This is a genomic window from Arthrobacter sp. S41 (genome assembly GCF_004320535.1).
Classification (GTDB): Bacteria; Actinomycetota; Actinomycetes; order Actinomycetales; family Micrococcaceae; genus Glutamicibacter.
The window spans coordinates 170,684-228,354 of sequence record NZ_SIHY01000001.1 but is presented as its reverse complement, the minus strand read 5'-3'; the positions used below and the strand labels follow the sequence as shown (position 1 = coordinate 228,354).

Below are 57,671 nucleotides of genomic sequence, written 5' to 3'. Positions count from 1 at the left end.
GGCTCGAAAGGATGAAGCCTAGATGAGTACCCCAACGTTGCGCATCGACGCCGCGGCCCTGCTTGATATTGTGCTGGACGCTGATTCTTTTGAATCTTGGGATAAAAAGCCACAACAGCCACCGCTGAGCGCAGAATACGCGGCAGATCTTCAGGCGGCCGAAGCTAAAAGTGGCGCCGACGAAGCGGTTATTACCGGTAAGGGTCGGATCCACGGGCGCGAAGTGGCGGTCATCGTTTCTGAGTTCAAATTCCTTGCCGGTTCTATCGGGCAGGCAGCGGTACAGCGCATTGTGGCTGCGATTCAGCGGGCCACCGCGCAAAAGCTTCCGCTGCTCGCCGGACCAGCCTCCGGCGGTACCCGAATGCAGGAAGGCACACTGGCATTTTTGGGCATGGTCTCCATTACCGATGCGGTGCGTCGACATAAGGAAGCTGGCCTGCCTTACCTGGTGTACCTACGTCACCCCACCACCGGTGGTGTCATGGCTTCGTGGGGATCATTGGGGCATATCACCGTCGCTGAACCCGGAGCCCTGCTAGGCTTCCTGGGCCCGCGCGTCTACGAAGCACTTTATGATCAGACGTTCCCAGATGGCGTGCAGGTTTCAGAAAATCTGTTCCGTAAGGGACTGATTGATGCTGTCGTTCCGCCGCAGGAACTCTCCAGCTTGGTAGATCGTGCGTTGTCTATTTTGCAGGCAGCTCCGTCGGGCAATGAATTTCCGGCCCCGGCAGGTCAGCCGTATCTGCGCGAAAGCAAAGACGTCTGGGAATCGGTGATTGCTAGTCGCAACCCCCGTCGGCCCGATACTCGGATGCTGTTGGCATCTGCTGACGAGGCCTTGCCGCTGAACGGCACCGGCCAGGGTGAAAAGGATCCCGGCTTGATGCTTGCCCTGGCTCGCTTTGGCGACCAGGGGTGTGTGGTAATTGGGCAACAGCGTCCTCGGCACCCGGAGACAGCAAGTTTGGGTCCAGCGTCGTTACGTGAGGCACGACGAGGTATGCAGCTGGCTCAAGAATTGAACTTACCGTTGGTGACCATCATTGATACCACCGGAGCCGAGCTATCGGTGCAGTCAGAAGAAGGTGGGTTGGCCGGGGAAATCGCGCGATCGCTGAATGAACTCATTGGCCTGCGCGCCCCTTCGGTGTCAGTGCTCTTGGGCCAAGGAACTGGTGGCGCAGCGTTGGCACTGCTCCCGGCGGACCGCACCCTGGCTGCCGAAAATTCTTGGCTTTCGCCGTTGCCACCGGAAGGTGCCAGCGCGATCATTCACCGCACCACCGACAAGGCGGCCGATATGGCTCGCGGACAAAAGATCAGTGTTGCTTCATTGTGCGAGGCCGGACTAGTTGACCATGTAGTGGAGGAACAGATCGATGCGGCGAAGCGTCCTCGCGAATTCTGTCAGGAACTTGGCGCTGCAATTGCTGCCGAGATTTCGTTGGCGCGGGCTATTCCTGATGCCCATCGTTTGGCGCGTCGTCAGCTGAAGTTCCAGCGCATTGGTGAAGCTTCCGCCTAGGAAGTCATCACACAAAAGTGGTTCGAGCTCTTCTAATATGAGGGCTCGAACCACTCGTCTGTGTTCAAGCTGATTTCAAACTAGACTTAACGCCATGACTGCAACACTCGTGGCCAAAGACCTTTCTGGTGGCCACGCCCACCGAACCCTGTTTTCTCTTCTGAGCTTCACTGCCAGTACCTCGGATGTTTACGGAGTGGTGGGAGCCAACGGCGCAGGCAAATCAACTTTGCTCTCGCTGTTAGCCAAGGCAGCAACCCCACAGGCAGGAACGGTCAGCACCGCACCGGATTCTGCTTTTATCGGATGGCTTCCTCAGGAGCACGAAAGAATTCCTGGCGAAACGATCACCGGATATCTGGCTCGTCGCACTGGTTGCGCCGAGGCCACCGCACGCATGGAAGCCACGGCAGAAGACCTAGGTAGCGACAAGCCGGGCGCCGATGATGCCTACGCCAACGCTTTTGATCACTGGATGGCCTCCGGCGCCATGGACCTCGAGGACCGCATTCCTGAGGTGCTGGCCAAATTAGGTTTCACCCTGTCTTTAGAAACGGAAATGACAGCCCTTTCCGGCGGACAAGTAGCCCGAGTCGCTCTGGCAGCGCTACTGCTTTCTCGTTTTGACATCATCTTGCTTGATGAGCCCACCAACGACCTAGATCTCGCCGGACTTGAACTGCTTGAAGAGTTCATTAATTCCCTGCGCTCCCCGGTCATTCTGGTATCCCACGACCGCGAATTTTTAGCGCGTTGCACCACCGGCATCGTCGAATTGGACCTGGCCCAAAATAAGGTGGCCGTCTATGAGGGTGGCTATGACTCCTACCTCGCCGAACGTGCCATCAGCCGCACCCATGCCCGGGAAGCCTACGAGCAATTCGAAAATCAGAAAGCCGACCTCGTCTCCCGTGCCCGCACCCAGCGCGAGTGGTCTTCCCAAGGCGTACGTAACGCCATGCGTAAGGCGCCTGATAATGACAAGATCCGTCGTCGTGCCAATAGCGAGTCCTCAGAAAAGCAGGCCGCCAAGGTTCGCCAAATGGAATCTCGTATCGCCCGGCTGGATGAAGTTGATGAACCTCGCAAAGAGTGGGTACTGCAATTCTCGATTGCACCCGCACCGCGTGGCTCATCGGTGATGTGCACTTTGAACGAAGCGGCGCTACAGCAGGGCGACTATAACTTTGGTCCGGTCTCCGTGCAGGTTAATTCCGAGGACCGCATTGGCATCACCGGCCCCAATGGTGCCGGCAAGTCCACACTGCTGAACATGTTGCTCGGCAAGCTCTCCCCGGATCACGGCAGTGCTTCGTTGGGTAGCTCGGTGAGCATTGGCGAAATTGATCAGGCCCGTAGCCAGCTGCCAGGGGATCTGGCCTTGGGCATGGCTTTTGAACAAGCGGTCCCCGAGTATTCGTCAGCTGAAGTGCGCACCCTGCTGGCAAAGTTTGGGCTGAAGGCAGACCAATCCACTGCGCTGGTCAAGTCCTTGTCACCCGGCGAACGCACCCGCGCGTCGATGGCTCTACTGCAAGCGCGTGGCGTGAATCTGCTGGTGCTTGACGAGCCGACGAACCACTTGGATGTCCCGGCCATCGAGCAATTAGAAGAAGCCCTCGAAGCTTACGAAGGCGCGTTGCTGTTGGTCACCCACGACCGTAGGTTGCTGGAGAATGTCCGGCTTACAACCCGTTGGGAAATCTCCGATGGCCAACTCACCGTTGTCTATTAATACGGGAGAAGATCAAGGACATTTAGGGTTCGTTCACAGACGCATACCGTAGTCTTGAAGACATAGGAGCCGAGACTTTCCGTTCTTTCGACTGAGATGTCGCCAGCTACTTCAACTTAGGAAATTACTTGAGTAGCAGTTCCGTTCTTCAGAACTCCGCACCTACCACCAGGCCCGGAGACCCCAAGAGCTTTTTCCACGTTAAGAAACTCGTTCAGGATGCAGGTTTGTCCGGACGTCGTCGCGCCCATTACCTTGGCCTCGGATCAGTGCTGGTTATCCTTTTGGGTTCAGCCATTGCCGGGTCAATCCTCTTGGGCCACAGCTGGTTCCAGCTACTGATTGCTGCAGCGCTGGGAATCCTACTTACGCAATTTGCATTCCTCGCGCACGAAGCGGCCCACCGTCAGATCCTGTCCTCGGGCAAGACCAATGACAAGCTGGGCCAGTTCCTGGCCAATATCGTTGTGGGCATCAGCTACCAGTGGTGGATGAACAAGCACAACAAGCACCACGCGACTCCCAACACCATTGGCAAGGATCCCGACATCGAGTGGGACACCATCTCATTCCAGCCGGTTGATGCTCAGCGCCAGCGTGGAATCCTCAAGTGGATCACCGAGCGTCAGGGATACCTGTTCTTCCCATTGTTAACGATGGAAGGATTGAATCTTCATATTCAGTCAATCCGTTACTTGTTCACCGCTGATCGCGCCAAGCGCCGTAAGCGTGAGATCTGGGCTATCGCACTGCGTGTGGGACTGTATGTTGCACTGATTTTTGTCTTCCTTCCCGTTGGCATGGCGTTCGCTTTTATCGGCGTGCAGCTAGCTGTCTTCGGTATCTACATGGGCGCTTCATTCGCACCGAACCACAAGGGCATGCCTATGGTTCCGGGCGATGCTCGCATTGACTTCTTCTCACGTCAGGTACTGACCAGCCGTAACATCATGGCTCGCTCGTCGTGGGGCAACCGGATTCTCTCCCACCTGTTTGGTGGCTTGAATTACCAGGTGGAGCACCACCTGTTCCCTTCCATGCCACGTGCCAATCTTGCAGCAGTGTCCGACATCGTGCGTCAGTACTGCGCAGATCACCAGATCCCCTACACCGTGGCCAGCATGCGCGAATCCTACGCACAGGTGATCACTTACCTCAACAAGGTGGGCTTGTCCGCACGAGATCCTTTTGATTGCCCTTTGGTTTCTGGCTACCGCGTGAGCTAAGAACTATCTGCAGGCATTACCAATAAAGCGAGAGGACACTGACCAATTGGTCTGTCCTCTCGCTTTTCGCTTTGCTGCCCTTATGGCTGAGCGTCGGCAGGTTGGCTCGGCTTCTTAGGGCCAACAACCTCGATCGCACCAGTCACCGTGCATTGCGCACCTTCTTCAACCGGGATGTATTCTTCTCGCGTTGAGACGCGCTTGATGGTACGGCTTTGCCGTAAGTCAACGATGGCCACCAGCAGGGTTGCAATCACCAATACTGAGATCGCGACGAAGGATAATTCCATGGCCACTGAGTAGCCGGCAACGTGGTTCAAACCGTAGAAGATTGCGGTGATCACCGCGATGCCCACAGCAGTTCCCACACGTTGCGAAGTCTGCATCAGACCGCCGGCGCTGCCCGAATTGGCCACGGGCACTTCCATCAGGGTCAACGCCTGGTTGGGGGAAATGATGAAGCCTTGAGCAATACCGATAAAGGTCAGTGACAACAACATCCACCAGACGTTGAGGTTGCCTCGATCTTCGAAGAACACCACAGCAATCGTTGCAATCAAGCCCAACAACGCACTGAGCGTTCCCCCGATCAGCAGCTTGCGCCCCAGCGTGGTGGCATAACGGCCTGCAATATGAGAACTAAACGCCGAAAGCAAGGCAGCGGGTAAACAGATCAGGCCAGCTTCCAGTGCAGTGAAACCTTGGGAAGCTTGAACGTAGATGGCCACCAGCACCCACACGCTGGAGACACCCATGAAGTACAGTCCAGCAATGAGCGTACCGTTGGTGAAACTGCGAATTTTGAACAATCCCAGTTCCACCATTGGCTCACGGCCACGTTCTTTGTAATTTTTTTCCCACCAGATCCACACCAACAGCAACACGGCGGCTGCGAGAAGCAACCACCACAACATTGGATTTTCGCGGCCTTGAACAAAAGGTAGCAACAACGCAAAGATGCTCATCGCCAGCACCAGTCCACCCACTGGATCCAGATCGAGTTTTCCTGCTGGCTTGGTGAATAGTGGTTTGGGAAGCCACAAGAGAGCTAGGGTGATGGCGACTACGCCTACGGGAACGTTGATGAGGAAAGTCGAACGCCAGCCTGCATCCGCACCCAGCCAGTTGATCAATAGCCCACCGAGTACCGGACCAACGGCTACGGAGAATCCGACCACGGTGCCCAACAGTCCGTAGGCGCGTCCTCGGGCGGCACCGCGGAAGTGTTGCTGGATCATGCCCATAACTTGCGGGTTGAGCAGCCCTGATCCAATGCCCATGATAAATCGGACAACATTGAGCATCAGCGGATCAGCGGCGAACCCCGCCAAGATGCTGGCCACGGTAAAAATCGCGACACCGGCGACAAAGATGACACCTCGACCCAGCAGGTCACCGGCCCGTCCGGCGGCGACAAGAACCACGCCGAAGGTCAATGCATACCCGGCTAGAACCCACTGCATATCGGCTTCGCTGGCGTGCAACGTGGAACCGATGGACGGTAGCACGACGTTGACGATACTGACCGAGACCAGCGACATGAACATGGCAGCGAGCAGCACACCGAGCAAGCGCCAGCGGGCTGCCGGTGATAGTTCTCCGGACTCAGGTGGCGCTTCGGGTGGGCTCTGCGACATAGTGGGCAACTTTCAGCACATTTTTCGAGCCACAGGATCCTTTGGCTTTAGTCCCTACAGCGCAACTACGTCGCGGATTATTCCTTGACCAGAAGTTTTATGCTTGGTCAGTCTCGGATTGACGATTTTTCGACAAGCACTGTTCAATGGCAAGAATCCGAGTTTCGATAACTTCTTCAAAGAGCTCGTCACTATCCGGCGCAGGCAGTTCTAGTGCCTGACGCGCTAACGGTGCTGAAATCTCTGGGTAGGCATCAAGACGTTGAGCTGAGACAAGGTGGCTCAAGGAGTCCGAGTTCCCAGCTTCACGTCGGTCAAAGAAGTAATCAACGTGCAGGACAAATCCCAAAACGTCTCGTTCTAGCGCGCGAACCATGGTTACCGCTTGTTGCAGCGTCAGCCCGATTTCAACGTAGAAACGTAGTACACGCTCAATGAGTTCGGTGCGTCGTGGTCCGGGCGCGACATCTACCTTGTCGTCCCAGCTCATTTGGGATGCACGTGGGTAGGCGCGATAGGCAGTCCGCGTGGCGACGTAGGCCTGGCGGACTCCTTGCTTCCAGTTGGAAGAATCAAATTCAACCAGCGGGCTAATAGCTAGGAAGCGTTGCACTGCGAGGTTAACGACCTCTTGACGGTCCGCCACGTAGTTGTATAGGGCGCGGGGCGTAACACCAAAGTCGGAAGCCAGGCGGTGCATGGTCAGTGCTCCGTACCCTTCAGCACCAGCAATTTCCAGTGCCTTTTCGGCCAACAAATCTTTGCTTAAAGATGTGAACTCAGAATCTTTGCGGGGGCGTCCGCGTCCTCGCTTCGCCGTCGGCACGGGCGAAGTTTCCTTAATTTCGGCCATCTCATGAGGATATACGCAATATCGGAGTAAATACGTTTAGCACGCCCAATAGCACTAGAACAAAGCCAATAGCTTTCGTGCCCGCTCGTGCCACAGATCCGCAGCCACGGCCAAGTGGCCTGCCGCAAATGCCAAACCGCCAGCTAGCCAAGGCCACAGTAGAACTGCACCATAGGTACTCGGTAGCGAGGCGCTAAAGCCTGCGACAATCACCAGTATCCCGGTGACGACCAAGGCAATATGTGCACTCTTCCAGCGCAGTGGAAGCAAGATGGCCAGTACCACCAGCAACGCAGCCGGGGCCAAAATCATCCACACCGGACCTTCAAAACCCTGCAAGCCCTGGAAGGTAGTAAAGGCAACTGCAGCAGTGAGGAGCACCGCAGCGGTGATCATCCATCCTGGGTCTGGACGGGCCATGGAACCACGCATCATCAATAGTGGTGTGAATATCTGGGCCCACAACAATACAGTGACCGGGATGAAATACGCGGCCATAACTGAGCCGCCGCTGATACAAACAGCGCTCATCAGCAACGCCCCGATAACCTGAAGAATCAGCGACGTCACACCGCTAATTCGCAATGGGATCAAGCTCAACACAGCCGGGATAAACGCCAACCAGATCAGCTGCGCACCCATCACTTTTTCAAGCTCGGCCAGCCAGCCGCCGGGTGAATTCAGCCAACCAGTCAAACCAACCGGGCCAATCATCGCGTCGTGTGGCGGGGAGAAAAGAACCACCACTACGGTGATCAGCGACAAAGCAAAAATTGGCCAAGCCAGAATTCGAGTCAAGAAGTGCTTACCACTGCTCACTTCCAAATCTTCGGGTTCGGTGCGCTCGAACTTCATCGCTCTGACGGCAGGCTCCCCCAGCAGACTAATTAGTTCGCGCTTACGCCGTCCACCATCGGGCAGTCGTTTAATCTCGTCACGAGTTTGTTCAAGAACTTGCTTGCGTTCATCCTCGGAGAGGAAATCCAAGGCACGGCGAAGTTGCTCCAAGTAATTGCGGGCAGCACGTGGCAGGTTCTGGCTCATGGTTTTAACTTTACGTGGAGCGGGCAGCGCTAGAGCGCAATAATGCGGGGCAACGCCAGTGGCGTGCCCCGCATCGTCAATAGTTATTAGCGTCTAATCCTGCTTTATTTGCCAGCGCCGGCAGTCAATCCCCCGACAATGTACTTCTGCAAGAACAGGAACAATGCCATGACCGGCAACGCTGCAAGCACTGCACCGGCGGCAAAGACCGACCAGTTGGAAGTGAATTCTTCAGACACATAGGAGTAGAGCCCCACGGCCAGAGTCTGCTTTTCTGGAGAAACCAGAACGACAGAGGCCAGAACAAAGTCGCTGGTGCTAGAGATGAAGGACAACAGCCCCACCACGGCGAGAATCGGGGCAACCAGGCGAAGAATCATCGTGAAGAAAATGCGCGCATGGCTCGCACCGTCAATCTTGGCTGCTTCATCAATTTCCACCGGAACGGTGTTGAAGAAGCCGTACATCAGGTAAGTATTCACACCCAAGGCACCGCCAAGATAAACCATGATCAACGCGATCTGGTTATCAATTCCCAAGGCCGGGAACACATCGCCCAGGGAGGTCAGCAGAATAAAGATTGCCACTACAGCCAGCAGCTGCGGGAAGATCTGCACAACGAGCAAACTAACCAGACCTACTCGCCGGCCGGTGAAGCGCATACGCGAGAAGCTGTAGGCAGCTAGTGCTCCGAGGAAGACCGAAGCTACCGCCGTGGTTAGCCCGATGAACAGCGTGTTGGCGAACCAGGCTGCATAGGGTCGCTGCTCGTTGTGGAAGAGATCAATGTAGCTCTGTAGCCCGATGGTGCTGAAGAATCCGTTGGAGGAGAGCAAGGTTCCCTCGGGATTCAGCGATGCGGATAGTACGTACAGCAGTGGGAATGCCGCATAGATGCACAGGGCCACACCAATCAGGTGCCGCCATCCGGTGGTGGCGAACCACTTGCCAAAGGTTCGCCGAGCGGGCTTCGGGATGGAACGGAAAGTTGGTGTTGATGTCATGTCGGCGCTCATTAGTTCAGCTCCTCCAGTGCCTTGGTCTGCTTGAAACTGATAATTGAGATGATGGCAACGATCACGAAGATGATGATGGAGAACGCACTGGCCAAACCATAATCACGTTGGGATCCGACGAAGGCAACCTTATAAACCAATGAAATCAAGATGTCTGTTGCGCCGACGTTCAGCCCTGCGTCTTCCAAACGCGGACCACCTTCGGTGAGCATGTAGATGATGTTGAAGTTATTGAAGTTGAAGGCAAATGAGCTGATCAACAACGGAGCAACTGAGACCAGCAACAATGGCAACTTGATCAGACGGAAGATCTGCAAAGGCTTGGCACCGTCAATGGTGGCAGCTTCTGATAACTCCTGCGGGATGGACTGCAATGCGCCGGTACAGACCAAGAACATGTATGGGAAGCCGAGCCACAGGTTAACCCAGAGCACTGCGAACTTTGCGAGCCAGGGGTCGGTGAGCCATGGAATTTCCGCTCCGCCAAAGAGAACTTGGTTTACAAAGCCAAAGTCCTTGTTCAACATGCCTGCCCAGACCAGACCGCCCAAGAAGGCAGGGAATGCGTAGGGAAGAATTGAGATGACGCGGTAAATCTTGCGCCCCCTCATTCGCATGTCGTTGAAGACGATAGCCAGGAAAAGTCCCAAGAAGAAGGTGGAGGCTACCGAAAGGAACGCAAAGGCGAAGGTCCATACGGTCACCGAGAAGAGCGCGCCACGAATGGATGAGTCGGTGAAGGCACGGGTGAAGTTATCAAAGCCCACATTGATGGACCAGCCCGGCATCAGCTGCGAACCGTCCTCTGCGGTGAACGCGCCCACGCCAGTGTCTTTGTAGACGGTGCCCGTTTTCTGATCCGTCATCGTGTCAGCATTGCTGTCGTAGCTCAGTGATGAGGTGTACTGGTAGGCGGTTCGTCCGTCGCTGGTGCGCAGGGTGCCTTCAGCTGGATCATCGCTCAGTGCGACCTTCAGTGAGGTCACTTCCTCTTGGCGGCCCAAAAGATCAGCGAATTTTAGCTGTGTGTAGTTTTCTAGGCTGGCCGGATCAACCGGTGCAAAGGCGTCGTCCACGTCGCCTAGTAGCTGTTGGCCGTCACGTTCGATAACCATGGCCAGACCGTCAGCACCGTTGTACATCGTGACAGGGTAGCCAGGTGATCCAGCAACGCGTTCCTGGTTGGACTGCAAGAGTGAAGACACCGCGTCGGCTTTATCCGAGTTGTGCCCGGAGCCGTAGTTGGTGAACGCAATATAGCCGGTATAACCAATGACAAAAACTTGGAAGATAAGCAAGAAGATGGTGCCCGGAAGCAAGTACTTTGCAGGAAGCCAACCCTTTTTGAAGTAGACAACATTGATCACCACAGTGATCACTGCGATGACTGAGGCAATCAACCATGCTTCACGGCCGATAGCAGTGAAAATTGCAAAGAGCGCCGTCGCATCAACAAGTGCGACCAAAATGATCTTGATTAGCGTTGAGCCTAGGCTCGTGCTTGATGCATGAGCGAAGCGTTGTGCAGCTGGGGACAGCTTACGCTTGGGATCCTCAGTACTGTTCGGTGGTGCCTCAGGGGCTGTCATAGTCATCTTCCAGATGTGCCTGTCATTAAAATTCGTTCAGTGCTGGCCGGAGATAGACGCCGGAGCCGGCGGCGATGGCCGTTCCGGCTCCAGCGTTATCGGTACTACTTTGAGCAGGCGAGCCTACTTGTTGATGGCCTTTTCGATATCTTCGGTCATCTTCTTCCAACGCTTGGTTGGGTCGGCCTTGCCAGTGATGATTTCAGCTTCAGCAACACCCCAGTATTCCCATACCGCTGCCATCTCTGGAACGTTTGGCATTGGAACACCGTTGGCGCCTACTTCGCCGAAGGCGGCGATCGTCTTGTCAGACTTGGCGGCTTCGAATGCTGCCTTATTTGCAGGTGGACGGTTGCCAACTTCGTACAGCTCGGTCTGAACTTCTTCGGTACCGATGTAGTTGGTCAGGAACTCAGTAGCTGCCAGCAAGTTTTCGGTCTTCGATGAGACGAAGAAGCCCTGAACGGCAACAAATGGCTGCGCTTCTTCTCCACCGGCACTTGGGATTGGATCAATAGCTAGGTTGATCTTTCCCTTTTCGGCCGCTTCCACGTTCCATGGACCAGTCAAGAGGAATGGTGAGTCGCCCGAGGCGAACTTTTCCTTGGCAATGTCAGCGTCGATGCTGGTCTTTAGAGTTCCAGCCTCACCCTGCTCTGCCAGCCACTTGGCGAATTCAACGCCACCCTCGTTACCAATCTGCAGGTCCTTCGGGTCGTACGCACCGGTGTCATCGGTTCCGAAGACTGGAGCGCCAAACGAAGTCTGGAATGGGTAGGCGTGGAATGGGTCGCCCACTTCGGTGACCTGCACCAGGAATGGGAACTTGGTGTCTGCCTTTTTGCCAGCAGCGATCATGTCGTCAAAGGTTTTTGGGGCTTCCTTGACCAGGTCTGCGTTGCGCAGTAGGGCCAAGTTTTCGGTGGCATATGGCACGCCGTAGCTCTTGCCTTCGTAGCTCATGGCGTCGACGGAAACTTCTTGGAAGTCACCAGCCTTGTCCCCCAGCTCAACTGGCTGAACTACACCGTTGTTGACCAGGTTGCCCAACCAGTCGTGGGCGCCGATGGTGATGTCGGGGCCCTTGCCGGTAGGAACCTGACGCAGGAAGTCTTCCTGGATCTTGGAGAAGTCCTTGACGACCAATTTCACTTTGACGCCGGACTGCTTCTCGAAGTCGGCGGCTGCTTCTTTGAGCACTGGCTGACGGTTTGCGTCAACCCAAACGGTTAGCGATCCACCGGAGGCGGCAGCTGGTGAGGATTCTGCGGCAGCAGGGCTAGAGGATGGTTGGGTTGTTGAACCGGACCCGCCGCAAGCAGTCAGTGATAGAGCTGCAATTGCAGTCAATGCTCCGCCAAGTAGCCAAGGGTGTTTGTTCACCTTCATGGAATGTCCTTTCGTGACAACTTTGTCCGATGGGCCGGTGACGTTACGGTTTTCCGCAGAGCCGCCGGTGAAGTCTAAAAATGCGAGTGCGCATAATTTGTAAGCGTTTCCAGAGTGGCACAGATCACGAGACTTGGCAAGACAAAAGATAAAAAATCCGATTCTTAGGCAAAGTAGACAGATACTGGCGCTCAGCGGACGTTATTCATGAAAAGCAAGAATGCAAGCGTTTACAATCAAGTCGTCATCTATTATCGTTACCGTCATGACTCAAACACGTACCGACGTTGAAAACCTCGCTGAATCCAAAGATGCGCAGTGGTGGCGCTCCTCGGTGATCTATCAGATTTACCCTCGCTCCTTTGCTGATTCCAATTCGGATGGCATGGGCGACCTAAAGGGCATTACGCAACGGCTAGAAAGCATCGCAGAACTTTCTGTTGACGCCATCTGGCTCTCACCTTTCTTCTCGTCTCCGCAGAAGGACGCCGGCTACGACGTCTCCAACTACTGCGATGTAGACCCGTTATTCGGTACCCTTCAGGACTATGACGCAATGGTGGCGAAGGCGCATTCGTTAGGCTTGAAGGTCATTGTTGACCTTGTTCCTAACCACTGCTCTGATCAGCACCCATGGTTCCAAGAAGCCCTTGCGGCAGCTCCCGGCTCCCCCGAGCGAGATCGCTTTATGTTCCAGGACGCCCCGGAAACGGGCCTTCCAAATAACTGGGAATCGGTCTTTGGTGGACCTATGTGGAACGCCACCACTAACCCAGACGGAAGTGTAGGCCAGTCCTACCTCCACGTTTTTGATTCTTCGCAGCCCGACTTTAATTGGAAGAATGAGGAAGTTCGGGCTATGTTCCGCGATGTCCTTCGCTTCTGGTTAGATCGTGGCACCGATGGCTTCCGCGTTGATGTGGCTCACGGGTTAATCAAGGCTGAGGGCCTACCGGACTTCACCCCGAATCCGATGGCAGCTTCCATGGGCGGCACCGAAGAACTTGCACCATGGTGGGGTCAGGATGGTGTTCACGAGATCTACCGCGACTGGCGCAAGGTCATCGATGAATATGACGGTGAGCGTGTCTTGTGTGCAGAAGCTTGGGTTAATCCACTCTCGCTGATGGCCAAGTGGGTTCGCCCAGATGAGATGCATCAGGCATTCAACTTCCCGTACCTGTCTTGCGACTACGACGCGCAGCAGATCCGCGAAACCGTCGATGAGTCGCTGAAAGAATTTGGCGCGGTCGGAGCACCAAGCACCTGGGTATTGTCCAACCATGACGTGGTCCGTCATGCCACCCGCTTGGCACTAACGGACGAAAATCCTCAGGGTGAAGGCATCGGTCCAAAAACCCCTAACCTTCCGGATCCTGCGGTCGGCCTGCGCCGTGCACGTTCTTCAACCGCGCTCATGCTTGCCCTACCCGGTGGCGCCTACCTTTATCAGGGTGAGGAGTTAGGTCTTCCGGAAGCAATCGATCTGCCCGACGAAGCACGCCAGGACCCGACTTGGTTCCGCACCAACAAGGAACGCTACGGCCGTGATGGTTGTCGAGTTCCTTTGCCATGGGAAGCCGAGGGAGCCTCGTTCGGGTTTAGCGACAACGGCGAAAGCTGGTTGCCTCAGCCTGCCCAGTGGGCGTCTTTCGCTCGCTCGGTCCAACGTGATGATCCCGATTCCACGCTGAGCCTGTACCGAAAGCTACTGGAGCTACGCAAGACGCACAACCTAGGTGCGGGTCAGCTGACCTGGGTCACCGATGAACAGCCAGATCTGTTGGCATTTACCAACGGCAAGATCCTGGCGATAGCCAACTTCGGTCAGTCACCGTTGGATCTTGGGCAGCTGGCAAATGGCGCGCAAGAACTAGTGCGCAGTCAGCCTGCAACGGATGCGGAGAACGGGAGCATCCCTGCGGAAACCACCATCTGGTTCTTGCTGCCTTAGTAAGGTCACATGGTGCTTGTTCTATTGAGAGCACCGGTACTGTTGAAAAGTGGCCGCGGTCTGGAGATATTTCATCTTCATCACCACCGCGGCCACAAACACTTAGGAAGGACTTATCGTGGCAGGGATTAAAGATGTCGCTGAAGCGGCCGGAGTCTCTATCGCGACCGTCTCTCGCGCCTTATCGGGACGCGGCTCCGTCTCGTCCTCCGCGCAAGAGGCAGTGCAACATGCTGCCGCGGAACTGGGATATGTAGTTTCGTCCTCGGCGTCTGGCCTCGCCTCAGGACGCACCCGAAATATCGGAGTCTTAGTTCCGGTCATCAATCACTGGTTCTACGCCAGCGTGCTGGAAGGCATTACCAGCTCACTGATGAACGAAGGTTATGACACCACGCTGTATCAGCTGACCAAAGACCGGGCACAACGCGAAAAGATCTTCTCGGACTTCCTACTCCGTCAGCGTGTGGATGCGGTGATCGCGGTCAACGTTGAATTGGATACTGAAGAAGTCCAGGCGCTACACGCCTTGGATAAGCCTTTGGTTGGAGTCGGTGGACCGCTTCCCGGTGTTCCGACTTTGCATGTTGATGATGAAGGTATCTCCGCATTGGCCACTCAGCATCTAATTGCTTTAGGCCATGAACGTATTGGATTTATTGGTGGCAATGAAGAAACCGACGTTGACTTCAGGGTCCCCAGCCATAGACGCACCGGTTATGAAAGCGCACTGAAAGATGCTGGAATTCCCGTAGACGATTCTTTGTGTGTTGGTGCAGACTTCACCATGCCGCACGCCTACACGATTGCCAAACAATTGCTCGGCAGCCCGGCTGCTCGCCCGACGGCAGTGTTAGCCGCCAGTGATGAAATGGCCATCGGTGCCATACTCGCGGCCCGTGATCTGGGGTTGCAGGTCCCCCATGATCTATCAGTGATTGGCGTGGATAACCATGACCTCGCTGAGATGTTTGGTCTAACTACCGTCGAGCAGCGTCCACATGAACAGGGAAATCTTGCTGTCGCGATGTTGCTTCGGGCCATTCGCGGTCAGGAGCCGGCGGCAGCTCATGAACTGGAGCACCGTCTGGTTGTACGCTCCTCAACCATGAAGCCGCAGCCTACTTCTTAGCTTGTTCGTACCTGGAGCTACGGTAAGTAATTCTTCTGAAGTCGATAGTACAAAAAACTGCCCGAGTAACAACTGGAATGAGATCCAGCCGCTACCCGGGCAGTTTGTCGTTCAGTGTCTTCTAGAGCGCGCCTTCCAGATCAGCGGAAGTTCCCTCAACCTCTTCCACATTCAGGTTTCGGCCACGCGTCTCGCCGGCCCACAATACGGCACCGACCGAGATGACCGTCAGAACCATAATGTAGATAGCGATGGAGATGGATGACTTGGTCGTTTCGAGCAAAATCTGCGCCACGGTGGCAGCAAAAGCGCCGCCAAGAATAGCGCCGAGTGCGTAGCCAATCGAGATGCCTGAGTAACGCACATGTGCAGGGAACATTTCGGCGTACATGGCCGACTGAGGTCCGTAGGACAGTCCCAATCCGACGGTTAGAACGAAGATTGCTACCGTGTACAGCACGATATTTCCCGTATCAACGAGCATGAACATTGGAATCATCCAAACAAACACCAGACCGTAGCCAATCACGAAGGTTGCTCGGCGTCCGATCACGTCGGAGAGCCAACCGCCAACCAAGGTGAAGATCAGCCAGCCAACCGAACCGATAGTGGTTGCCAAGAGCACCGGCGCCACTGGCATTTTGAGCACTGCAGTGGTGTAGGAAATGAAGAACGCGATCACCAAATATCCAGCGGCATTGTTGGAAATAAAGATCAGCGCGGCCTGGATTACCTGCTTGGTGTTTTTTGCCATCAGCTCGCGAAGCGGCGTGTGCTCGGCAGCTTTGCGTAGGGCCAGCTGCTTAAACACTGGGGATTCTTCCACAGCTCGGCGGATCACGTAGCCCACAAGAACAAGTACGACCGAGAGTAGGAATGGGATGCGCCAGCCCCAAGCCCCGAAGGCTTCGGGAGACATGGAAATTCGAAGAATGTAGAGCAAACCGGTAGCCAAGATCATGCCAATTGGCACACCGATCTGCGGGAAGGAACCGAAGTATCCGCGACGATTCTTGGGAGCGTGCTCCACGGCCATCAAAGCCGCACCGCCCCATTCACCGCCGGCCGAGAATCCCTGAATAACGCGAAGAAGCACCAAGAGGATTGGTGCTGCAATGCCAATGGATGCATAGGTTGGCAGCAAGCCAATCAATGCGGTGGCCACACCCATAAGAATCAGGGTGAGGACAAGAATTCTCTTGCGTCCGTAGCGGTCCCCCAAATGACCTGCTACCACCGCACCCAGTGGGCGGAAGAAGAACGAGATTCCGATCATTGCGAAGGAAAGAATCTGAGCTAGTCCAGGATTTGATGCACCGAGCGGTGCGAGGAATAGCGGGGTCAGAAGTGTTGCGGTGAGTTGTGCAAAGATGAAAAAGTCATACCACTCAATGGTGGTTCCCACGAGAGTGCCGGCGAGAACGCGACGCTCTTCCTGGGTGCGAGTGACTGTGGATGACATGGGCGCCCCTTGAAGCTTACTTTACCGACCGTTCGGACGGTTTATGATGCTCTCAATCATAAACACAGAGTGAAGCAGATCACAACAATCGCAGGTTTCTTGCCCAAACTCTGAATGCAGAGCTATAGACCGCGCTCGAAAAGAATTCGGTGTTCTAATAGAGAACGACTAAAATTTCGAATAAGAGCAACTATTCAGCAGTCGCAAGGCTCACAGCGAAGGCGCGTGGAGGCATTGGAAAATGCCGTGTGCCAGATTGAAGTTTCATGCCTACCTCTCAGACGCTTTCCCGCGGAATCCGCGTCCTAGAAATCGTCGCCAATTCGCCGGTGCATCTGTCTATCGCGGAGATTGCCGAAAAGCTTGAAGTGCACCGTTCCATTGCATACCGAATCATCCGGACTCTAGAACAGCATCACCTGCTCAACCGTGATGACGCAGGGCATATCCGTTCTGCTTCGGGTCTTGCCGTACTTGCCCGTTCGGTACAACATGACCTTCAAGCGATCTCCACAGTAGAACTCACCACGTTGGCCAATGAACTGTCTATGACAGCATTTGTTGCCGTCTGGGAGTACGACTTGTGCACCACCTTGCAATCCGTTGCACCCCTAAATTCGCAGCGCGCTATTGTCCACCGTCCCGGATCGGTGCACGGCATGGATGTAGGCGCTGCAGGCATCGCAATTCAATCGCATTACAGCAAAGAGCAATGGGACTCGCTGGAAAGCACCGTGGACTACCGCGACGCGGCGGTTCAGGCACGCCTCGACGGCTACGCCACCAGTGAGGATGAAGTTATCCAAGGCGTAACTTCCATCGCTGTCCCGATTGCCCAGCCTGGTCAGACCCCTGCCGCCTTGGCTGTAGTTTTTGCTAGCAGCACTGTTGATAGCTTCGAACCAATCATCGAGGAACTCAAACTGGCAGCACAACGCATTGCCGACAAGCTTTCTGCCTAATCATCGGCACAACGGCAAAAGGCGACCCCGCGATGAATCGTGTTTCACGATTCACTGCGAGGTCGCCTGTTCAGTTTCTAATGGAACTAGCGCACCCGCGAGAGCGACGGAGCTTTGGCAACGATAATCTTCATTGCCAGGGCCGCGAGGAAAATAACGGCAGCACCGCCGCTGGATACCCAGAACGCTCCGAGGTAGCCCAGCGAATCAGCAAAGACACCGGCCAAGCCGTTGCCGATGGCCGTGCCAACAACAATGCCGGCGGAGAGCATAGTCATCACCGTAGATAGTCGGGCAGCCGGAGCAACTTCCCCACCCAGAGTCATGACCGTGACAATTACCGGTCCTACGGCAAAGCCAGCAACAAACAACGCCACGACCATCCATGGTGTGCTTGAGGCCAGGTGAAGACCGAAGCTCAAAATAGTCAGCAAAGCACCGCAGAGAACCCAACGGTTGATCTGCCTAAAGTACTGTGGCCAGGCGGCAACAGAAATGGCTGCGATGGCACTGGACAATCCCATGGCACCATAGAGCAGGCCACCCTGGTTCGAGTTTCCCTGTTCCCCGGCAAAGGCCAAGGTGCCGGCGGCAGAGGAACCAAAAACAGTTCCCAGTGCGATCATGCCCAGGACCAGCGCACTGATGGCAGCAACTTGAGCTCGAGTAATTGACACCTTTGGTGCACTCTTCGCGCCAGCTACCGGCTTCACTACATTTCCGGTGCGGTGCGTGGCGAAAATTGGAACCAGCACTAGCGTCAGAATGGCGGCTAAGTACAACGGCAGCACAGGATCAACCAGCGAAGCCAGCAAGCCGACTGCCACCGGACCGAACACAAAGCCCAATTCATCAAACATGGATTCAAGGCTTAGTGCAGCCGAAAGCACTTTGGGATTTTTCTGCTGCTGGCGGGTCATGGCAATCCACCGAACACGAGACATCGGGCCAACCTGAGGTCCCGTTGCTCCGGTAATGAGACACATAAGAACCAGCAACGGCACAGACAGTTCTGGTCCGCTGGCGCCAAGGAGGGTAAGCAAGACCAGCAAAACACTATGGATCAGAGAGACGGCCACCAAGATGGGACGCTGACCAAAACGGTCAGCAAGGTAACCAACGCTAGGCCCGCCAACGGCAGAGCCTAAACCAACCATGGCAGCAGCAAGACCGCCCAAGGCATACGTGCCGGTGGTGGCTGTCACCAGGGTCATGGACCCGATGGTAAGCATCGCCAGAGGAAGGCGAGCAAAAAATGTTAGCGGTAGGAACGGTGCTCCTACCAGGGGAACGAGTGCAGAGTAACCGGATTTCATCGCTGAATCCTCACGGTTTCCTTTGGACAACGCATATTGAGTCAACAAAACTCCATAACGAAGCGTACGTCGTCCCGCGCCCCCCGACGTACAAAATTTCCCAAGCATGCCTAATGGCACTACCTTCAAGATAGCTAGCCGGGCGGAACAAGTCCAGTTCTAGAGACTAAGGGTAAGCAACCCCTCACGTTGGATCGTTGAACCGTGCTGAGTCTTGAGCACCGAGACGCGATTAGTAATGCGCTGCTTCATCTCTGCCACATGCGAAACCAGACCGATGGTCCGCCCACCAGCTCGCAGATTTTCCAAGGCCTGCATGACTTCTTCCAACGTTTCGGCATCGAGGGAACCGAAACCTTCATCAACAAAGAGCGTTTGCATATCCACCGCTCCAGAATGGTGGGAAATCACGTCGGCCAGCCCGAGGGCCAGCGCCAGTGAAGCCATAAAGGTTTCACCGCCGGATAGGGTCTGGGTTTCGCGATATTTGCCGGTCCATGAATCTAGGACACGCAATCCAAGACCAGATTTTGAATTGCCTTGCTTGGAGTCGTCGTGGTGCAGTGAATACCGCCCACCACTCATGGCATCAAGACGTTCAGTTGCCGCGATGGCCACTTCTTCTAAACGGGCGGCCAGCACATAGGTACTCAAGGTCATCTTGTACAGATTCTCGCCTCCACCTCGAATGACCTCAGCTAGGGACCGCAACCGCCGATAGGACTCGATGACCGGTCCGGCATCCGCGCGCAACTTCTCAAGTTGACCGACCGACTCGTTGTGGCGTTCCAGTCTGGTTTGCGCTAGAACAACACGTTCGCGGGCCACTTCAAATTGCTCCTCCGCGGCGCGGGCCAATTGGGCGGCTTCTAGGATCTGCTCTTCATCAGGTGCTCGGAGACCGTCAGTCTCAAGTTCCAGTGCTTTGCGGCAATCTTCAGACTGTTCGAGAGTGGCAATGGCACTGGCTAGATCCGCGTCGGTTTGCTGGATCTGTCGCAGCTGTTCACGCTCTGGTGCATCAAGCAAGGCGGCCTCAAAGTCAGCCAGAGTGGCAAAACCTGCACCAGTTCGTTGTGTATTCCACGTGGCTTCGGCTTTATTTAAAGCCGCGACTGCGTCATGAAGCAGCTGTAAAGACTGCACGGCTCCAGACAGTCCATTGGATTGTTGCGAAAGTTCTGCGACCAAGGCTGCGAGATTATCTTTACCTTGGCGTAGTTCTGTCAGCTTGGCGTCCAACTGCTTCAGCTGCTCCGCCAGCGATTGGGCGTTTTGCACAGCGGTGGCGTGCTCCAGCGTCACCTGCGCAACGCGGGCCGTTAGCTGTTCGACGCGTTGGCGTACCTGCTCCAGTTTTTTCACTCGTGCAGCCACTTCAGTCTGGCGCTTTGTAGCTTGCTCCAGCGTCTTTTGTGTTTCCCCAAGGTCAAGACGTAGCTGCTCCACGGTGTTTTCGCCGGCAGCCTGCTGAGCCGTCTCCAATTTTGCTAGGAGCATGTCTCGGCTTTGTGCGGTCTTTTGTCCTTGGGAACGAGCACTTGCCACGGCGGCTTCAAATTCCAAGATTTGTTCATCATCAATCAGCGCAGCATCGGCATCAGCCTGTGCCGGTGCCGGATGTTCTGCCGAACCGCAGACCAAGCAAGGTTGCCCATCTTCCAACGCCGCGGCCAGTCGCAATGCGCTTTGGTTTAGTTGCTCTGTGCGCAGAGCTAACAAGCTTTTTTCGGTGTCAACAATCTTCAGTTCTTGTGCACTGGCCTTTTCGCGGGCTGAAAGAACCTTTTTCTCTAAATCATCACGGACCGTCGCATGCCCAATTTGGGTTACGAGCAGCTGCTGGCGCTCTTTGACTTGTTGTAAATTTTCACCCGCGGCCACTTGGTCCAGGTCTTCGGCCTCCAGCTTTTCTCGTTCAGTTTTCAGCTGAGCTACTTCAGCCTGAGCTTTGTCCCGGGTCTGCTTATGCTCTGTTGCCAGCTGTTCTGCTTTGCCGACTTGAGCCGCCAGCAACGTGCGCTTCTGTTCTTCTTCGACAGCAGATTTGGCCACGGCGTGTTCTTCGGCTGCCACCAGCGCGCGCTCTCGAAGATCTTCGAGGGCTTGAATATCAGATCCGCAATCTAGTTCAAGCGCAGTGTTTAGCCACAACTGATGTTTTTCCCACGACAAGGTGCTCTCGTGCTTGGTCGTCTGTGCAGTTTTGACCTGCGCCAGGTAGGCCTGCACCGAGACTGCCTTGACGTCATGTTCCAATTTGCTGGCTGCGATCGTTGCGCCTTCATGCTGTTGGGCATAACGAGTCTGTGTTGCGCGCAGTTCGCCCAGTCGCGCAAATACTCTTTGTTGCTCTTCTAACTTCTTAGCGTCCTGAGCAGTTCGCGTCTTTTGTACCCGCAGCTTTTGCGCTTCTTCATCCGCCTGCGCTCGCAAGACATCGATGCGGCGGTGAAAATCAGCAAAGCGGTCATCGACACTTAGTAGCGCCGCATCATCTTGCTCTTCGGAGTTCGTCGGAACTTCCCTACCAGCTAAGAACGCGGCGGCTTCAGCGGCAATGGATTCTTCGCTGGCGCTTAGACGTGCCTCAATGGTCTCCGTGTTTTTGCGTTCTTCGGCCAGCCTGGCGGCAAACTCTTCTTCAATCCGCGCGTAATCGCTCGTGTCGAATAGGTTGGCCAATAGGTCTTCGCGGTCCTTGGCCTTGGCACGTAAGAAATCTGCAAAACCACCTTGCGGGAGCATGACCACTTTGGTGAATTGCTCACGGTCCAGTCCCATGAGACTGCCCAAGACATGGCCAACTTCATCGTTACGCGTCGACAGTTCCTTCCACCCGCTACCGGTGAACTCGCGCAGCAGGCTAGATGCCTTCTGTTCAGTTGTCTTGTTCTTGCCACGCTTTGACGGGCGCATCCATGCCGGTGATCGAGTGACTTCAAATCGGCGATCACCAATGGTCAGTTCACAAACAATTTCCGGCGCCAAGTCTGACGCTGCGTGGTCTGAACGGATTTGTCGGCTTCCAGTTCGGCTACCGGGCAGCGAACCGTAGAGCGCATAACAAATTGCGTCCAAGATACTTGATTTACCAGCTCCGGTGGGGCCATCAAGGAGGAAGAGTCCCCCGTCAGCTAGTTCATCAAAGTTAATCTCTTCACTGCCTGCGAAGGGACCAAACGCCTGAATTTGAAGTTTATGGATTCTCACTGGCTAACCTGCGATTCTCGGGTGGCACGGATGACCGAAGTGATGACTTCACGTTCTGGTTCATCTACAGAACGTTCACGCACATGCTCCATGAAGTCGCTGACTACTTCTTCGGTACTGGCCGCCTTGGCCATTCGTTCTGCATAGCTTGACGGCTTTTCTTTGTCATCTGCACCCTCCGGCGCAAAGTTCAGCACCACGGTATCCGGGAAGCGTTCGCGGATTACTGTCATGGCATCCGCTGGCCGTTGCGAATCAGTGAGCGTGACCTGACACCAGGCGGTGGTGGCGAATTCAAGAGCAGGATCACTGAGCAGATCTGCCAGTTTGCCTTTGAGCACCGCTAACTTTTTCGGCACGGTCAGCAAGATTTCTTGGATTGATTCAATGCCTTGAGCATTGGTGTCGATAAGCCACACACCTTTGGTTTGATTCACTTCAGAGAATGAATAAGCCAAGGGTGAGCCCGAGTAGCGGACATGCTCACGGACTTTCTGTCGCCCGTGGAGGTGCCCGAGCGCGGCATAGTTGAAATGCTCAAATAGCTCGACCGGTACCACATCAAGGTTGCCGGTGCTGAGTTCGCGTTCTGAGTCGCTTCCGATTCCTCCCGCGGCAAATAGATGAGCCATGGCGATTGATACAACCGGTTTGTCGATGCCAGTCCTCGTCTTCAGATGCTCATCGATGGTTCCAATGGCCGCGCGAACCACTGCTTCATGGCTGGCCTTGGTGACACCCAAACGCTCCATGACCATTCGTGGTTCCAAATATGGGATCCCATAAATCAGAACCTGGTGGTCTTCAGCTTCACGAACTACCGGAATGAGCATGCGGTCAAGATCCGCAATGATGTGCACCCCAGCGCTGTCCAAAAGGTCAGCACCAAATCCTAGACGAGACGCTGAGTCGTGGTTTCCGCTGGTAATCACGATGGTGGCACCTGTGGCGCGTAGTTCTCGCAAAACCCAGTTGCACAGCTGGACGGCATCCACATGCGGAAGAGCACGATCATAAATGTCACCTGAGATCAGCACCACCTCAACCTGCTGATTGATGGTGATGTTAATAATCTCTTGCAACACGGTTCGTTGCGCTTCGAGCAAGGAGGCACCGTGAAAGGTCCGTCCCAAATGCCAGTCTGAAGTGTGAAGCAATCGCATGTTTCCAACCATATGCAATAACAGGGACAACTTGGACATTAGAATAGAGGTGTGAATGAAACCGGTGAATCTGCAGTCCTGCCAGAGAACTACTCAGACAAGGTGTTTGCGATCTTGCTCGGCCTAGCCGACGGCGCAACCCACGCCCGTGACGACATCGATCCCGGAGCCACCGAAATCCTTCCGCTCTACATGGCCGATGGCCTGCTAGAAGCGTTGGAGTGGGCTCGTGACGGTGTTGCTAGCGATGAAGCCGCCTGTATGTGGCTGGCTGCACTTCGCGGCTACAAAAAACTTACCGGGTCCTTCCCGGCCGGCGCTCCGGAACCCCTGAGCCGCTGGATTGATAAGGAATTCCCTAAGGTCGAGATCTTCGAGAAGATCGCCGACGGAGACCCGAAGAACATTGCTGGGCTAAACAGCGTAGAAATGGGCCATCCAGGCCGCCCAACTACGCCGGGTGCTGACTCCACGGGTGTGTTGCCTCGTGCAGCCATTACCGCGTTGTTGGCTCGCGTTCCTGTGGGCACCACCGAGTCCTTGGCTCGTTCCGCTGCCTTCCTAACCCACGACGTTCAAGCAGCAAAAAGCGCTGTTGCCGCGGCGAAGATTCTTCGCACCGCGATCGAGCGCAGCGAAGAGTCCGCTGGCGAGTGGGAGTCACTGCTCGAAGGCCTTGAAGGACCGTCGGCTGATGCCCTTCGTGAAGTGGTCACCAAGATCCGCGAGAACATTAGCCTGTCCCCATCAGCAGCCTACGACGCTTACTTTGGTGAGAATGCTGTTGAAGAATCCGAGGAATCTGATGTCTCGGCAGCTCCGGAGTCGATCATTGCCGATCCAGAAGTTCGGGATCCAGAGGTTGACGCTTACGCCGTAGCTTTGCTGGCTGCGATCTATGGAACCGAAGCTGTCGGAGATCGTCCGGCCAGCGCGTTGGATGACATAATTTCTGAATTGCACGATCGTTGGATGGATCTAGTCGCTTAGCCATTGCACTGAACCATGACGAACTGAAGGCCGGCTCATTGAGCCGGCCTTCAGTTCGTTAATGCTGAAATTATTTGACGGGTTGCGAACTAGACGGTCAGTCCGAAGCCGCCAACCATTTGCATAAATTCGCCTTCGGAAATAATCGAAACTTTCTGACCATTTTCGCGCAGGCGCAGTACGTGTTTTGCCTTGTTGGTCAATCTGCCGTTGGCAAGATCCTCAGGAACAAAACCGTCACCAACCACCAGTGCCGTGGTGGCACGGGTTACCCGCGAAGCAGTTTGCGCACCGTTCTCCGCAGCCAATTCTTTGGCTTGTGAACGGGGCAATGCCAAGTTGCCGGTGAACACCATGATCTGCCCGAACAATGGATGACTTGGGTCAGCGTCGTGGTTTGGCGTCGGGTTAGGACCTTCTTGCGGCCAATTATTAAACGCATCTTGGGGAGGCAAGGGATGACCCGATGCCAGCCAGCCTTGAGCGTCGCGGGTTGCCCGCGAGTATTCGTCGCCTGGCAGCCAGGCCGAGGTCAGTCCGAGGCGAACACCGTAGTGGTCAGCGGTCTCTAGCAGTGACTCAAAGCCTGCGCGTTCGGCGATATCGATCATTGCCCAGGCACACGCTACGGAGTCGGCGAGCGCCTCGTGGTGATTCTCGATGGGGTGCCCTGCTTCTTCAGCGACGAAGGGCAGTGAGTAACTCGGTAGGTCGTAGGCCTTACGCGAAAGTTTCACCGTGCAGAGGTGAGCGATTTCCGGTACGCGGATCCCACTGGCTTCAGACGCAGCACGGATGACACCTGAATCAAAGGAGGAATTGTGGGCGACCAGTACGTCAGGCCCGATGAAGTCCAGTAGCGCTGGCAGTAGCTCGGTAACGCGCGGAGCATCAACCACCATGTCTGGGGTGATGTGATGAATCGATACGTTGCGCGGGTCAAAGTGGTCAAAGCCCACAGGCGGCTTCATGAGCCACTGTTTGGTTTCAACGATCTGCCCGGAACGGACTTTGACCAGACCCACCGAACAGGCGGAGCCGATAAAACCGTTTGCTGTCTCAAAATCTACTGCTGTGAAGTCCAATGCCACGCCCAATAGCTTACTCTCCTTAGCTCAAGACTCGGCATTCAAGACCTCGGCTAGGTTCGAAGGGAATCTGCCAGGTTGCATCGACCCGGCCGGCGTTTTCCTTGCATGTCAGTGCTGACGTGCGTGTATTACCCATGGCCCGAAAACTGGGAGGTTCTACCAAGGCAGGGCATCTCACATTGGAGTGGTGCGTGGTTTATGAGTTGAACAGCGTCTTATAGTATTCGCTCAGTCCCGGATAGTAGTTAGGTTCAAACACCACAAGGACAGCGTCTTTTCCACTCACGGCAGCGACCAGTCGGTCCAGATAAAATTCCCATCCAGGTCCCACCGAGGAGGCCATCTGCGGATCAAGTCCGGGCATCCGGAAGACCAATTCGCTCCCCTCGTCCCGAGATTCGATGTGCAGTTCCAGCAGCCAGATTTCGTTGCCCTCGCCCGTGCGAACTTCCAAATGCAAGGCGCGCTGGTCGCAATCAACAATCTCCACCGACTCTGTGGGTGAGCCTTCTTCGGCACTGAGCGTGACCTGTACCCGCCGGTTCGCGGGCTCCCCCTGCCAGGTTCCAAACCACTGATCTAGATAGTCCGAGTCAACGAGGTACCGCCATAATTCAGTGGTGCTGATCCCGAAAGAGCGCCGTAATTCCAAGACATCCAAATGATCTCGCGTCCCCGTTCCTTGGATACTCATGGCGGTTCTCCTACGCGATAGCGGCGGCATTGTCGAAGTCTTCAAAGAGTAACAAGAGTCTCTTAGCCAGACAGAGCAATGCCCCCGCCAGTGGCGAGGGCATTGCAATTGATGTACCCGTTCTATTACAGCAATCAGGCGGTGGCTTTGCGCAAGGTGAGATATGAACCAGCAGCCATCAGTACAGCTGCGAGCGCACCCCACAGGCTGACAGACCCGGCAGTCCAAGTCAACGCCCAGCTCCAGAACTGATCCCAGAAGCTCGTGAAAGTGAACAAAGCGATAATGCCCAGGATCAGCAATCCCAACAGAGTAAAGAAGACCACCATGCCGGCATGGCGCCAGCGCATGTAGATGGTTGCGATAAAGAACCCAACCATGAACAGCAGGACCATTAGCACGAAGTAGAACATGATCTGGATGAACCCGTTATTGTCGGCAATCCATTGCAGTGCGAAGAATCGTCCGTCAAGTCCCCACCCGCCGGTAGCGGTTTCCACCAAACCCATGAGGTAGTAGAAGACCGAGAGTACTAGGGCACAGACCGAGAACAGCATTAGGGTACCCAAGTAGAAGGTACGTCGCGAGATGCTCATCGCCATGGAGAATGGGAATGTCATCGTCAGCGCTTGAATACCAAGCGCCAGGAAGTACCACATGGGTGCCTGAGCTCCGCCGCCATACAGCACGCCGTCCCCTCCGCTTCGGCGAACCAACCACCAAATAGCCACAGTAAAGAGGAACGCACTGATCAGGATCATCAGCGGAATACCGATAAAGGTGGCTTTATTGATCAGCTGCATGCGCGCAACTTTCATGATGCGGTTCATGCTCGTGCCTCCGTTCTTTCATCAGTTCCTTCGTTGGTGCTCAACGCACTGCGAACCACCAGCTGCTGCAGTGAGACTGGGCTCAAATCCAACCCCATGAGCTTTGCTTGTTCGCGTTGGTCCGCGCTGAGCTTGGCCTTGATGGTCACGCTGGCCAGCGCGCCCAGTGAATCACGGTGCAGTACGTCGGCCGCCCCAATGAATTCTTGGACCCTCTTCGCATCGCCGGTTACGGTAACAGCGGCCCCACGCAGCTCTTCAGCGTCACTGTCCACTACGATCCGGCCCTTGTCGATCACGATGACGTGTTCAAGCAGGTTCGCCACCTCATCGATCAAGTGGCTGGAAAGCACGATGGTCCGCGGATACTCGGCAAAATCTTCAACCAGGCGGTCGTAGAAGATCTGCCGTGCCACGGCATCCAAGCCCAGATACGGTTCATCAAAGAAGGTGATCTCGGCGCGAGAAGCCATGCCGATGATGACGCCGACAGCGGAGAGCTGACCGCGGGATAGCTTCTTGATCCGGCGCTTGGTAGGCAAGGCGAAGGCCTCAACGAGATCTTGAGCAAGTTGCTCGTCCCAGTTCTCGAAGAACATCGCCGCGGCTTTGAAAGCTTGATGGACTTTGAAATCGTCGGGGTACTTTTGCGATTCGCGAATGAAGCAGATGCGCGAAAGGATCAGGTCATGCTCGAATGGTTCGTGCCCGAAGATGTGCGCCGTGCCCTGATCAGGGTAGTTCTGTCCGGTTAGGATGGACATCAGTGTGGTCTTGCCTGCGCCGTTGCGGCCGAGCAGCCCGTAGATCCGGTTAGGTTCCAAATCCAGAGTCACATTGTCCAGGGCGCGTACGTCTTTATACGTCTTGCTCAGCTCGCGGGTGGCGATCGCTGTTGATCGAGTCATGCCGTTCCTCCCTACCTCGTGATGGTTTTTAGCCTGCTGAACCGGTCTTGATCATGGATACCAGTTCTTCGATGCCGATGCCGAGCTTGGATGCTTCGGCGGTCAGTGGTGCGATGAATTGCTGTTGGAATTTCTCGCGGCGCTTTTCGCGTAACCGCTGTGGCGCGCCCTGCGTGACAAACATGCCGATCCCCCGCTTCTTGTAGAGCAGCCCGTCTTCCACCAATCGATTAATGCCTTTGGCAGCCGTCGCTGGGTTGATCCGGTAGAAAGCCGCGAACTCATTGGTTGATGGAACTTGCGCTTCTTCAGCTAGAACACCAGAGATGATGTCGTTCTCGATCAGCTCAGCGATCTGCATGAAAATCGGTTTCGAATCATCGATCATGCTGGCCCCTCTCCGTGCTCAAACCCACCAGGTTAGTTAGTGGGTTAGTTACTCATGCAACTAACCATAGAACCCATTCTGGTAGAGCGCAAGCCGTGACCCATTTTTCCTTTCTGGGCATTCTCATAATCAATGCATACGAAAGCCAAAATTTCGTTGAAATTCCTCAGCATTCCGCGCTTTTAACTGCTGTAAAACAATCCATTTTTCTTGTCCGAGAGTTCCCTTTGACCTGTGCCTTAGGTTCTACAAGTGGTCGTCCTACGAATCACACAGTAATGAATTCAATGCTTATTGCAGCCCCCCTTCCGAAAACATCAAGGAAATTCATGAACGTCTTGCTCTTTGCCGCTGTCGATATCGCTGCCATTCTGATCCTCACCTTTGGCCTGTACCTTCGTCGCCACCGACGCCGAGATTTGGCGGTGTCCTACATCGGAATCAACATCGGTGTTTTCGCCGTCGCCACTGCACTGGCCGGAAGCACCGTAAGCGCCGGATTGGGCATGGGTTTGTTCGGAGTTCTCTCGATCATCCGCCTACGCTCAACCGAGCTGGAACAGCACGAGATCGCCTACTACTTCTCAGCTCTGGCCATCGGTCTGATCACCGGCATGGGCCCAACCCCCATCTGGCTGCCACTGGCCTTGGTCGCACTCATCCTTATCGCCATGCTCATTGCCGATCACTCCAAGGTTCTGCCTACCTACCGACACCAAGAAGTCATTCTGGACCGTGCCATCGCTAACGATGCTGAGATGTTTGCCCACCTGAGCCTGCTCTTCGGCGGAGCAACCATTCACCAGGCCGTTGTTCAGCAGCTGGACTTGGTCAATGACAAAACCATCGTCAAGGTCCGTTATTCACAGGCCAACGATGCCCTACCAACCTCAACTTCGACGCGTTCGATTGAGAACCATGAGGTTATTTCGGAGCAGGCACGATGAATTTCACCGACAGTTTAGAAAACATCAGTCTTGAACAGCTCAACGAGGCCGCCGCTTTACAAACCCGCACCGACCGCAAATACATATTGACCGAGCAGCAGGCAGAACAGGTACTTCCCCTCCTAGCCCAGCAAGCACTGGTCCTGTCCATTGATGGACGCCGCTCATCGGACTACACCTCGGTCTACTTTGATACCCCTGACCTAGCCAGCTTCCATCTAGCCGCCCACCCGCGTCGACGTCGCTTTAAGATACGCACCCGTAGCTACATGGATACGCAGCAGTGCTATCTGGAAGTCAAAACCGAAGGTGCCCGTGCACAAACGGTCAAAGAACGCATCGAGCATCCCTTTATCGCTCGGGACGCGCTGAGCGAGAATTCGCTGAACTACATTCAAGAGACTTTGGACCACGAGCTAGGAAGCTGTCCCATCCTTCCCAGTGCACTGACACCAGTGATCGATTCTTCCTATACCCGTACCACCTTGTATCTGCCACAAACCAATAGCCGGGTGACGGTGGACGAGAACTTGGTATGGCGGGATCCAAAGTCAGGCTTCCAGCTTGAATGCAACGAGATCATCGTGGAAACCAAATCAGCTATGAATGCTGGGCCTGCCGACAAGTTGTTGTGGAGCCGCCAAATCCGGCCTTCGCGGATCTCAAAGTTTGCCACCGGTATGAGCCTGCTGCATAAGCATCTTCCAGCCAACCGCTGGCACAACACCACCACACATAAAATTTCCACCGCAGTATCCCTGCATCCTTAGGAGCATCATGATTGACTCACCCAAACATCGGGCGCAGTCCCCAGGTCGTTTCTCCGTGAAATCACCACGCGTCTTAACTGCCGTTGCCTCATTGTCCATTGGCGCCCTAGCCTTGGCCGGTTGCAGCAATGCTGCCTCCGCGCAAAGCGTGGTCAACACGGATATCAGTACCGAAACATCAGCCTTCTTTAATGCCGATTCGGTGCACGAGATCAGTGTGACCGCGGAGCATGATGACATTACCAAAGCACTCAAGGCTTACGCAGCTGATGGAACGAAGGACTGGATCTCGGCCGACGTGACCATTGATGGTCAGACCTTCAAGAATGTCGGCATGAAGCTCAAGGGCAACTCCACGTTGCGTGGAGCTGACGAATCATCGGATGCTGCCACCCTTCCGTGGGTTTTGCGGTTGGACAAATTTGAAGAGAACCAAAGCTACTCAGGGCGAACAGAATTTGTTGTTCGCACCAACTCCAGTGAATCCTCACTCAATGAGGCCGTAGCCCTTGATTTGCTCGGCGAGGCAGGACTTGCCACCGAGCACGCCGCGGCCACACGATTCAGTCTCAATGGTTCCGACGCTGAACTGCGTTTGGTGATCGACAACCCGTCCGATGAGCTCTACAGCGATGAAACCTTTGAGGGTGATGGCATCACGTACAAGGCAGATGCTGACGGTGACTACTCCTACCGAGGGGATTCAGCAAGCGACTACGAATCAGCCTTCGAAGTTGAGGCAGGTGAAGATGATCTAACTCCCATCGCCACGTTCCTGGACTTTGTGAATAACTCTTCAGATGAAGACTTCGCCAGCAAGCTCTCCGAGTATCTCGACACCGACCAATTTGCCACCTACTTGGCCATGCAGGATCTGGTCTCCAACACAGATGACATTGACGGCCCAGGCAATAACTCGTTCTTGCGCTACGACACGGCAACCAAGAAGATGACCGTCGTGGCGTGGGACCAGAACCTATCCTTCGGTTCGATGCCAGGTGGCATGGGCGGAGCAATGGGTGGAAACGGCGGCGGTCCAGGAAAGATGGACGCCGATTCATTGTTGACCAGCATGCTGCCTGATGGACTCAAGCTAGCGGATGCCAAGAAGCAGATTGCTGCTGGCACGGTTCCTGACGGTATGGAACTGCCTGAACAGATGAAGCTTGAGGACGGCACCAAGCTCATTGATGTTCTCAAGGATCTGGTTGATGGCGACATGCCGGACGGGCTCACCTTTGGTGGAGGCGGTGGTGGCCAGCGTCCAGAGATGAACGGTGACGGTGGTGCACCGGGTGGGAACATGACTCCCCCAGATCAGAATTCAACAGATGATTCCAAAACCACTGACTCCAAGGCCACTGACTCCACGTCTACGGACACTGGCGATAACAAAGCAGCTGGCGGCCAGGGCGGCGGCAAGATGGGCGGAAAATCTAACCCGCTGGTAACCCGCTTCTTGGCTGATGAAGATTTCAAGGCGCAGTATGAGTCAGCAAAAACTGAGCTTTCCGACAAGCTCTACGCCTCGGGAACCGCTGAAGAAATTCTTAAAAAGTGGACCGACCTGCTGACCAGCGAGGCCAGTGATCTGGTTGATTCAACGACGGTGACCAGCGAAGCAGATTCGATCCGCACGCACTTCACCTCTGATTCGGCTGATAGTTCTTCATCTACGACCCAGCAGCCATCAACCGCTCCAAGATCTGAGGAGGATGACGCCGCACCAAGCGCATCAACTTCAGCAGCTACTGATTCCTAAGCATCACTTTTCCCAAAAGTCAGGCCAGCATCCCGGTACAGGGATGCTGGCCTGACTGCTTAGAATCGCTAAGAACTTAGTCTTGCTTCAAGGCTTTGTCAACGGCCTCGACAATCACGGGGAGCAAGACTGCAAAAGCACGTGCTCGGTGCGAGATCGCGTTCTTTTCTTCCGGCGTGTGCTGTGCCATCGACTTGCCAGCACCCACAGGTTCAAAGATCGGGTCATAACCGAAGCCATGTTCACCAGCACGTTCGGTGCGTAGCGAACCTTCAACCTTACCCAGCTCAACGTGCTCGTCACCGGCCGGGGTGGCCAGCGCCGCGGCACAGACAAACTGTGCCCCACGGTGCTCTGCGGCTATATCGCCAAGCTGCGCAAGCAACAGGTCAATATTCGCTTCATCATTGCCGTGGACACCGGACCAACGCGCCGAGAAGATTCCCGGAGCTCCGCCGAGCACATCTACGCTCAAACCCGAATCATCGGCGAGCGCAATGAGTCCGGTAGACGCAGAGATTTCGCGGGCCTTCTTTAGCGCATTGCCTTGGAAGGTTACTTGGTCTTCTACTGGATCTTTTGCGCCGGCAGTTGCGGCGTCAATGACCTGAGTATCAACATCCAGTCCGGGCACTTGTCCGCGCAGCAGTTCGCGTAGTTCACGCAGTTTGCCTTGGTTATGCGAAGCAAGGACTAGAACTGGCTTGCTCATTTGGTGTTCTTCAGAGTTTCGCGCTGGATCTGAGCCAGCTCGTTGGTTCCGCTCAAAGCTAGATCCAACAGCTCATCAAGTTCGGAACGCTTGAACGGTGCACCTTCGGCAGTACCCTGAACCTCAACAAAATCACCGCTTCCGGTAACTACGACGTTCATGTCGGTTTCTGCACGCACGTCTTCTTCGTAAGGCAGGTCCAACATTGGGGTGCCGTCGATGATGCCTACTGAGATGGCAGCGACCGAGTCGGTGAGCACCTGGGCGTTAGCCTTCACGATGCCCTGGGAACGAGCCCACGACAGTGCTTCCGCCAGTGCCACGTAGGCGCCGGTGATTGCCGCGGTGCGGGTTCCGCCGTCGGCCTGCAGTACGTCGCAGTCAAGCACGATGGTGTTTTCGCCCAGCGCCTTGGTGTCCACTACTGCGCGCAAGGAGCGGCCTATGAGTCGGGAGATCTCGTGGGTACGTCCCGACAGCTTTCCCTTGACCGATTCGCGGGAGTTACGGGTGTTGGTGGCGCGTGGCAGCATTGCGTACTCGGCGGTGACCCAGCCGGTGCCCTGGCCCTTGAGCCAGCGTGGCACACCTTCGGTGAAGGATGCGGTACACAGTACTCGGGTGTTTCCGAATTCAATCAGAGCCGAACCTTCGGCCTGAGCGGACCAGCCGCGGGTGATGGTGATATCTCGAAGTTGCGCGGCTCCTCGGCCGTCAGCACGTAAAGTCATAGTTCCATCCTAACCACGCTTGAGTGCAGCTGTTGCGCCGATGTGCCAAGAGTTGCGGTGAAATGCACCTCGCTTGTGGAAAACGAACAGCACCGCAGAATTGGACTGTCCAATTCTGCGGTGCTGTTTGTACTCTGGGTTCGTTACTTTTTGCGCTTGAGTAACGGGAACTTTCGAGTTTTTTCATAAGAAATTGTTGGCAAGGTACCGGTACGCGTCTTGAGGTAGTCGGTGCCGCGCTCCCCCTTGAACTGCACTGGTTCCTGATCTTGCTTCAGGCTTCCTGAGTACACTCCGTAAGTCACGCCAGATACAGCCACGGCAATGCCGCCTTCGTAGGTGCCCTTGGCTTCTTCAACCACCTTGTTGATGTCAGTCCATACCGGGATATGCGTCAGTAGCATGCGTTCAGCGCCCGCGGCCGTAGCCATTTCGCCGGCCCGCTTGCCGGTCAGGTGCACACCGTCAATGGCGTCGTCGCGGCCCTCTTCAAAGGCTGCTTCGCACAAGAACATGTCGGCATCTTTAGCTGCTTCAACTAGGCCGTCGCAGGTATCGGTGTCACCCGAGTAGGTCAGCACGCTGGTGAGCATTTCGCCATCAGGACCAGGCTCGGTGGCTTCCACACGCAGGGCGTAAGCCTCTTCGATTGGGTGGCGCACCGGAATAGGCGTGATCTTGAATGGGCCGATATTCACCGGCTTGCGCGGGGTCCAGACCTGGAAGTCATAGTCCTTGGCCATGGTGTCGCCGTCAGGCAACGAGTACGCCGTCTCAATACGATCGGCGGTATCTTTTGGACCGTGGACCAGCATGCGGTCTCGGCCCCACCCATTAGGATCCCAACGGATGGCCACATGCATGCCACAGAGGTCCATGCAGTGATCTGGGTGTAGATGGGAAACCATGATCCCATCGATATCTTTGATATCTGTGTAGCGCTGTAGCACGCCTAAAGCCCCGGAGCCCAAATCCAATAGGATCTTCCAGTCGCGGGTGCCATCAAAGGCCGACACCAGGTAGCAGGACGCAGGCGAGCCCGGTCCCGGGAACGACCCGGTACATCCAATGATGGTCAGCTTCATTCGTTTCTCGCTTTCGACGCGGCAATCATCTGCGGAGTGATCCGCGCGATGGCACCGGTCGGATAGTGGGCGGCTACATGGTCCACGTGACGCACCTGCAAAACCTCAGGTCCGAGGAAACGGCGAGCCAGTACACCAAAGCTATCAGCGTTGCCTGTGGCAAGGAACTCATGACTCGCCGGGCTGCCGTCTTCACGAACCAAGGAGTGACGGGTCAATGCGCGGAATGCGTCCTTGGCTGTTTCCTCGGCACTGGAAACCAAAGTGACGCTGTCCCCCATGACGTAGGAGATCACACCGGTCAGCAGCGGATAGTGGGTGCAACCCAAAATCAGCGTATCGACCCCGGCTTGCTGCAACGGTGCCAGATATTCTTGGGCGATCTCCAATAGCTCTGGTCCAGCAGTAATCCCGGATTCCACAAACTCAACAAATCGTGGGCAAGCAACCGAAGTCACTTGCAAGTCAGGAGCTGCGGCAAAAGCATCTTCATAGGCACGGGAGCCGACGGTCGCCTGGGTTCCAATAATACCGATTTTGCCTGTCTTGGTACCGGCTACGGCACGTCGAACGGCCGGCTGGATTACCTCAACGACGGGAATGCCATAGCGCGCGGTGTAACGTTCACGCGCATCGCGCAAAACGGCTGACGAAGCGGAGTTACAGGCGATCACCAAAAGCTTCACCCCGGCGTCAACCAGCTCGTCCATAACGCCCAGCGCATTGGCTCGCACCTGCGCGATAGGCAAAGGACCATAGGGTGAATTAGCCGTATCCCCAACGTAGATCAATGACTCACCAGGCAGCTGGTCGATAATTGCTCGGGCAACAGTCAGTCCACCCACACCGGAGTCAAAAATCCCAATCGGAGTATCAGAATCGGGAGCCGAAACCTGACCGGTGGCAAAATAAGAATTCATCGATTAAAGCTCCGCATCCATCAGTGCGTTGATCAAAGTTTCTTGGATCCACGAGACCAAGTTGTAAACCAAGGCCAAGTATTCGTCCGGGCTCTGCACCTCGGCGGCATCAAGAACCTCGGAAACTCTGGCTGCATCATCTTCGTTGCGGATCTCTAGACGCTCAGAGAGAACTAAACGAACGTCGTTAAGTGCTTGGGCGAAGCGCTGAGCGTTGTCTTTTTTCAAAACAATCTTGTCAGTTTCCATCAGGAATTGAGCTTCACGTAATTGACCGATCTTGGTTGTAATCAGATCTGCTTCGGTCAGTCGACGGTGCTCCGCGGCAACCACCGGATCCTCGCTAGCATCCGGCAGCAGACGGGCCAGCGCAGGATCTGCAACTGCAGGAAGATCCATGGACTCAGGCCGCATGCCGGTCAGCGCGTAGAGCGGATCAATGTCTTCGGGTAGCTGATGCACTTCGGCGCGATCTTCAAGCATCAAGATGACGTCATTAAACAGCTCTCGCAGTAGCTTGCGTTCAGGTGCATGGATGGTGCCGGTAATACCGTGCGCACCATATTTGAAGGCCTTGGCCACGTTTAGGCTCCCTGGGTCATGGTCGCGTTCAAGCCGAAACCGTGCATCGCTTGCACATCCGATTCAATGGCTTCGCGGCTACCGCTGCGCACCATGCAGAAACCATCGTGGTGCACCTGCAGCATGAGCTGTTCGGCTTTTTCCTTAGAGAAACCGAAGTATGAACGGAACACGTACGACACGTAGCTCATCAGATTCACCGGGTCATTCCACACAATCAAGCGCCATGGCTTTTCATTGGTGGCGACGGTTTCGATTTCGGGAAGTACATCGGGCATTGCGGTCATAAATTCCATTTTACGCTTGGATCGCCAACGCCACGCAGGACACGGTAAATATCATCTTCAGCGTGAGCCGTTATACAGTAAAACCGGTCGCTGGTATCACCAGCGCCACCGTTGACCCTTTACGATCCTCAGGAGCGTCCCATGCGCACCAGCCTCTTCACCGACCACTATGAGCTGACTATGCTTCAAGCAGCGCTCGAGTCCGGTGCGGCCCACCGCCCATCCGTGTTTGAAGCATTTGCGCGGCGCCTTCCCGAGGGACGACGCTATGGCGTAGTTGGTGGCACCGGTCGTCTGCTCGAAGGCCTAAAAGATTTCCACTTTGATGATGAGCAATTGCGCTTCCTGAGCGATAACAAAGTAGTGAACGCGCAGACCATCAAATACTTGGAAAACTACCGCTTCTCCGGCAACATCTCTGGCTATGCCGAAGGTGAACTGTACTTCCCGAATTCACCACTGTTGACGGTGGAATCCACCTTTGCTGAAGCCTGCGTGATTGAAACCTATCTGCTTTCGATCATGAATCACGATTCGGCCATCGCTTCGGCGGCTTCCCGCATGATTGCTTCGGCCGGCGACCGTCCATGTATTGAAATGGGCTCGCGTCGAACCCATGAAGAATCCGCTGTGGCCGCAGCTCGCGCAGCGATGATTGCTGGTTTCACCTCCACCTCAAATTTGGAAGCCGGTGCACGCTACGGGCTAAAGACCGTTGGCACCTCGGCTCACTCCTTCACATTGCTTCATGATTCGGAGCGGGCCGCCTTTGAAGCGCAGGTCGCTTCCTTGGGCAAGGACACCATCTTGTTGGTTGACACCTACGACGTAGAAAATGGTGTGCGCACCGCCGTTGAGGTTGCTGGTCCGGAACTTGGCGGGGTACGCCTTGACTCTGGTGACCTGGTGCAGCAGGCAGGCTGGGTTCGCAAGCTGCTTGATGATCTGGGTAACTGGAATACCAAGATCACCGTCACCTCGGACCTAGACGAATACGCCATCGCAGCCTTGGCTAGCGCACCGGTTGATTCCTACGGGGTGGGTACCGCACTGGTCACCGGTTCGGGACATCCGACTGCGTCTATGGTGTACAAGTTGGTGGCGCGTCAAGACGACGCCGGCGAATGGATTCCAGTGGCCAAGGCCGCCTTGAATAAGGCCAGCGTTGGCGGACGTAAACATGCAGTGCGCCAGCTCAACGACCGTCAGCGCGCAGTTGCCGAGGTTATCTCCACAACTTCGCACACCACTGGTGGACCGGAGCGAGAATTGGTAGTACCACTGGTTGTAAACGGTGAAATTGATCAGTCCTACACCGGCGCTTCGGGCGTCAAGCTGGCTACTGAACGCCACCGCACTTCAATTCAGGAGTTGCCTGGTGTGGCACGCAAGTTGCAGCGTGGAGAACCGGTCATCCCGACCATCATGATCCAAGCCTAAATAACTGCAAAGTACCCACCGCGCCGCCAAGGAGCCTGCAATGAACCGAGCACTATTGATCATTGATCTACAGCCCGATTTTTGTGAGGGTGGCGCCTTGGCGGTTGCTGGTGGGAACGCGGTAGCTGCGGCTATCGCCAAGGATGTTGCCTTGCGCGTTGCGAGTTACTCCGCGATTATCACCACTCAGGATTGGCACATTGAGCCCGGGGATCATTTCTCGGATCAGCCGGACTTTGTGGACTCTTGGCCCGTTCACTGTGTTGCCGGAACCAATGGGGCTGCGTTGCATCCGCTGATTGCGCAGCTGAACGTGGATGCGCACTTTGCCAAGGGCCGCTTCACCGCAGCGTACTCAGGCTTTGAAGCAAGACTGCTAGATACGCAGGCCGATATCGCGGATGAAAGCGGCGTACTACTTGCCCCGTGGCTACGCTCGCGACAGATCGACACCGTAGACATCGTTGGTTTAGCCGCAGATCACTGTGTTCGAGCCACGGCCTTGGACGCCGTGGCAGGAGGCTTTACAGCCACTGTCATCTCGACCCTGACCGCTGCCGTGAACGGTGAAAACTTACCTACCGTCCACGAAGAATTGCGCTCAGCAGGCGTCAGCGTTGTGAGTGCGAGCTAGCCTAAGAGTCCATGAGCCATTGACCAGCGTCGGTTCAATTGACATGCTAGGTGCACACTTTTCATGTTGATGAACGGACTGCGTATGAGAAAGCTCGTGTACTACGTTGCCACCACTCTAGATGGCTTCATCGCTTCCCCAGACGGCGGGGACCCCAGCGGCTCAGAGTTTTTCCCAATCACCGATGACCTCATCAAATTCATCGTAACGAACTACCCGGAAACCTTGCCAGCGCCTGCTCGTGAAGCCATGGGGCTGTCTGCGCCGGGCGAGCATTTTGACACTGTTTTAGAGGGTCGATCATCGTATGAGTTGGGCGTGGCCGCCGGCTTGAGTGATGCCTACCCGCACCTTCGCCACCTAGTATTTTCAACTACGTTGACTAGCGTTGGTCCTGGTGTTGAGCTCGTCAGCGAACGTGGCCTTGAACGGGTACGCGAGTTGAAGTCCGAGGACGGTAAAGACCTATGGCTTGCCGGTGGCGGAACACTTGCCCATAGCCTGCTACCGGAAATCGACAGGCTGGTTCTGAAAGTGAACCGCTCAATTATCGGCTCGGGAATCCCATTGTTCAACGGCCCATTCGCGTTCCACGACTACCAACCAACCAGCGAGGTACTTCTCGACTCCGGAGTCCGGGTTCTGGTTTATGACCGCGTCTCGTCCTGACGTGCACCAGCTGCGATGAATCCTGCGTATGATGCAGAGAATACTAGCGCCGCAGCAGAGACGACCGCCCGGATGCGATCTCTACAATGCACCCGGGCGGCCGGAAAAATGACGTCAGTGTCTGCGCAGAGCGTTATCTGCGCTAAGCGCTACTTGCGTCCAACAAACCAATCTTGCAACTTATCAATTCTGGCTTGCAACTGGTCAGCGTTGGCCTGAGGCACTGCTGGCCCTCCACACACGCTACGCAGCTTATTGTGAATCTGACCGTGTGGTGCTCCGGTGCGAGCAGCCCAAGCGGACACATTCTTAGAAAGCTTGGTACGCAGATCCATCATCCGTCGGTGATCCGAGACAGGTTCAGGCTTGGTAGCGCCCTTACTGATCTGCTTGTTCTGTTGCTTGCGTAGAAGCTCAGATACCTGCTCGGTGTCTAACAGACCGGGAATGCCTAGGAACCCAAGTTCCTCGTCGCTACCAATATCTGCACCGGTACCAAATTCGCCGCCGTCAAAGAGCACACGGTCGAAGGAAGCTTGAGAATTCAGTGCCTCAAACTTACTGCGCACCAGATCATCGCTGGCCTTGTCTTCCTTGTTGGCAGCTTCAAGAAGCGAGTCATCAAGACCGTCTTCTTCCTTTGAACCTTCACGGTCCAAGGCGTGGTCACGTTCAACTTCCATCTCGTTGGCCAGGGCCATCAAGATTGGCACGGAAGGAAGGAAAACGCTGGCTACCTCGCCGCGCTTACGACTACGCACAAAGCGTCCAACAGCCTGCGCAAAGAACAACGGAGTTGAAGTACTCGTGGCGTAAACGCCAACACACAAACGCGGAACGTCCACGCCTTCAGACACCATGCGCACGGCGACCATCCAACGTGCCTCAGATTCCGAGAAATCATCAATCTTCTGCGAGGCTTTAGGATCATCCGAAAGAATCGTGGTGACCTTTTCGCCACAAATCGCTTCAAGCTGAGCGGCGTAACCGCGCGCGTCTTCATGGTCGGTGGCAATAATCAGTCCACCAGCGTCTTTTACGGTGCGACGAACTTCGGACAGGCGTCGATCCGCGGCTTGAAGCACCGAAGGGATCCAGTCACCGTGTGGGTCTAACGCGGTACGCCAAGCATGGGCCGTGATGTCCTTAGTAAAACCTTCACCAAGGTTTGCTTCCATTTCCTCACCGGCGGCGGTACGCCAGCGCATATTGCCCGAGTACGCCATGAAGAGCACAGGACGAACCACATGGTCAGCCAAGGCGTTGCCGTAGCCATAGGTGTAGTCAGCCTTGGAACGGCGGATGCCATCACCTTCGTCAACGTACTGAACGAAGGGAATCGGTGCCGCGTCGGAACGGAAGGGTGTACCGGTCAGGGCAAGACGGCGTGTGGCAGGATCAAATGCTTCGCGGATACCGTCACCCCAGGACAGTGCGTCACCTGCGTGGTGGACCTCATCCATGATGACCAGAGTACGGGCACCCTCAGTCTTTGCCCGGTGTACTGCTGGCTTCAGCGAAACCTGCGCATAGGTGACAACAACGCCCATATAGTGCGAACCGTGGCGTCCATCTGAGTTCTTGTAATTGGGGTCCAAGGCGATACCCACGCGTGCTGCTGCATCCGCCCACTGTTTTTTCAAGTGATCGGTAGGCGCAACAACGATCATGCGGTTGATCTTGCCAGAGTCAATCAAAACTTTTGCAAGGCGCAGTGCAAACGTGGTTTTACCCGCACCAGGGGTAGCCACTGCCATAAAGTCTTTGGGCTCAGTATCAAAGTACTGAGCCAGTGCTTCCGCCTGCCAAGCTCGAAGCTTAGGCCCGGTGCCCCAGGCCGTACGCTCCGGATACGCTAAAGGGAGTTTGTCTTCCAGTGGAAGCTTGTCACCAAAATCAAAAAGTGTCTCGGTCATATACCTTTTCCCGGCCGCGTGCTGTGTGTGAACTAGTGCTTTATTTCTTAGGCACTAACCCATCAAGGATTCGTAAACTTCCTTGCACTCAGGGCATACCGGGAACTTCTTTGGGTCACGGCCTGGGGTCCAGACCTTGCCGCACAGAGCGATCACTGGATCACCGGACATCGCCGATTCCATGATCTTTTCTTTCTGGACGTAGTGGGCAAAACGCTCATGATCGCCGGCCTCGACACTCTGGGTTGTCTCGGTACGTTCGATTGTTGCTGTGCCGCCACGGGTTTCTTCAGACTGTTCCACCATGCCTTCAAGTCTAATACGTATTGGTCTGTACGTGGGTCGTTAGCTCATGGGAGCTTGTCCACATTCCACGTCCAAAACACGCTTCACGGCGCTCTCACCTGCCTCGTTTCGACCGCGCGGACGGCGCAGAATTCACCGGGTTTTAACATCAAAAAACGACACGGGAACATCGATCAAAAATTGCGTCTGATCGGTGTGCCCGTGTCGTACTGGTACCAAGTCTGCTATTTGTTCAGCATCACAGCCTGCATTAGTTCAGGTGCCCGCTTCTCATACCATTTTCCGCCAACGATAATCCCAACGACCAACAGCGTCATTCCGAGGATTAGTCCGACCGCTAGGGTCACCAGACCCAGCGCCGCAGAATTTTGGATCCAACCGATCACATAAGGAATCAACACCGGGATCAGCAAGACCGCCATGGAACCAACGGTTCCCAGCTGCGTTAATGCCACGCGTACTCCGTTGCCCGGAGGTGTTTTCATGGGGTTATCCCCCGGCAATGGAACAGCATAGGTGTACCGGGCCGAAGCCAGCGAAGCTACTCCCAACGCAATGAGCAACGCGGCCAAGGAAAGCCCCAGGTCCCCGGCAATTCGCCAGCTCTGGCCGGAAATGGCGCCAGGCAGAATTGCGGCCAGCAGCACCGGAATAATCGAAAGGGTGAAGCAGGCCGCGGCACGCCCCGCCCTATCTGCCTTGCCATGAACGCCAGTAAGAATGTGCAGCGCAAAAGCAGTGTTGTCATAAGAGATATCTGCAGAAATTGAGAAGCCCAGCAAGATACCAATGATCGGTCCGGTCAAGAACATCATGGTGTAATCGCCGGACTGATTGCCGCTGAACCAGAAAATCAACGGAAGAACCGGCACCAGCAGCACACCAATTGCATATCGCGGATCTTTGAACCAGTAGGTTAATGCTCGTGCAGCTACGGCACCAGTCGGCGAGGCAGGAACGAACTTGAAAAAGCCGAGGCCACTTTGTTTAGCAGCGCGTTGTTCGGGCGGCGGGGTCACCGTGGCTTCTGCTGTGGCCTTGTTGACCAAGAAGTAGAGTCCACCGAGGTAAACGATGGCCAGTACCAAACAGATGGCAAACTTCGCATAGTTCCCCGAGGCCAGCGCTCCTGGCAAGGCAGCTGCGGCACCCAATGGGGTGTAGGACAGAACATTGGTCAGTGGAGCAAGCCAATCCATCATGCTCTGGGCGGCTGAAGCTACTGAAGAAATGATTGGGCCAAAGCAGATGAGTACAAGGAACAACAAGGCAAAGGTAAGCTCGCGGAATCGGCGCTTAGCACGCAGTGCGGTGGACATGATGGTCAGGTACTGGCAAACCAGTATAGCCATCACCGCGGTAGCTAAAGCTGCCAGTACAGCCACCGGCAAGATGGCAACCTCTAGGCGCCAAATCAGTGAAGCACCGATCAGTCCGATAATGGTGAGTATCGCTGGCACAGAGATGAAGCCAGAAAGTACCAGTGCCGGGCCTAAGATTTTTTGAGGAATACCAAAGTGCACAAAGCGCGAAGGTTCCAGAGTCAGATCTACACCGGTCAGTAGCGGCGGAATAATCGCCCAGCCGAGCACGGCAAGCGATCCAGTGATGATACTGATTTCGGAAGCAATAGTGGTTTCACCGGCCGAGACCACTGCGAAGATGGTGAGCATCGTGATCATCCCTAGGGCGTACACGCCGCCGATGATCACACCGATCAGTTGACCGATTGAGCGTTTAAAACCGTTGCCCAGCAATCTCAGTTTTAGTTTGAGGATGTGCGCAACCATGACAACCCTTCGTTATTTCCGCGTCCGCCAACCAGATCCACAAAGCGATCTTCCAAGCTCATGCCGCCACGGACATCGTCTACCGAACCCTGCGCCTTGAGCACACCGCCGGCGATAACTGCCACGTGTGTACACATACGCTGCACTAGATCCATCACGTGCGAGGAAACGATTACGGTACCGCCATAGGCAACGTAGTCGTTAAGAATGTCTCGGATGTTTGCTGCCGAGACTGGGTCAACAGCTTCAAAAGGTTCGTCGAGAACTAGAAGTTTTGGAGAATGGATCATCGCTGTGGCCAAGGAAATCTTCTTGGTCATACCGGCGGAATAGTCCACGACCAGTTTGTCGCCGTCGTTACTCAGGTCCATCACGCGCAGCAAATCTTCGGTGCGCTGGGCAACTTCTGCACGGTCCATTCCGCGCAAGAGACCTGAGTAGCTGACCAGTTGCCGGCCGGTCAGACGGTCAAATTGCCTCACCCCGTCGGCCAGCACGCCTAGGGTCGCTTTGGCTTCTTGCGGTTGGGCCCAGATGTCCAGACCATTGACCAGCGCCTGGCCGGAGTCCGGACGAAGCAGGCCGGTGGCCATCGACAACATTGTCGTTTTACCTGCACCGTTGGGGCCGACGAGACCATAAAAAGATCCGGTGGGAACTTGCAAGTTGACGTTGTTCACTGCGACTTTGGGGCCAAATTGCTTGGCGAGGCCGCGGATATCCAGTGCGATCTGACTCATAAAATTAGCCTAGCAATTGCCCTAGTCAGAACACATCATCCTTTGGAGTTATCCTCGCAGACAGCAAAGCGCCGCGGTTCAAAGATTTCTCTTTGAACCGCGGCGCTTTATTGCTGTGACTTAGAACAGCACTCGTGCCAATTTCTGACGTGAGGCTGCAACACGTGGATCGGTATTACCAACCACCGCGTAAAGCTCAATGAGACGGCGGCGAACGCGTTCACGTTCGTCGTCAACCAAACGTGAAATCAGCGTCACCAAACGAGCAAACGCATCTTCTATGTGGCCACCGATGACATCAAGATCAGCGACTTCCAACTGCGCAGCGATATCCTCTGGATTCTGCGCAGCCTGTTCGCGTGACTTGTTCAGGTCAAGGTTCTGCGTGCGTGAAAGCAAACGAACCTGATAGATACCAACCTGTGCATCGTGGTCGTTTGGCTTCTCGTTCAGCGCTTCGTGATAAGCAGCTTCAGCTGCAGCGTAGTCCCCCGCATCAATGGCATCGATGGCCTTCTGATGCAACGGTGGCAGTGCTGGCTCAGTGTCGGTAGCAGTTCCGGAGAACGGTGGAACCGTTCCGCTCAGACCCTGCTGAACTGCCAACTGTTCAAGCTGCACAAAGAGCTGGCTGATCTGTTCTTCGGCCGCTGGGCCTTGGAACAGCGGAACCGGTTGGCCCTTGATCAGCGCAACAACCATCGGGATTTGCTGGGCTTGGAAAGCTTGAGCAATCTGCGGGTAGGTTTCTGCGTCAACCAAGCCGAGGACAAACTTGCCGCCCTTGGAATCGACCAAACGAGTGAGCAGTGCATCAAGATCAACTGACACCTGGACACGAGGCGAACCCAAAGAAACGATGGCTGGCACGTTCTGGGACAAGCCAACAAACTGTTGGAAAGCCGCCTCGTCCACATTGATGGTCCAGCTAGCAGCAGTAGCTGCCGCCGAGCTGTCATCAGCCTTTGGGGCCTGGTTAGCCAAGGCCGACAGGTCTACCGCGCCGCGGGTCGATGGGATGTTCTCTTGAGTCATGGGTACTAGTCAACTTCCTTTACACCGAGTAGGACCTGATCAGCTGAGATCAGCTGGATCTTATCGTCAGAGCCATCAGCAGGAATGTAGAACATTACTGGTTCAGCGTAAGTGCTTTCTACGCTACCGTTGGACTCATTCTTACCCAACAACTGCTGGGTGAGCTTGTCCGTGCTCTTGAGCGGATCAGCATCTTCAGTTCGTTCGAACTTTGCCTTGTTCTCCAGCTTGCCAGCAACAATGGCGCCGCCGTCTGGGGTAGATACTACGTAGGTATCACCCTTGTTGACACTGCGCTTGTAGCTCACCTTTGCCTGGTCAGCATCCTTTGACTCAGACTTCTGAGCGGCATGGATTGCCTTGATGAAATCAGAATCAGCGAATTTGTCCGCCTGCTTCGACTTCTCGTTGGTCAAAACATCGCCCAGTGCGTCCAGTGCCTTTTCAGGGGTCATCTGCAAGTTCTTGGCGTCAGCGGTCAACTGCTTGGTAGCAGGATCTCCCACAGCAATACCTGGGAAGGAAGAGTTTGGCAGCATTTGGCCGGCAAAGACTACCTGGTAGTTTTCACGAGCACTCTTCTGTACCAAGGTCAAAGCCTGTGGCAAGGTGTTGGCGTCGTTGTCCTTTGCGGTAACCACGGAGATTACGCGAGGGAACTTGGCACCACTAGCGTTTGGTACAGCGGCCGAACGCAAAACCTGAGTATTCAGGGCCTCTGGCTTATCAACCTGGAACTTCTCCTTCAGCATGTCGTAGCGCTTGCCACGCAGGTACTTGAAGGCTCCGGCAGTACGAGCTTCCAATGCCTTGGAGTCGTTCTTCTCGTCAGCAGCAGCGACCTGCTTCTGCACATCAGCCAAAACATTCTTCAGCTGTTCTTCGGTCAGCACAGGGAACTCGGTAGTTTCCTTCTTGCTGCTAGATGCCGAAGCGGATTCATCGGCAGGAGCCGAGGAGGCTGGGCTGGAGCTAGCATCTGCAGACTCCGAAGGGGATGCGCTTGCATCATCCGAAGGCTGCATTGGCAGGGTCACGCCAGAAATTGCCAAAGCAACGACGGCAGCAGCAGCCACCGAGTGCTGGGTGTTTGTACCCTTGGTCTTTGGCTTACCTGGACGCATAACCAGCAGTGCCAGTCCGAAGACCAACAGCAGTGCGCCAGCAATAATCAGTGGCAATGCGAATGGCATTGCATCGTCATTGGCGTAAGTTACGGAAATATCCACTGGAGCGGCGTCCTTTCCGTCAGCAGCCAACAGCAGTGACCAATCACCGGAGTCTGGAGCAGTCCAGCGGTAGGTCATGGTGCCATCGGCACTCTGGGAATCGAAGAAGATGTCATCACCAGCAGGGTTAGGTACTTGCGCATCACCCTTGACATACTCGGCAATCATCTTATGGTTCTCGGTATCGATACCGGTCAGCGAAACGTGCGCTGCCTTATCAACCCAAGCGTCAACGTCATAGCTACGGCCCAGAGACGCGGTGAAATCACCCTTGCCCTTGATGACCAGATCTATGGGGTCCAGTTTGGAATCATCGATCGATGGCTCGATCAATGTCAGCGGCGCCTCACCGTCCAGTTGCGGCATGGAAGCGGTGACCGTTTCGGGCGGGGCCCAAAAGGTCTTCTGTCCGATGCCAACTACAAGGGCCGCAGCCCCTAGCAGCATCGCGATCACGGAGATTACTTTTCGCACGAGTTCACCTATTCGCCTACGTCTCACAGCAGTTCTGTCCCAAGTCTAACGAGTCCAGCGCATTCATGGTTCCGTTCTTCGCTTGTGAAGTGACTCATTAGCTATTGCGTTCGGTGTCTTGAAACACAAAATCATCTTATTACCGCGATATGCTCAGTGCCATGGAGCAAGATCAGCCGCGTGAGCACCGCGATCCCAACGAGACCGACGAAGTTGTTAGTACGCCACAATCCGGTTCAGAATCACCATCAACTGGATCGTCTGCTCCTGACGCGTCTTCGGCAACTGGGCCTATACCGACGGCCCCGCACACTGTTTCGGCGCAAGACGGTTTGGTCCCCCGGCTGATCACCACCCTGAACAAATTACTTAACGTGCCTCAGCGCGCCGCGGCACTGGGCGAAGAGCCCGAGCACCATTCGGGAGAAACATTTGAACCGTTCCCCTCGTTGCACCCGATCTCCATGGGCTTCTTGGCCACGATCGGTGTGGGTTTGGCGCTGGGCGGTTTTTACCTGCTAACCAACGTTGGTTCCCTACTAACTTGGATCGCCATTGCGCTGTTTATTGCGTTGGGTCTGGACCCGGTGGTTCGCTTCCTGATGCGCAAGGGACTTTCTCGACCGCTAGCAGTGGTGGCAACCATGGTGGGGATGCTGATCATTTTTGGTGGCTTCATGGCGCTGATCATTCCAACACTGGTTAATCAGATCTCCACGTTCATTGCTCGCGCGCCTGAGATCGTGGCCGATTTCTTGAACACGCAATGGGTTCAAGACATTGATACGCAGTACGCGCTCACTGAACGAGTGACGGAAGAGGTTGACCGGTTCTTTGGTGATTCAGGTGCCGTAACCAACGTCTTTGGTGGCGTTCTCGGCGTGTCACAAACCGTTGCACAGTCGATGTTTGGCGTGCTGATTGTTCTGGTCTTGGCCATCTACTTCTTAGCTTCACTGCCAGGCATGATGGGCTTCTCGCTTCGCTTAGCCCCTCGTTCAAAACGAGAACGGGTCGCTGGGTTAGCTGAAAGGATTACCCGCTCGGTAGGTAACTACGTCATGGGCCAGGCCACTGTGGCGGTTCTGAACGCATTGGTTGCCCTGCTGTTGATGACCATACTTGGCGTTCCGTTTACTGCTTTGCTTACCCTACTTGTCGCAGTGTTCGCTTTTATACCGCTAGTGGGCGGTGTCATCGCCGGAATTTTAGTCACCTTGGTGACGCTCTCGCTGGGTTGGCAGACTGCGGTAATTTACGCGGTTTGCTACTTCGGCTACCTGCAGGTTGAAGCCTACTTCGTCTCCCCACGCATCATGCGTCGAGCCGTTGCCGTTCCAGGTGCAGTTGCGGTGATCTCGGTGATTGCCGGAGGCGCCTTGGCCGGAGTCACCGGTGCGTTGATGGCTATCCCGGTTGCAGCCAGCGCCATGATTCTTTTGCGTGAAGTGTTCATCGCACGGCAGGACCGCCGCTAGTTACTTGTCTGCTGATACTTCAGCCAAGCTTAGTAACGGTAGGAACGGGTATCCCAGCAGTGCGAATGCCAATGTCGCCTCGCGGTAGCTGCAGCGTCCTCGCCGGACCAGTGGTCCGCTCGCCACGCCACCAGATGCCCTACTCCAACGCCAATCTGTCGATTGCAACCAGGGCAGGTATAAGTCTTACTCGCGTTCATTGGTGAGATTTTGCGTACGTGCCACTGACCATCGGGGGCGTCTTGCAGTCGCACCACGCCAAAGCGTGCTTTTTGTAACCAGTCATCGGAGCCCGCTTCGTAGTCTGATTCTTCATCATGATTCCGCGCATTACCCGGACGTGAACTCTTGGGACGGCGTGGACGATTTGAACGAGGCATGTCATTAATCATGCCGTATCTCCCGGCGCATTACGCAACCACCTAGTAAAGTGTGTGAAGTGCGTTTAGTGGTTGCAAAGTGTTCAGTAGATTATGAGGGCCGTCTTCGTGCCCACCTCCCATTGGCGACTCGTCTGGTGATGGTCAAAGCCGATGGTTCGGTACTAATTCACTCCGATGGCGGTAGTTACAAGCCATTGAACTGGATGAACCCGCCGTTGACTCTTCACGAGGTTGAGCCGGACGAAGATGCCGCCGCGATGGGCGCTATTGCCACGTGGACCGTGGCCAGCGCCAAGACCGATGACAAGTTGACCATCAACTTCCACAGTTTTGAGCACGACTCGGCACACATTCTTGGCACCGACCCAGGGCTCATCAAAGATGGCGTCGAAGCTGATCTGCAGCGTCTGCTCGCCGAACAGATTGACTTGCTCGGTGACGGTCATAAGCTCATCCGCCGTGAATACATGACGCCTATTGGTCCTGTCGACATCCTCGCGCGCGATCACCAGGGCGCCACCGTTGCGGTGGAGCTCAAGCGTCGCGGAGATATCGACGGCGTTGAACAGCTCACCCGCTACCTAGAGTTGCTCAATCGTGATCCCTTGCTGCGACCCGTCACCGGAATCTTCGCTGCCCAGCAGATCAAACCGCAGGCCCGCACGCTGGCCGAGGATCGTGGAATTCGTTGCCTCACTTTGGATTATGACGCGATGCGAGGTGTCGATGACTCCGCTGGACGCCTTTTCTAACCGTTCTTTGAGATCAATTGCCCGCAGTCGATGACTCAGAGCGTTCTGTCTTCTAAGCTGAGAGCATGACTTCGACGCGCTACGCACTTTTCGCCACCTTAGTTTCCGATGGGCTCGAGGTGACCGACGGCGTGTTAGCCGTTGATGGTGACCGCATCAGATTTGCTGGGAATAGAGATGACTTCGCTGCCCTCTCTGACTCAACCGACTACGAGATCCGAGAGCTTGATGCTGGATCCATCATCATTCCAGGACTTGTTGATGTGCATTGTCACGGCGCATTGGGTACAGATTTTTCAGCGCCAGATCACTCGAATATCACCCAGGCTGTGCAATTCCTTCACCGCGCAGGAACCACAACCTTGTTGGCGTCCCTCGTCACTGCAGAACCAAATTCCATGATCGAGGCCGCCGAAGTTTTGGCCGAATTTGCGGAAGACGCACAGATCGCGGGCATCCACGCTGAAGGACCGTTCCTCTCTGAAGCACGTTGCGGTGCCCAGGATCCGCACTTCCTTCAGGATCCTGACCCAGAGTTTGTCACCCAACTGGTTGCCGCCAGCCGTGGCCAGCTTCGCACCATGACCTACGCTCCTGAGCTAGAAGGCAGCGAAGAGCTCATCGAGCAGCTCGTTTCGCACGGTGTTGTTCCGTCCCTTGGGCACACCGACGCTAGTGCGCAGGTCGCTGCAGATTCACTGCGTTTCGCCAGTGAGGAACTTGGTAGCGCCGGGGTGGACGGTTTCACCGAACGACCGACAGTCACCCACCTGTTTAATGGAATGCCTTCGCTTCATCATCGTGAGCCAGGTCCGGTAGCCGCATGCCTTGAAGAAGCTGCAAACCACAATGCCTTTGTTGAACTCATTGCCGATGGGGTACACCTATCGCCCGATACGGTTCGTTTGGTCTACCGTCTGGTTGGTGCCAACAATATCTTGTTGGTGAGCGACTCCATGGCTGCCACCGGCCTAGAAGATGGTGCGTACACCCTTGGCCCACAGGACGTAAACGTTCGTGGTGGCGAAGCACGCTTAGCCAGTGATAACTCACTTGCAGGTGGCACCAGCACCCTACTTGAGATCGTCCAGCGCACCGTTGAGGCAGGCGTTCCACTAGTACAGGCCGTCACCTCGGCTACGAGCATTCCTGCCTCACTGATCGGTCTGGCCGACGAGGTCGGTTCCCTACACTATGGCTTCGCAGCGGATGCGTTGATCCTTGACTCGCATTTGCAGCTGACTCAGACCATCCGCAAGGGTGAGTATCTCTAGCGCATACACAACCGCTGTTATCAAAAGCCATCTCAAAACGAAATGAGATGGCTTTTGTGCTACTCACGCGCCAGTGACAAGTTCGCTGAGCAGTTGCATTTCCTCGCTGCGGCTCAGCCCCGCACGTCTGGTTCTTCTCAAGCCACGAGCCCGTTCATCGGCGAGGACATCGCTGAGCAAAGCTTCAAGTGCTCGCTCAAGTCCATTGGCATCGAGATACCGCTGATTGCTGCGCTGGGCGAAGCCAAGATCCTCTGTCGGTATCCATAGGGGCAACGAACGAGGCCCAGCCCAGTAATTGACTTCGCGTTCTCGTAGCCATGCATCGTCGGCGGTGACCAGTTCACCGCTGGAGCCTGCAATCGTTGAGGACAGATGCAAGAATTCATCAAAGCTATACGAGCTCCCGACGATGTTGAAGGTACCGGTCAATGAGCGCTCTGCGCCATCGATGATCCATGAGGCGAGATCTCTCACGTCAATCACCTGCACATAGCGGTTCTTGGTTCGCGGAACTAAAACTTGCCCGTCGCCTGCCAAAGCCAAGCGAGAGATCCAATAAGAAAAACGATCACTGGGATCTGCAGGTCCAGCGATCAATCCCGGACGAGCAATGAGCAGTCGCTCCCCTACTATGGCCGTGCTGACACGTTCTGCAGCAACTTTGGCGTGAGCGTAATCGCTCAGATCTACGGGATCATGCACTTCTGCTTCTTCATCCGCCCCGGGCTGCTGTTCATTGGCATAGACAGAAATCGAGGAGACTAGGGTCCAGTGTCCAGCGTTCTGCGAAAGTGCTGCCAACGCCTCCTGCACAAAGCGCTGGTCAAAGGAGAGCTCAATAACTTCATCAAAGTGTTCACTGCGCACCTCGTCATAAGCACCGGGTTGACTTCGATCAGAACGCACAAATCGCTCGGAGTCGACCACCTCACCTGAGCTACCCCGGCTCAAGCAGGTCACTTCATGACCACGTTGCACCAACTGGCCTGCGAGCTCACGTCCAAGCCAGGCAGTGCCTCCCAGTATCAAGGTTCGTTTCATAGCTACAGTCAACTACCGCGTGCGCTTCACGCCTAGCCTTTTCGCACAGGGCACAGTTGATGCAAGCCGTTACGGTCAGCCTTCTTGTGCGATCTACTTACTGCCCGGATGATCCGCAGAATTCCAAGGATGCGGCATCCCTCCTAAATACTTGCGTCAGACCCTGCTCATACGAACAATCCAGCCTGGTCTACAACACGCAAAAGCCGTCGTTACCCAATGGGTAACGACGGCTTTTGTTTATGAAGTTCTAGATCTGCCAGCTTCCGGCAATCGGTCCGGCTTCAAGCCAGGCCGAGAAACCGGTGTAGTCACGGTAATCCATGGCTAGCAGCAGTTCCTCTCCGTTTCGGGTGAGCATCACGATGATAAATCCTGGCGGAATACGCGAAGATTCATCATCGGTGGCCTTACGGGTCCCGGTAATCTCCAAACCTCGACGGTTCAGCTGGAACCGCGGTAACGGCGAAACAGAGAAAAACCGCAACAGATCTACATGTCCCCCGCCATAGCGGGCAATGACCATCATCCATTTGCCCTGAGGCGTACAGATGGAGGCATCAAAGGTGCCCAGCGTGCGCCGCAATTGAATGCGGCGCACAGCCATGGCTCCAAAGAACATGGCGATGCCGATCAAGATCAGCAAAGCGACCAGAACTGGTGCGGTTATCTCAAACAATTCATCGCCTACGCTGCGGTACCAAGCACAGCGTTGTCAGCGACGATCACTACACGGTCCGATTCAACGGAGAAGAATCCCCCATCAACCTGAACCGAGAAGCGTGACTCGGAAACTGGATCGATTTCCAGATCCCCAGCGGCAAGCACCGACAGCATCGGAACGTGACCGGGCAGAACGCCGATCTCGCCGTCAACCGAGCGAGCCTTGACCAGCTTCGCAGCGCCTGACCACACAAAGTGGTCAGCCGCGACGATTTCGACCTGAAGCTCAGCCATAATTAGCTAGCCTTCTGGATTTCGGCCCACTGGCGCTCGACGTCGTCAAGACCGCCAATGTTGAAGAACGCCTGCTCAGCAATGTGGTCCAAGTCGCCATCGCAAATAGCCTTGAAGCCTTCGATGGTGTCCTTGATGGCCACGGTCGAACCCTCAACACCGGTGAACTGCTTTGCGGTGTAGGTGTTCTGCGAGAGGAACTGCTGGATACGACGTGCGCGAGCAACGACAATCTTGTCTTCTTCGCCCAGTTCGTCGATACCAAGAATCGCGATGATGTCCTGGAGTTCCTTGTTCTTCTGCAAAATAGCCTTCACGCGGATGGCAACATCGTAGTGAGCCTGGCCAATGTACTGAGGATCAAGGATTCGCGAGGTCGAGGTCAGCGGATCGATCGCTGGGTACAGACCACGCGACGCGATTTCACGCGAAAGCTCGGTGGTTGCATCCAAGTGAGCGAAGGTCGCTGCTGGAGCCGGGTCAGTGTAGTCATCGGCCGGGACGTAAACAGCCTGCATCGAGGTGATCGAGCGGCCCTTAGTCGAGGTGATGCGTTCCTGAAGCAGACCCATTTCATCGGCCAAGTTCGGCTGGTAACCCACGGCGGAAGGCATACGGCCCAACAGGGTCGACACCTCGGAACCGGCCTGGGTGAAGCGGAAGATGTTGTCGATGAACAGCAGCACGTCCTGGTTCTGAACATCGCGGAAGTATTCCGCCATGGTCAGTGCCGACAGTGCCACGCGCAAACGAGTTCCAGGTGGCTCATCCATCTGACCGAACACCAAGGCGGTGTCCTTCAGAACGTTAGCCTCATCCATTTCGACCCAGAGGTCGTTACCTTCACGGGTGCGCTCGCCAACACCGGCGAATACCGAAGTACCACCGAAGTTACGTGCAACACGGGTGATCATTTCCTGGATCAGAACGGTCTTGCCAACGCCAGCGCCGCCGAACAGGCCGATCTTTCCACCCTTGATGTATGGGGTAAGAAGGTCGATCGACTTGATGCCGGTTTCCAGCATTTCGGTCGAGCCCTCAAGTTCATGGAACTTAGGTGGCTGGCGGTGGATTGGCCAACGCTCGGTGACCTGAATCTCCGAGTTATCAACGTCCAGGGCCTCGCCCAATACGTTGAAGATGTGGCCCTTGACGCCGTCGCCTACTGGGACGGAGATAGCAGCGCCGGTGTCGGTCACGGAGGTGCCGCGTACCAGGCCGTCAGTGGCCTGAAGCGATACCGCACGAATCAGACCTTCACCGAGGTGCTGGCTGGTTTCGAAGGTGATCTTCTTGGTTTCGCCGTTGAGGGTCAGCTCAGCGGTCAGTGCGTTGTAGATAGCAGGCAGTGCGTCGGCTGGGAACTCGACGTCCACGACCGGGCCAGTCACACGCGCGATGCGACCGATGGCCCCTGCGGTAACCTGCTCGTTGAGTTGGGCAGTCATCTTTCTCACTTCTTGTCTGGTCGGAACTAGGGGGAATTAGCCGTTCAGCGCGTCTGCGCCGGCGATAATTTCCGATAGCTCCTGGGTGATTTCAGCCTGACGGGCATTGTTGAGCAATCGTGTGTACTTCTTGATTAGTTCGCCTGCGTTGTCGCCTGCGGCCTTCATAGCGCGCTGACGTGCAGCAAGCTCGGAGGCTGCGGACTGCAGCTGGGCATTGAACAATCGAGATTCGATGTAGCGTGGAAGCAGTGCGTCAAGCACTTCTTCCGCCGATGGCTCAAACTCGTACAGTGGCAAAAGCTCGTCGGTTGCGGTCTCGGATTCATCCTCGACAACCTCCAACGGCAACAGACGGATGACCGTCGGTTCCTGCGTGACCATCGACTTGAACTGGGTGTAGACGACGTGAATTTCTTCTACGCCACCCTCTTCATAATCGGTGTCGAAGTCCTCTAGGAGAACGTCGCGCAGCTCGCGTGCGGTTTCGAAACGCGGAGAATCAGTTTCTCCGGTCCACACTCGTGCGTACTCACGTGAACGGAAATCAAAGTAAGCCTGAGCCTTACGGCCGACCAAGTAGGTCTTGACTTCTTTGCCTTCTTCACGAAGAAGTTCGACAAGGTGCTCTGCCTGCTTCAGAACGCTGGCGGAGTAGGACCCGGCAAGTCCTCGGTCCGAGGTCAATACCAAGACCGCGGCGCGGCGTACCTGCGCCGGCTCGGTGGTCAGTGGATGCTCGACATCGGCCTGGGACGAGACGGCGGTTACTGCACGGGTAATCGCATTGGCGTATGGCAGTGAAGCCGCGACACGCGTACGTGCCTTACCAATGCGGGATGCAGCGATCAGTTCCATCGCCTTGAAGATCTTGCGCATCGACTTGGTCGATCCGATCTTCTGGCGGTAGACCCGAATCTGGGCTCCCATGTGTGTCCTTTCCTTATCCCCTGTGCTGTTGTTACGGCGCCGTTACCGGCGCCGCAACTTCAACACAAGAAGATTGTCAGCGCTTCTGCTTGACGATCTTTTCCTGGTCAACGGACTCGGCGTTCAGAGCGTCATGCTCTTCGTGGCCGGCGGCAACCAGCTGGTCGCTGCCTGCACCGAAGAAGCCAGCCTTGAAGTCGGCGACGCCGGCCTTCATAGCTTCCAGGGTCTCGTTCTCCAGCTTGCCGGTCTGGCCGATAACGGTCAGAACGTCAGTGCGGTGACGCAGGTAGTCGATGAATTCAGCTTCGAAGCGGCGTACGTCCTCAACTGGAACATCGTCCAGGTAGCCGTTGGTGCCGGCCCAGATCGAAACGACCTGATCCTCAACAGCGTAAGGGGTGTACTGACCCTGCTTGAGCAGTTCCATCAGACGTGCACCACGGGTCAGCTGCTGCTTGGAAGCGGCATCCAGATCCGAAGCGAACATAGCGAATGCCTGCATGTCGCGGTACTGAGCCAATTCAAGCTTCAAAGTACCGGAGACCTTCTTCATGGCCTTGACCTGTGCCGAACCACCAACGCGGGATACCGAGATACCCACGTCGACAGCTGGACGCTGGTTGGCGTTGAACAGGTCCGACTGCAAGAAGATCTGACCGTCGGTGATCGAGATAACGTTGGTCGGGATGAACGCGCCCACGTCGTTTGCCTTGGTTTCGATGATTGGAAGACCAGTCATCGAACCTGCACCGAGCTCGTCAGAAAGCTTGGCACAACGCTCAAGCAGACGGGAGTGTAGGTAGAAGACGTCGCCTGGGTATGCTTCGCGTCCTGGTGGACGGCGTAGCAACAGCGACACGGCGCGGTAAGCTTCAGCCTGCTTGGACAGATCATCAAAGACGATCAGTACGTGCTTGCCACCGTACATCCAGTGCTGGCCAATGGCCGAGCCTGCGTATGGTGCGAGGTACTTGAAGCCTGCTGGGTCAGATGCTGGGGAAGCCACGATGGTGGTGTATTCCAGTGCACCCTGCTCTTCGAGGGTCTGGCGTACGGCAGCGATGGTCGATGCCTTCTGGCCGATTGCCACGTAGATGCAACGAACCTGCTTGGTCTCGTCACCGGTTGCCCAGTTATCACGCTGGTTCAAGATGGTGTCAACCGCAATGGCGGTCTTACCGGTCTGGCGGTCACCAATGATCAGCTGACGCTGGCCACGGCCGATCGGGATCATGGCGTCGATAGCCTTCAGACCGGTCTGCATTGGTTCGTGAACGCTCTTGCGCTGAGTTACGCCAGGTGCCTGGAGTTCCAGTGCACGGCGGCTTTCAGCCTCGATTGGGCCAAGGTTATCCATTGGCTCGCCCAGTGGGTCAACAACGCGACCCAGGAAACCGTCGCCGACTGGAACCGAAAGGATCTCGCCGGTGCGCTCGACCTTCTGGCCGTCTTCGATGCCGGTGAAGTCACCAAGCACAACGACACCGATTTCACGGGTATCGAGGTTCTGGGCCAGGCCCAGGGTGCCATCTTCGAACTTCAGCAACTCGTTGGCCATGACGGAAGGAAGACCTTCCACCTTGGCGATGCCGTCGCTCGCGGCGACGACGCGTCCCACCTCGGTGCGCTCTGCCTTACCCGGTTCGTAGGAAGATGCGAACTCGTTTAGGGCATTGCGGACGTCGTTGGCATTGATGGTCAAATCGGCCATCTGCAGTCCCTGCTCTCCTAAATTGTGATCCACCCTCAAAAGCGGTGGATCGATGTGAATGAAGTCTGTGTTGGTCCCGGAAAGCCGGAACCTCTGCCAGGAGTAAGCCACCTGGCAAAAGTTCTAGCCAACCAGTGTGCGGCGCAAATGGGCCACACGTGATGCCACGGAAGCGTCGACTACTTCGTCGCCAACCTTTACTACTACTCCACCGATCAACGATGGATCAATAGTGGAGTTGAGCTTTAGCTGACGACCATATAGCTTGTTCAGGCTGGTCTGCAGACGTGAACGCTGAAGTTCCGAAAGCTCTACAGAGCTGGTCACCGAAGCGATCCAACGCTGCTGGCGCTTGGCCACAAGCTCAACAAAACGTTCTGCCAACGTTGCAGGCTTCAAACCACGTGGGTTTGAAACAGCCTGAGCGATCAAAACCTGCGAGGTCTGCGACGCGGTAGGCACAAGCTTCAGCGCAAGAGCGCGCTTAGCTTCAACTGGGGCCTGTGCATCATCCAACGCACGCTGTAGTTCGTGATTGCCACGCACTACCTCGATGAAGGAGAACAGATCCTGCTCCAGCTTGTTCAGTCCTGAAGCGCCGTTCTGCTGTTCAGCTACTGCGGTAACCGCGGTAACTGCCAGCGTTTCAAGCGCATCGCTAATGCCGCGTTCCGAGCTCCAGCGGGTTGAAGCCAACTGAGCGAGGGTTTCCTCAGCAGTAGCCGAGACCTTTCCACGCAACAGCTGAGCCAAAAGGCCTGCCTTTTCGGCATCTTCACGGGCTGGATCAGTCAATGCTCGGCGAAGACCGGCATTTGCATCCAGTACTTCCAGGACCGCGAACAGTTCCTTTGGCAGCTCAATAGATGCCAGTGCCAACTTGGGTTCTAAGAACTCCAAGGCCTTTGCCAATGACTCGCTCGATACAGTTGCCATTAGTTCGATGCACCTGCGCTCTGCTGAGTCTCCAGATCATTCAGGAACTGATCAACCACGTGCTGTGCACGGGCATCGTCCTTCAGAGCTTCGTCAACAATCTTGCTTGCAAGCTCGGTGGCCAAAGTGCCCACGTCGTTGCGAAGCGACGACTGAGCAGCAACGCGCTCAGCCTGGATCTGACGCTGAGCCTGCTCGCTGATGCGAGTAGCCTCGTCGGTTGCTTTGGTCTTCAGATCTTCAAGGATCTGAGCGCCTTCGCTGCGAGCTTCCTCGCGGATGCGGTTCGCTTCAGTGCGTGCTTCCAGAAGCTGAGCCTTGTACTGTGCCAAGGTCTCCTCTGCTTCCTTCTGCGCTGCTTCGGCCTTCTCCAGACCACCTTCGATCGCGGTAACGCGATCTTCATAGGCCTGCTCGAACTTCGGAGCAATCACCTTGATGACGATGAACAGGAGCACCGCGAAGCCAACGCCTGTGGCGAGAATTTCCCACGGGTTAGGCAGCAGCGGATTGACCGATTCTTCCGCAGCGAGGATGAAGTCAGTGCTATTCATTCTCACCATTCCTTATCTAATAGTTTCCACTTGTGTGTATGCCTCGCGA

Annotated in this window: 52 protein-coding genes and 1 pseudogene (1 of these 53 cut by a window edge); 17 read left to right on the top strand and 36 right to left on the bottom strand. The window is 55.5% G+C overall.

The window, feature by feature from the left end; translation table 11 throughout:
- The 4 genes from EYR88_RS01150 to EYR88_RS01135 all read left to right on the top strand — a co-directional run.
- Positions 1 to 22 carry the 3' portion of a CoA transferase gene (locus EYR88_RS01150; RefSeq protein ID WP_131087917.1) on the top strand. 1,205 nt of this gene lie to the left of the window's left edge, so only the last 22 of its 1,227 coding nucleotides appear in the window; its start codon lies off the left edge, out of view; the stop codon is at positions 20 to 22.
- Positions 23 to 1,531 (top strand): carboxyl transferase domain-containing protein, encoded by a 1,509-nt coding sequence (locus tag EYR88_RS01145; RefSeq protein WP_131087916.1) that lies wholly within the window; start codon positions 23 to 25, stop codon positions 1,529 to 1,531.
- Between the two features lie 94 nt (positions 1,532 to 1,625).
- Positions 1,626 to 3,266, top strand: coding sequence for an ABC-F family ATP-binding cassette domain-containing protein (locus tag EYR88_RS01140; protein WP_131087915.1), 1,641 nt, complete (start codon positions 1,626 to 1,628; stop codon positions 3,264 to 3,266).
- 128 nt (positions 3,267 to 3,394) lie between these two features.
- Positions 3,395 to 4,492: an acyl-CoA desaturase gene (locus EYR88_RS01135; protein ID WP_131087914.1), complete on the top strand. Its 1,098-nt coding sequence runs from the start codon at positions 3,395 to 3,397 to the stop codon at positions 4,490 to 4,492.
- 80 nt (positions 4,493 to 4,572) lie between these two features.
- On the opposite strand, the gene EYR88_RS01130 is transcribed toward EYR88_RS01135, so the two are convergent.
- The 6 genes from EYR88_RS01130 to EYR88_RS01105 form a co-directional block, all read right to left on the bottom strand.
- Positions 4,573 to 6,129 carry an MFS transporter gene (locus EYR88_RS01130; protein WP_131087913.1) on the bottom strand — a complete coding sequence of 519 codons (1,557 nt, stop codon included), beginning with the start codon at positions 6,127 to 6,129 and terminating at the stop codon, positions 4,573 to 4,575.
- 97 nt (positions 6,130 to 6,226) lie between these two features.
- Complete coding sequence (locus EYR88_RS01125) at positions 6,227 to 6,982, bottom strand: TetR/AcrR family transcriptional regulator C-terminal domain-containing protein (protein ID WP_131087912.1); 756 nt, start codon at positions 6,980 to 6,982, stop codon at positions 6,227 to 6,229.
- Between the two features lie 54 nt (positions 6,983 to 7,036).
- Positions 7,037 to 8,026, bottom strand: coding sequence for a hypothetical protein (locus EYR88_RS01120; protein WP_131087911.1), 990 nt, complete (start codon positions 8,024 to 8,026; stop codon positions 7,037 to 7,039).
- 104 nt (positions 8,027 to 8,130) lie between these two features.
- Entirely contained in the window at positions 8,131 to 9,042 is a 912-nt protein-coding gene (locus EYR88_RS01115) for a sugar ABC transporter permease (protein WP_242632423.1), read from the bottom strand.
- Positions 9,042 to 10,631 (bottom strand): ABC transporter permease subunit, encoded by a 1,590-nt coding sequence (locus EYR88_RS01110; protein WP_131087910.1) that lies wholly within the window; start codon positions 10,629 to 10,631, stop codon positions 9,042 to 9,044. Before EYR88_RS01110 ends, EYR88_RS01115 begins: the two co-directional genes overlap by 1 nt.
- A 123-nt stretch (positions 10,632 to 10,754) precedes the next feature.
- Complete coding sequence (locus EYR88_RS01105) at positions 10,755 to 12,020, bottom strand: maltose ABC transporter substrate-binding protein (protein ID WP_131087909.1); 1,266 nt, start codon at positions 12,018 to 12,020, stop codon at positions 10,755 to 10,757.
- Between the two features lie 265 nt (positions 12,021 to 12,285).
- Between EYR88_RS01105 and EYR88_RS01100 the strand changes: the two genes are divergently transcribed.
- Together EYR88_RS01100 and EYR88_RS01095 are read left to right on the top strand one after the other, a co-directional pair.
- A complete protein-coding gene (locus EYR88_RS01100) occupies positions 12,286 to 13,974 on the top strand; it encodes an alpha-amylase family glycosyl hydrolase (RefSeq protein ID WP_131087908.1) in 1,689 nt (562 codons plus the stop codon).
- A gap of 118 nt (positions 13,975 to 14,092) precedes the next feature.
- Positions 14,093 to 15,106: a LacI family DNA-binding transcriptional regulator gene (locus tag EYR88_RS01095; protein ID WP_131087907.1), complete on the top strand. Its 1,014-nt coding sequence runs from the start codon at positions 14,093 to 14,095 to the stop codon at positions 15,104 to 15,106.
- Between the two features lie 121 nt (positions 15,107 to 15,227).
- On the opposite strand, the gene EYR88_RS01090 is transcribed toward EYR88_RS01095, so the two are convergent.
- Positions 15,228 to 16,568: an MFS transporter gene (locus tag EYR88_RS01090; protein ID WP_131087906.1), complete on the bottom strand. Its 1,341-nt coding sequence runs from the start codon at positions 16,566 to 16,568 to the stop codon at positions 15,228 to 15,230.
- Positions 16,569 to 16,834: 266 nt separating this feature from the next.
- On the opposite strand from EYR88_RS01090, the gene EYR88_RS01085 reads away from it, so the two are divergent.
- Positions 16,835 to 17,530 carry a helix-turn-helix domain-containing protein gene (locus tag EYR88_RS01085; protein WP_131087905.1) on the top strand — a complete coding sequence of 232 codons (696 nt, stop codon included), beginning with the start codon at positions 16,835 to 16,837 and terminating at the stop codon, positions 17,528 to 17,530.
- Between the two features lie 86 nt (positions 17,531 to 17,616).
- Here the strand turns inward: EYR88_RS01085 and EYR88_RS01080 are convergent, their stop codons facing one another.
- The 3 genes from EYR88_RS01080 to EYR88_RS01070 form a co-directional block, all read right to left on the bottom strand.
- Positions 17,617 to 18,846, bottom strand: a complete 1,230-nt coding sequence (locus tag EYR88_RS01080; RefSeq protein ID WP_347559250.1) for an MFS transporter — start codon at positions 18,844 to 18,846, stop codon at positions 17,617 to 17,619.
- A 159-nt stretch (positions 18,847 to 19,005) separates the two neighbouring features.
- Entirely contained in the window at positions 19,006 to 22,059 is a 3,054-nt protein-coding gene (locus EYR88_RS01075) for an SMC family ATPase (protein ID WP_131087903.1), read from the bottom strand.
- Complete coding sequence (locus EYR88_RS01070; RefSeq protein WP_131087902.1) at positions 22,056 to 23,222, bottom strand: exonuclease SbcCD subunit D; 1,167 nt, start codon at positions 23,220 to 23,222, stop codon at positions 22,056 to 22,058. Before EYR88_RS01070 ends, EYR88_RS01075 begins: the two co-directional genes overlap by 4 nt.
- Before the next feature lie 51 nt (positions 23,223 to 23,273).
- Between EYR88_RS01070 and EYR88_RS01065 the strand changes: the two genes are divergently transcribed.
- Positions 23,274 to 24,212: a hypothetical protein gene (locus EYR88_RS01065; RefSeq protein WP_131087901.1), complete on the top strand. Its 939-nt coding sequence runs from the start codon at positions 23,274 to 23,276 to the stop codon at positions 24,210 to 24,212.
- Between the two features lie 89 nt (positions 24,213 to 24,301).
- On the opposite strand, the gene EYR88_RS01060 is transcribed toward EYR88_RS01065, so the two are convergent.
- The 5 genes from EYR88_RS01060 to EYR88_RS01040 form a co-directional block, all read right to left on the bottom strand.
- Positions 24,302 to 25,303 carry an exonuclease domain-containing protein gene (locus EYR88_RS01060; protein WP_131087900.1) on the bottom strand — a complete coding sequence of 334 codons (1,002 nt, stop codon included), beginning with the start codon at positions 25,301 to 25,303 and terminating at the stop codon, positions 24,302 to 24,304.
- A gap of 196 nt (positions 25,304 to 25,499) precedes the next feature.
- Positions 25,500 to 25,997 (bottom strand): SRPBCC domain-containing protein, encoded by a 498-nt coding sequence (locus EYR88_RS01055; RefSeq protein WP_131087899.1) that lies wholly within the window; start codon positions 25,995 to 25,997, stop codon positions 25,500 to 25,502.
- Positions 25,998 to 26,131: 134 nt separating this feature from the next.
- The gene (locus EYR88_RS01050) at positions 26,132 to 26,827 is read right to left on the bottom strand and encodes a hypothetical protein (protein WP_131087898.1); all 696 of its coding nucleotides are present in this window, start codon (positions 26,825 to 26,827) and stop codon (positions 26,132 to 26,134) included.
- The gene (locus EYR88_RS01045) at positions 26,824 to 27,735 is read right to left on the bottom strand and encodes an ABC transporter ATP-binding protein (RefSeq protein ID WP_131087897.1); all 912 of its coding nucleotides are present in this window, start codon (positions 27,733 to 27,735) and stop codon (positions 26,824 to 26,826) included. Before EYR88_RS01045 ends, EYR88_RS01050 begins: the two co-directional genes overlap by 4 nt.
- A 28-nt stretch (positions 27,736 to 27,763) precedes the next feature.
- On the bottom strand, positions 27,764 to 28,123 hold the full coding sequence (locus EYR88_RS01040; protein WP_131087896.1) for a GntR family transcriptional regulator: 360 nt from the start codon (positions 28,121 to 28,123) through the stop codon (positions 27,764 to 27,766).
- A 329-nt stretch (positions 28,124 to 28,452) separates the two neighbouring features.
- On the opposite strand from EYR88_RS01040, the gene EYR88_RS01035 reads away from it, so the two are divergent.
- The 3 genes from EYR88_RS01035 to EYR88_RS01025 are packed head-to-tail and all read left to right on the top strand — an operon-like array spanning position 28,453 to position 31,602.
- Entirely contained in the window at positions 28,453 to 29,070 is a 618-nt protein-coding gene (locus EYR88_RS01035) for a DUF4956 domain-containing protein (RefSeq protein ID WP_131087895.1), read from the top strand.
- Complete coding sequence (locus EYR88_RS01030; protein WP_131087894.1) at positions 29,067 to 29,840, top strand: polyphosphate polymerase domain-containing protein; 774 nt, start codon at positions 29,067 to 29,069, stop codon at positions 29,838 to 29,840. Before EYR88_RS01035 ends, EYR88_RS01030 begins: the two co-directional genes overlap by 4 nt.
- 7 nt (positions 29,841 to 29,847) lie before the next feature.
- A complete protein-coding gene (locus tag EYR88_RS01025) occupies positions 29,848 to 31,602 on the top strand; it encodes a CotH kinase family protein (RefSeq protein WP_131087893.1) in 1,755 nt (584 codons plus the stop codon).
- 76 nt (positions 31,603 to 31,678) lie between these two features.
- On the opposite strand, the gene rdgB is transcribed toward EYR88_RS01025, so the two are convergent.
- The 6 genes and pseudogenes from rdgB to clpS form a co-directional block, all read right to left on the bottom strand.
- The gene (gene rdgB, locus EYR88_RS01020; protein WP_131087892.1) at positions 31,679 to 32,314 is read right to left on the bottom strand and encodes an RdgB/HAM1 family non-canonical purine NTP pyrophosphatase; all 636 of its coding nucleotides are present in this window, start codon (positions 32,312 to 32,314) and stop codon (positions 31,679 to 31,681) included.
- Positions 32,311 to 33,045, bottom strand: a complete 735-nt coding sequence (rph, locus tag EYR88_RS01015) for a ribonuclease PH (protein WP_131087891.1) — start codon at positions 33,043 to 33,045, stop codon at positions 32,311 to 32,313. Before rph ends, rdgB begins: the two co-directional genes overlap by 4 nt.
- A 290-nt stretch (positions 33,046 to 33,335) precedes the next feature.
- A pseudogene (locus EYR88_RS01010) lies at positions 33,336 to 34,130 on the bottom strand (MBL fold metallo-hydrolase); the annotation flags it as partial.
- Positions 34,127 to 35,050: a glutamate racemase gene (gene murI / locus EYR88_RS01005; protein WP_131087889.1), complete on the bottom strand. Its 924-nt coding sequence runs from the start codon at positions 35,048 to 35,050 to the stop codon at positions 34,127 to 34,129. The gene murI and the pseudogene EYR88_RS01010, both read right to left, overlap by 4 nt.
- 3 nt (positions 35,051 to 35,053) lie before the next feature.
- The gene (locus tag EYR88_RS01000; protein WP_131087888.1) at positions 35,054 to 35,632 is read right to left on the bottom strand and encodes a DUF2017 domain-containing protein; all 579 of its coding nucleotides are present in this window, start codon (positions 35,630 to 35,632) and stop codon (positions 35,054 to 35,056) included.
- Positions 35,633 to 35,634: 2 nt separating this feature from the next.
- The gene (gene clpS, locus EYR88_RS00995; protein WP_131087887.1) at positions 35,635 to 35,919 is read right to left on the bottom strand and encodes an ATP-dependent Clp protease adapter ClpS; all 285 of its coding nucleotides are present in this window, start codon (positions 35,917 to 35,919) and stop codon (positions 35,635 to 35,637) included.
- A gap of 141 nt (positions 35,920 to 36,060) precedes the next feature.
- Between clpS and EYR88_RS00990 the strand changes: the two genes are divergently transcribed.
- The 3 genes from EYR88_RS00990 to EYR88_RS00980 all read left to right on the top strand — a co-directional run bounded on the left by EYR88_RS00990 (position 36,061) and on the right by EYR88_RS00980 (position 38,662).
- Complete coding sequence (locus tag EYR88_RS00990) at positions 36,061 to 37,359, top strand: nicotinate phosphoribosyltransferase (protein ID WP_131087886.1); 1,299 nt, start codon at positions 36,061 to 36,063, stop codon at positions 37,357 to 37,359.
- 40 nt (positions 37,360 to 37,399) lie between these two features.
- Positions 37,400 to 37,993, top strand: a complete 594-nt coding sequence (locus EYR88_RS00985; RefSeq protein WP_131087885.1) for an isochorismatase family protein — start codon at positions 37,400 to 37,402, stop codon at positions 37,991 to 37,993.
- Between the two features lie 84 nt (positions 37,994 to 38,077).
- Positions 38,078 to 38,662, top strand: coding sequence for a dihydrofolate reductase (locus tag EYR88_RS00980; RefSeq protein WP_131087884.1), 585 nt, complete (start codon positions 38,078 to 38,080; stop codon positions 38,660 to 38,662).
- Between the two features lie 149 nt (positions 38,663 to 38,811).
- Here EYR88_RS00980 and EYR88_RS00975 read toward each other — a convergent pair whose 3' ends face one another.
- From EYR88_RS00975 to EYR88_RS00950, 6 genes are all read right to left on the bottom strand, one after another.
- A complete protein-coding gene (locus EYR88_RS00975) occupies positions 38,812 to 40,578 on the bottom strand; it encodes a DEAD/DEAH box helicase (protein ID WP_131087883.1) in 1,767 nt (588 codons plus the stop codon).
- 54 nt (positions 40,579 to 40,632) lie between these two features.
- Entirely contained in the window at positions 40,633 to 40,884 is a 252-nt protein-coding gene (locus EYR88_RS00970; protein WP_131087882.1) for a DUF3039 domain-containing protein, read from the bottom strand.
- A gap of 224 nt (positions 40,885 to 41,108) precedes the next feature.
- The gene (locus EYR88_RS00965) at positions 41,109 to 42,674 is read right to left on the bottom strand and encodes a transporter (RefSeq protein ID WP_131087881.1); all 1,566 of its coding nucleotides are present in this window, start codon (positions 42,672 to 42,674) and stop codon (positions 41,109 to 41,111) included.
- The gene (locus EYR88_RS00960; RefSeq protein ID WP_131087880.1) at positions 42,650 to 43,414 is read right to left on the bottom strand and encodes an ABC transporter ATP-binding protein; all 765 of its coding nucleotides are present in this window, start codon (positions 43,412 to 43,414) and stop codon (positions 42,650 to 42,652) included. The genes EYR88_RS00965 and EYR88_RS00960 overlap by 25 nt, the downstream gene beginning before the upstream one ends.
- Positions 43,415 to 43,534: 120 nt before the next feature.
- Positions 43,535 to 44,449, bottom strand: coding sequence for a tetratricopeptide repeat protein (locus tag EYR88_RS00955; RefSeq protein ID WP_131087879.1), 915 nt, complete (start codon positions 44,447 to 44,449; stop codon positions 43,535 to 43,537).
- 5 nt (positions 44,450 to 44,454) lie between these two features.
- Positions 44,455 to 46,152 carry a hypothetical protein gene (locus EYR88_RS00950; RefSeq protein WP_131087878.1) on the bottom strand — a complete coding sequence of 566 codons (1,698 nt, stop codon included), beginning with the start codon at positions 46,150 to 46,152 and terminating at the stop codon, positions 44,455 to 44,457.
- Between the two features lie 161 nt (positions 46,153 to 46,313).
- Here EYR88_RS00950 and EYR88_RS00945 point away from each other — a divergent pair, with 161 nt between their 5' ends.
- A complete protein-coding gene (locus tag EYR88_RS00945) occupies positions 46,314 to 47,630 on the top strand; it encodes an AI-2E family transporter (RefSeq protein ID WP_131087877.1) in 1,317 nt (438 codons plus the stop codon).
- A gap of 29 nt (positions 47,631 to 47,659) precedes the next feature.
- Here the strand turns inward: EYR88_RS00945 and EYR88_RS00940 are convergent, their stop codons facing one another.
- Positions 47,660 to 48,010, bottom strand: a complete 351-nt coding sequence (locus EYR88_RS00940) for a hypothetical protein (RefSeq protein WP_131087876.1) — start codon at positions 48,008 to 48,010, stop codon at positions 47,660 to 47,662.
- Between the two features lie 59 nt (positions 48,011 to 48,069).
- Between EYR88_RS00940 and nucS the strand changes: the two genes are divergently transcribed.
- Both nucS and nagA read left to right on the top strand, forming a co-directional pair.
- Positions 48,070 to 48,765 (top strand): endonuclease NucS, encoded by a 696-nt coding sequence (nucS, locus tag EYR88_RS00935; RefSeq protein WP_131087875.1) that lies wholly within the window; start codon positions 48,070 to 48,072, stop codon positions 48,763 to 48,765.
- Between the two features lie 65 nt (positions 48,766 to 48,830).
- Entirely contained in the window at positions 48,831 to 50,039 is a 1,209-nt protein-coding gene (nagA, locus tag EYR88_RS00930) for an N-acetylglucosamine-6-phosphate deacetylase (RefSeq protein ID WP_131087874.1), read from the top strand.
- Between the two features lie 63 nt (positions 50,040 to 50,102).
- Here the strand turns inward: nagA and EYR88_RS00925 are convergent, their stop codons facing one another.
- From EYR88_RS00925 to EYR88_RS00890, 8 genes are all read right to left on the bottom strand, one after another.
- Positions 50,103 to 51,083, bottom strand: coding sequence for an NAD-dependent epimerase/dehydratase family protein (locus EYR88_RS00925; RefSeq protein WP_131087873.1), 981 nt, complete (start codon positions 51,081 to 51,083; stop codon positions 50,103 to 50,105).
- A gap of 250 nt (positions 51,084 to 51,333) precedes the next feature.
- Complete coding sequence (locus EYR88_RS00920; protein ID WP_131087872.1) at positions 51,334 to 51,762, bottom strand: DUF2550 domain-containing protein; 429 nt, start codon at positions 51,760 to 51,762, stop codon at positions 51,334 to 51,336.
- A gap of 8 nt (positions 51,763 to 51,770) precedes the next feature.
- On the bottom strand, positions 51,771 to 52,040 hold the full coding sequence (locus EYR88_RS00915) for a F0F1 ATP synthase subunit epsilon (protein ID WP_131087871.1): 270 nt from the start codon (positions 52,038 to 52,040) through the stop codon (positions 51,771 to 51,773).
- 2 nt (positions 52,041 to 52,042) lie between these two features.
- Positions 52,043 to 53,488, bottom strand: coding sequence for a F0F1 ATP synthase subunit beta (gene atpD / locus EYR88_RS00910; RefSeq protein ID WP_131087870.1), 1,446 nt, complete (start codon positions 53,486 to 53,488; stop codon positions 52,043 to 52,045).
- A gap of 36 nt (positions 53,489 to 53,524) precedes the next feature.
- On the bottom strand, positions 53,525 to 54,418 hold the full coding sequence (locus EYR88_RS00905) for a F0F1 ATP synthase subunit gamma (protein WP_131087869.1): 894 nt from the start codon (positions 54,416 to 54,418) through the stop codon (positions 53,525 to 53,527).
- Positions 54,419 to 54,494: 76 nt separating this feature from the next.
- Positions 54,495 to 56,132, bottom strand: coding sequence for a F0F1 ATP synthase subunit alpha (gene atpA / locus EYR88_RS00900; RefSeq protein WP_131087868.1), 1,638 nt, complete (start codon positions 56,130 to 56,132; stop codon positions 54,495 to 54,497).
- A 123-nt stretch (positions 56,133 to 56,255) separates the two neighbouring features.
- On the bottom strand, positions 56,256 to 57,068 hold the full coding sequence (locus tag EYR88_RS00895; RefSeq protein WP_131087867.1) for a F0F1 ATP synthase subunit delta: 813 nt from the start codon (positions 57,066 to 57,068) through the stop codon (positions 56,256 to 56,258).
- On the bottom strand, positions 57,068 to 57,622 hold the full coding sequence (locus EYR88_RS00890; protein ID WP_131087866.1) for a F0F1 ATP synthase subunit B: 555 nt from the start codon (positions 57,620 to 57,622) through the stop codon (positions 57,068 to 57,070). The genes EYR88_RS00895 and EYR88_RS00890 overlap by 1 nt, the downstream gene beginning before the upstream one ends.
- Positions 57,623 to 57,671: the final 49 nt, after the last annotated feature.

Excerpts from the sequence above, each read along its gene's own strand:
- EYR88_RS01110 (WP_131087910.1), bottom strand. The coding sequence starts at position 10,631 with ATGACAGCCCCTGAGGCACCACCGAACAGTACTGAGGATCCCAAGCGT.
- EYR88_RS00890 (WP_131087866.1), bottom strand. The coding sequence starts at position 57,622 with ATGAATAGCACTGACTTCATCCTCGCTGCGGAAGAATCGGTCAATCCG.
- EYR88_RS00925 (WP_131087873.1), bottom strand. The coding sequence starts at position 51,083 with ATGAAACGAACCTTGATACTGGGAGGCACTGCCTGGCTTGGACGTGAG.
- EYR88_RS01125 (WP_131087912.1), bottom strand. The coding sequence starts at position 6,982 with ATGGCCGAAATTAAGGAAACTTCGCCCGTGCCGACGGCGAAGCGAGGA.
- clpS (WP_131087887.1), bottom strand. The coding sequence starts at position 35,919 with ATGACCGCAATGCCCGATGTACTTCCCGAAATCGAAACCGTCGCCACC.
- EYR88_RS01100 (WP_131087908.1), top strand. The coding sequence starts at position 12,286 with ATGACTCAAACACGTACCGACGTTGAAAACCTCGCTGAATCCAAAGAT.
- EYR88_RS00945 (WP_131087877.1), top strand. The coding sequence starts at position 46,314 with ATGGAGCAAGATCAGCCGCGTGAGCACCGCGATCCCAACGAGACCGAC.
- EYR88_RS00940 (WP_131087876.1), bottom strand. The coding sequence starts at position 48,010 with ATGCCTCGTTCAAATCGTCCACGCCGTCCCAAGAGTTCACGTCCGGGT.
- EYR88_RS01115 (WP_242632423.1), bottom strand. The coding sequence starts at position 9,042 with ATGAGCGCCGACATGACATCAACACCAACTTTCCGTTCCATCCCGAAG.
- EYR88_RS01035 (WP_131087895.1), top strand. The coding sequence starts at position 28,453 with ATGAACGTCTTGCTCTTTGCCGCTGTCGATATCGCTGCCATTCTGATC.
- EYR88_RS01085 (WP_131087905.1), top strand. The coding sequence starts at position 16,835 with ATGCCTACCTCTCAGACGCTTTCCCGCGGAATCCGCGTCCTAGAAATC.
- EYR88_RS00970 (WP_131087882.1), bottom strand. The coding sequence starts at position 40,884 with ATGGTGGAACAGTCTGAAGAAACCCGTGGCGGCACAGCAACAATCGAA.
- EYR88_RS00905 (WP_131087869.1), bottom strand. The coding sequence starts at position 54,418 with ATGGGAGCCCAGATTCGGGTCTACCGCCAGAAGATCGGATCGACCAAG.
- nagA (WP_131087874.1), top strand. The coding sequence starts at position 48,831 with ATGACTTCGACGCGCTACGCACTTTTCGCCACCTTAGTTTCCGATGGG.
- EYR88_RS00975 (WP_131087883.1), bottom strand. The coding sequence starts at position 40,578 with ATGACCGAGACACTTTTTGATTTTGGTGACAAGCTTCCACTGGAAGAC.
- EYR88_RS01080 (WP_347559250.1), bottom strand. The coding sequence starts at position 18,846 with ATGAAATCCGGTTACTCTGCACTCGTTCCCCTGGTAGGAGCACCGTTC.
- EYR88_RS00960 (WP_131087880.1), bottom strand. The coding sequence starts at position 43,414 with ATGAGTCAGATCGCACTGGATATCCGCGGCCTCGCCAAGCAATTTGGC.
- EYR88_RS01050 (WP_131087898.1), bottom strand. The coding sequence starts at position 26,827 with ATGAACCGCATCATGAAAGTTGCGCGCATGCAGCTGATCAATAAAGCC.
- EYR88_RS01030 (WP_131087894.1), top strand. The coding sequence starts at position 29,067 with ATGAATTTCACCGACAGTTTAGAAAACATCAGTCTTGAACAGCTCAAC.
- EYR88_RS00980 (WP_131087884.1), top strand. The coding sequence starts at position 38,078 with ATGAGAAAGCTCGTGTACTACGTTGCCACCACTCTAGATGGCTTCATC.
- EYR88_RS01145 (WP_131087916.1), top strand. The coding sequence starts at position 23 with ATGAGTACCCCAACGTTGCGCATCGACGCCGCGGCCCTGCTTGATATT.
- EYR88_RS01070 (WP_131087902.1), bottom strand. The coding sequence starts at position 23,222 with ATGCGATTGCTTCACACTTCAGACTGGCATTTGGGACGGACCTTTCAC.
- murI (WP_131087889.1), bottom strand. The coding sequence starts at position 35,050 with ATGAATTCTTATTTTGCCACCGGTCAGGTTTCGGCTCCCGATTCTGAT.
- rph (WP_131087891.1), bottom strand. The coding sequence starts at position 33,045 with ATGACTTTACGTGCTGACGGCCGAGGAGCCGCGCAACTTCGAGATATC.
- EYR88_RS01025 (WP_131087893.1), top strand. The coding sequence starts at position 29,848 with ATGATTGACTCACCCAAACATCGGGCGCAGTCCCCAGGTCGTTTCTCC.
- EYR88_RS00895 (WP_131087867.1), bottom strand. The coding sequence starts at position 57,068 with ATGGCAACTGTATCGAGCGAGTCATTGGCAAAGGCCTTGGAGTTCTTA.
- EYR88_RS00990 (WP_131087886.1), top strand. The coding sequence starts at position 36,061 with ATGCGCACCAGCCTCTTCACCGACCACTATGAGCTGACTATGCTTCAA.
- EYR88_RS01105 (WP_131087909.1), bottom strand. The coding sequence starts at position 12,020 with ATGAAGGTGAACAAACACCCTTGGCTACTTGGCGGAGCATTGACTGCA.
- EYR88_RS01130 (WP_131087913.1), bottom strand. The coding sequence starts at position 6,129 with ATGTCGCAGAGCCCACCCGAAGCGCCACCTGAGTCCGGAGAACTATCA.
- atpA (WP_131087868.1), bottom strand. The coding sequence starts at position 56,132 with ATGGCCGATTTGACCATCAATGCCAACGACGTCCGCAATGCCCTAAAC.
- atpD (WP_131087870.1), bottom strand. The coding sequence starts at position 53,488 with ATGACTGCCCAACTCAACGAGCAGGTTACCGCAGGGGCCATCGGTCGC.
- rdgB (WP_131087892.1), bottom strand. The coding sequence starts at position 32,314 with ATGAGCAAGCCAGTTCTAGTCCTTGCTTCGCATAACCAAGGCAAACTG.
- EYR88_RS00955 (WP_131087879.1), bottom strand. The coding sequence starts at position 44,449 with ATGACTCAAGAGAACATCCCATCGACCCGCGGCGCGGTAGACCTGTCG.
- EYR88_RS00965 (WP_131087881.1), bottom strand. The coding sequence starts at position 42,674 with ATGGTTGCGCACATCCTCAAACTAAAACTGAGATTGCTGGGCAACGGT.
- EYR88_RS00985 (WP_131087885.1), top strand. The coding sequence starts at position 37,400 with ATGAACCGAGCACTATTGATCATTGATCTACAGCCCGATTTTTGTGAG.
- EYR88_RS01090 (WP_131087906.1), bottom strand. The coding sequence starts at position 16,568 with ATGTCATCCACAGTCACTCGCACCCAGGAAGAGCGTCGCGTTCTCGCC.
- EYR88_RS01045 (WP_131087897.1), bottom strand. The coding sequence starts at position 27,735 with ATGACTCGATCAACAGCGATCGCCACCCGCGAGCTGAGCAAGACGTAT.
- EYR88_RS01120 (WP_131087911.1), bottom strand. The coding sequence starts at position 8,026 with ATGAGCCAGAACCTGCCACGTGCTGCCCGCAATTACTTGGAGCAACTT.
- EYR88_RS01040 (WP_131087896.1), bottom strand. The coding sequence starts at position 28,123 with ATGATCGATGATTCGAAACCGATTTTCATGCAGATCGCTGAGCTGATC.
- EYR88_RS00915 (WP_131087871.1), bottom strand. The coding sequence starts at position 52,040 with ATGGCTGAGCTTCAGGTCGAAATCGTCGCGGCTGACCACTTTGTGTGG.
- EYR88_RS01140 (WP_131087915.1), top strand. The coding sequence starts at position 1,626 with ATGACTGCAACACTCGTGGCCAAAGACCTTTCTGGTGGCCACGCCCAC.
- EYR88_RS01055 (WP_131087899.1), bottom strand. The coding sequence starts at position 25,997 with ATGAGTATCCAAGGAACGGGGACGCGAGATCATTTGGATGTCTTGGAA.